Consider the following 43,007-nt stretch of genomic DNA (forward strand, 5'->3'; position numbering starts at 1 on the left):
GGTATGCGGGGCGCCGGGTGCCTGGCGGCGGCTGGGGGTGCGGGGTGGGCGGTGCCGGGTGCCTGGCGGCAGCTCGGGGGGGGCGGTGCCGGGGTGGGCTCGTTCCCGTCCCCATGCGGCACGTGGGGGCTCAGGGGCGGGCATCTCCAGCCTCGCCGGCGATTGAGGCGCGGGGTCCGGGGCGGGGCCCCGGGTTAGTGAGGCTCGCCGCCCGGGCGGGGTCAGTAGGACTTGGGGAGGCCCAGGGTCTGGTGGGAGACGAAGTTGAGGATCATCTCCCGGCTGACGGGGGCGATCCGGGCCACGCGGGAGGCGGTGATGAGCGAGGCGAGGCCGTACTCGCGGGTGAGGCCGTTGCCGCCGAGGGTGTGGACGGACTGGTCCACGGCCCGGACGCAGGCTTCGGCGGCCGCGTACTTGGCCATGTTCGCGGCCTCGCCCGCGCCCATGTCGTCTCCGGCGTCGTACAGCGCGGCGGCCTTCTGCATCATCAGCCGGGCCAGTTCCAGTTCGATGTGGGACGCCGCGAGGGGGTGGGCGACGGCCTGGTGGGCGCCGATCGGCTCCTTCCAGACCTGGCGGGTCTTCGCGTAGTCGACGGCCTTGGCGAGGGCGTAGCGGCCCATGCCGATCGCGAACGCGGCGGTCATGACGCGCTCGGGATTGAGGCCGGCGAAGAGCTGGAGGAGACCGGCGTCCTCGTCGCCGACAAGGGCGTCGGCGGGCAGACGGACGTCGTCCAGGGTGAGTTCCCACTGCTTCTCGGCGGCTTGGAGCTCCATCTCGATGAGGGAGCGGGAGAAGCCGGGGGTGTCCCGGGGGACGATGAACAGGCAGGGCTTGAGGCGGCCGCTGCGCGCGTCCTCGGTACGGCCGACGATGAGGGTGGCGTCGGCGATGTCCACGCCAGAGATGAAGACCTTGCGGCCGGTGAGGACCCACGTGTCGCCGTCGCGGCGGGCCGTGGTGGTGATGCGGTGGGAGTTGGAGCCGGCGTCCGGTTCGGTGATGCCGAAGGCCATGGTGCGGGTGCCGTCGGCGAGGCCGGGGAGCCAGGCGCGCTTCTGGGCCTCCGTGCCGAACCGGGAGATGACCGTGCCGCAGATGGCGGGCGAGACCACCATCATCAGGAGCGGACAGCCGGCGGCGCCGAGTTCCTCCAGGACGATGGAGAGTTCGGCGATGCCGCCGCCTCCGCCGCCGTACTCCTCGGGGAGGTTGACCCCGAGGTAGCCGAGTTTGGCGGCGTCCGCCCACAGCTCGTCCGGGTGGCCGCCCTCGCGGGCGACGCGGGCGAGGTATTCGCGGCCGTACTTGCGGCCGAGGGCGGCGACCGCGGTGCGCAGGTCCCGGTGTTCCTGGGTCTCTATGACGGAGCTCATGCTTGCGGTTCCTCCTGGACTACGGCGAGCAGGGCGCCGAACTCGACCTGTTGGCCGGTGGCGGCGTGGAGCGCGGTGAGCGTGCCGGAGGCGGGCGCGAGGATGCGGTGTTCCATCTTCATCGCCTCCAGCCAGAGCAGGGGCTGCCCGGCGGTGACGGGGCTGCCGGGGGCCAGGCCCTCGGCGACGCGGACGACGGTGCCGGGCATGGGGGCGAGCAGGGAGCCCGGTTCGGTGCGGTCCTGGGGGTCCGCGAACCGGGGGACGGGGGTGAGGGTGTGGGAGCCGAGGGCGGAGTCGACGTGGACCTCGGACGTGTTCGAATTCTGTTTCACGTGGAACAGGCGTCGGATCCCCTCGACTTCGAGGGTGACGAGGTCCCGCTCGGCGGCCAGGACCCGGACGCCGGGGTGGTTCACCGGCTGGTACTGGACCTCGTGCTCGGTGCCGGACGCGGTGTAGCGGCGGGTCTGGGGCTGGGAGCGGACGTTGCGCCAGCCGCCGAGGCGGCGGGCGAGCGGGGCGTCCGGGGCCGGTGCGGCCTCCGCGAGGGCCGCGGCCAGGGCGGCCAGGGAGACGTCCGGGGCCTCCTCGGTGAGGGCGGAGAGGTGGCGCTCGTAGAAGCCGGTGTCGAGCTGCCCCGCGGTGAACTCCGGGTGGCGCAGGGAGCGTACGAGGAGCTCGCGGTTGGTGGTCAGCCCGTGGATCCGGGCGGCGGCGAGCGCGTGGGCGAGGGTGCGGACTGCCTCGGCACGGGTGGGGGCGTGGGCGACGACCTTGGCGAGCATCGGGTCGTAGTGGACGGAGACGGTGTCGCCGTCGGTGAAGCCGGTGTCCACGCGGACGGCTCCGGGGACGGCGAGGGTGTGCAGGACGCCGGTCTGCGGCCGCCAGTCCCGGGCCGGGTCCTCGGCGTACAGGCGGGCCTCGACCGCGTGGCCGTCGGGCTCGGGCGGGGTCAGGGGCAGGGCGGCGCCTTCGGCGATCCGCAGCTGGAGGGCGACGAGGTCGAGGCCGAACACGGCCTCGGTGACGGGGTGCTCGACCTGGAGGCGGGTGTTCATCTCCAGGAAGTACGGCCGCCCGTCGGCGGTGACGAGGAACTCGACGGTTCCCGCGCCCTCGTAGGAGACGGCCCGGGCGGCGGCGACGGCCGCCTCGTGGAGGGTGGCGCGCAGCGGCTCGGGCAGGCCGGGCGCGGGCGCCTCCTCGATGACCTTCTGGTGGCGGCGCTGGAGGGAGCAGTCGCGGGTGCCGAGCGCCCAGACGGTGCCGTGCGCGTCGGCGAGGACCTGCACCTCGACGTGGCGGCCCCGCTCGACGTACGGCTCGGCGAAGACCTCCGCGTCGCCGAAGGCGGAGGCGGCTTCGGCGCGGGCGCCCGCGAGGGATTCCGGCAGCTCCTCCAAGGCGCGGACCACGCGCATGCCGCGGCCTCCGCCGCCGGCCGCGGCCTTGAGCAGGAGGGGCAGGTCCGCTGGGGTGGCGGCGTCCGGGTCGACGGGGTCCAGGAGCGGGACTCCGGCGGCGCGCATCAGCTCCTTGGCCCGGGTCTTGGAGGCCATCGCCTCGATGGCGGCGGGGGGCGGCCCGACCCAGGTCAGTCCGGCGGCCCGCACCTCGCGGGCGAAGCCGGCGTTCTCGGAGAGGAAGCCGTAGCCGGGGTGGACGGCGTCCGCCCCGGCGGCCAGGGCCGCCTTGATGACGAGGTCGCCGCGCAGGTAGGTGTCCGCGGGGGCCGCGCCGGGCAGGCGGACGGCCGCGTCGGCCTCGCGGACGTGCAGGGCGTCTTCGTCGGGGTCGGAGTGGACGGCGACGGTGGCGAGGCCGAGAGCGCGCGCGGTGCGGAAGACGCGTACGGCGATCTCGCCCCGGTTGGCGACGAGGAGGGAGGTGAGGGGCTTGCGGGGGTTGAGGGGGTTGAGGGGGTTGAGGGGTGTGCCGGAGTCGAGGGGCTTGTCGCTCATGGGCTTGTCGGTCATGGGGGCGCTCACATCCGGAAGATGCCGAAGCCGCCGCGGGCGCCCTCGACGGGGGCGTTGTGGACGGCCGACAGGCACAGGCCGAGGATGGTGCGGGTGTCGCGCGGGTCGATGACCCCGTCGTCGTACAGCCGCCCGGACAGGAACATCGGCAGGGACTCCGCCTCGATCTGCGCCTCCACGAAGGCGCGCATCCCGGCGTCGGCCTCCTCGTCGTACGGCTGTCCCTTGGCGGCGGCGGACTGCCGGGACACGATGGACAGCACCCCGGCGAGCTGCTGGGGGCCCATGACAGCGGACTTGGCGCTGGGCCAGGCGAAGAGGAAGCGGGGCTCGTAGGCGCGGCCGCACATGCCGTAGTGGCCGGCGCCGTAGCTCGCGCCGATCAGGACGGAGAGGTGCGGGACGCGGGAGTTGGAGACCGCGTTGATCATCATCGAGCCGTGCTTGACGATGCCGCCCTGCTCGTACTCCTTGCCGACCATGTAGCCGGTGGTGTTGTGGAGGAAGAGGAGGGGGATGTCGCGCTGGTTCGCCAGCTGGATGAACTGGGCCGCCTTCTGGGACTCCGCGCTGAACAGCACGCCCTGGGCATTGGCGAGGATGCCGACCGGATAGCCGTGGAGGGTGGCCCAGCCGGTGACCAGGCTGGTCCCGTAGAGGGGCTTGAACTCGTCGAAGTCCGAGGCGTCGACGATGCGGGCGATGACCTCGCGGGGGTCGAAGGGGGTCTTGAGGTCGGGCGGGACGATGCCGAGGAGTTCTTCGGGGTCGTGGAGCGGATCCTGGGCCGTGGGCGGGTCCGCGTACGGCTTGCGGTGGTTGAGGCGGGCGACGATGCGGCGGGCCTGGCGGATGGCGTCGTGCTCGTCGAGGGCGTAGTGGTCGGCGAGTCCGGAGGTGCGGGCGTGCATGTCGGCTCCGCCGAGGGACTCGTCGTCGCTCTCCTCGCCGGTGGCCATCTTGACCAGCGGCGGACCGCCGAGGAACACCTTCGAGCGGTCCTTGATCATGACGGTGTGGTCGGACATGCCGGGGATGTACGCGCCTCCGGCGGTGGAGTTGCCGAAGACGACGGCGATGGTGGGGATGCCGTCGGCGGAGAGCCGGGTGATGTCGCGGAAGATCGCCCCGCCCGGGATGAAGATCTCCTTCTGGGAGGGCAGATCGGCGCCGCCGGACTCCACGAGACTGATGCAGGGCAGCCGGTTCTGCCGGGCGATCTCGTTGGCCCGCAGGGCCTTCTTCAGGGTCCAGGGGTTGCTGGCGCCGCCGCGGACGGTGGGGTCGTTGGCCGTGACCAGGCACTCGACGCCCTCGACGGTGCCGATGCCGGTGACCATCGAGGCGCCGACCGGGTAGTCGCTGCCCCAGGCTGCCAGCGGGGACAGCTCCAGGAACGGGGTGTCCGGGTCGAGGAGCAGCTCGACGCGCTCGCGGGCCAGGAGCTTGCCGCGGGTCTTGTGACGGGCCGTGTACTTCTCGCCGCCGCCCTGGAGGGCCTTGGCGTGCTCGGCGTCGAGTGCGGCGAGGCGTTCGAGGGCGGCGGTACGGGCCTGGGCGTGCTCGGGGGTGTGCGGGTCGACGGTGGTGCCGAGGCGGGTCATGTTCCGACCTCCGGGTCGGGGGCGGGGCCCTGGGCGGGCGGCGGGGGCGTGGGCGTGGTCCCGGCCGGGGGTGCGGTTCCGGTCGGGGGCTCGGTTCCGGCCGGGGGCTCGGTCCCGGCCGGGGGCTCGGTCCCGGCCGGGGGTGCGGTTCCGCCCGGCGGCTCGGTCCCGCCCGGGAGGTCGGTTCCGGCCGGGGGTTCGGTTCCGGCCGGGGGCTCGGTTCCGGCCGGGAGGCCGGTCGGCGCCGGGGGCTCGGTGGGTGCCGGGAGGAGGTGGGTCGGGATGTCGAGGTGGCGGGCGCGGAGCCATTCGCCGAGGGCTTTGGCCTGCGGGTCGAAGCGGTGGCCGGAGGCCACGCCGTCTCCGAGGATGCCGGTGACGGTGAAGTTCAGGGCGCGCAGGTGCGGCAGTTCGTGCCGGGTGACGGGGAGGTCCCGGGTCTCGGGGAGCAGCGCCCGGAAGGCGTCCACCGTCAGGGTGCCGCGCAGCCAGTCCCAGGCGGGGGCCGACTCGACCCATACGCCGACGTTGGCGTCGCCGCCCTTGTCGCCGCTGCGGGCCCCGGCCAGTGCCCCCAGGGGGGCGCGGGTGGTGGGCCGGCCATGGCCTTGGCCGCCCTGGCCTTGGTCCGGGTCCCGTTGCGGGGGCTGGTGTGGCCCTGCGGGGCTTTCCCCCACCCCGCCCCTTCCCGAAACCGGGGCTCCGCCCCGGACCCCTTCGGGGGCTCCGCCCCCCGGCCCCCGCGCCTCAAACGCCGGCGGGGCTGGAAGTGCGGCGCTCACCGCCGACGCTGGTCTGGGGGTGGCAAGCAGCGCCGGTACGGCCGCCGCTGCGGTGAAGTCCGCCGCCGGGGCTGGAAGTGCGGCCGGGGGCGGTGGAGGGGGGGTGAGCGGTGTTGGTGTGGATGGGGGCGGAGGGGGGATCGGGAGGCGGGTGCCGTTGGGGAGGATCGCGGTGTGGGGGACCGTGTCGGCCGGGACGTGGGCCGAGGTGAAGACCCCGTACGGCTGGGCCGGGCCCGGCGGGGCCGTCACGTGGAAGCCCGGGTAGCTGGCGAGGGCCAGTTCGATCGCCGCCGAGGTCAGGGCGCGGCCGACCCGGTCCGGGGACGGGTCGCGGACCACCAGCCTCAGCAGGGCGCTGGCGGTCTCCTCCGTCGGGGCGTCCTCGTGGTCCGTCCGGGACAGGGTCCACCGCGCCGATGCCACCCCGGCCAGGGATGCGGCGAGCTGGGAGCGGACCAGGGCCGCCTTCTCCCCGATGTCGAGGCCGGTCAGGACGAACACCACCTCGTTGCGCCAGCCGCCGATGCGGGTCACGCCCACCTTGAGGGTGGTGGGCGGCGGCTCGCCGAGGACACCCGAGACGCGGACCCGGTCGGGGCCGTCCCCGGTCAGCCGGACCGTGTCGAGCCGCGCGGTGACGTCGGGGCCCAGGTAGCGGACGCCCTGGGTTTCGTAGAGGAGCTGGGCCGTGACCGTGCCGGTGGTGACGGCGCCGCCCGTGCCCGGGTGCTTGGTGATGACCGAGGAGCCGTCCTCGGCGACCTCCGCCAGCGGGAAGCCGGGGTGGCGGACGTCGTGGCGCGCGAAGAAGGAGTAGTTCCCGCCGGTGGCCTGGGTGCCGCACTCCAGCACGTGGCCCGCGACCACCGCCCCCGCCAGCCGGTCGTACGCGTCCGGCGCCCAGTCGAACCACCAGGCCGCCGAGCCGCTGACCAGGGCCGCGTCCGTGACCCGGCCGGTGACGACCACGTCGGCCCCGGCCCGCAGGCAGGCCGTGATCCCGGCGCCGCCGAGGTAGGCGTTCGCCGTCAGCGCGCCCTCCTGGTACGGCATCAGGTCGTCGCCCTCGACGTGCGCGACCGAGACGGGTACGCCCGCCTTCGCCGCGAGTTCCCGTACGGCGTCGGCCAGCCCGGCCGGGTTGAGGCCGCCCGCGTTCGCGACGATCCGCACCCCCCGCTCCCGCGCGAGCCCGAGGCACTCCTCCAGCTGGCGCAGGAACGTCTTGGCGTAGCCGAGGTCCGGGTTCTTCAGGCGGTCGCGGCCGAGGATCAGCATCGTCAGCTCGGCGAGGTAGTCCCCGGTCAGCACGTCCAGCGGGCCGCCGGTCAGCATCTCGCGCACGGCGCCGGCCCGGTCTCCGTAGAAGCCCGAGGCGTTGCCGATCCGCAGCGGCCGGCGCGTCACCCGGCGGCCCGCGGTGCGCGGCCGGGGCCCGCCGGGCCCGCGAAGGCCTGCGCGATGTCCAGCCAGCGGTCAGCGTCGGGACCGGTGGCCGTCAGGGCCAGGTCGGCGCGGTGGGCGCGCTGGGTGACGAGCAGGCAGAAGTCGAGCGCCGGGCCGGTGATCCGCTGCGGGGCGTCGGCCGGGCCGTACGTCCACAGGCCTTCCGCGCCCGGAGCACCCGGAGCGCCCGCCCCACCCGGGGCACCCCCGGCGCCCGGCGCCGTCAGCTCCACCCGGAACTCCCCGGCGGGCGCGGGCAGTCCGCGTACCGCGTAGGCGTAGTCGCGGGCCCGTACGCCGATCCGGGCCACGTGCCGCAGCCGGCCCGTCGGGGTCCGGCGGACCCCGAGGGCGTCGGCCACGTCCTGGCCGTGTGCCCAGGTCTCCATCAGCCGGGCGCTCGCCATCGAGGCGGCCTTCATCGGCGGCCCGTACCAGGGGAAGCGGGTGTCGGGCGAGGCCGCGGCCAGTGCCGCGCCGAGGGCGGTGCGCCCGGCCCGCCAGCGGGCGAGCAGTTCGGCGGGCGGCAGTCCCGCGCCCTCCTCCGCGCCGTCGTCGACGAAGGAGTCGGGAGCCTTCAGAGCCGCCTCGACCATCCCGGCGAAGCCGTCGGCGTCGGTGAGGGAGAGCAGGGCCGCCCGGTCGGTCCAGTGCAGGTGGGCGATCTGGTGGGCGACGCTCCAGCCGGGCGCGGGGGTGGGACGGGACCAGTCGGCTGTGGGCAACTGGCCTACCAGAGAGTCCAGTTCGCGGCTCTCCTCGGAGAGATCGGTGAAGACGGCGACGGCGGACGGATCGGGCACGGTGCGCTCCCCTCTCGGCGTGAGGGGAAGACTGGCAGCCTCCGTTAAAACAATCAAGCACGCTTGCATGATTTTATGGAGAGGCGGCACGAGGCGGCACGTTCCCAGCCACGGACCCCAACCCGGGGGCCAAGAAGCGGACTTGGCGTGTCGCACGGCGCGTGCAGGTCCCGGGCGGCGGCGTCCGACGGGGACGCGGGGGCAATTCAGGCCGTAAGCGGGAAACTCGCGATACGTCACCGGATGTCCCGTCGATACTGGACGTTCCGCTCCGGGCCCGGGCGAGCACACCACGTTCATGTCACTCGACGAACTCGACGAAACTCGACGAAGAGGATGAACCGACGTGACTCCAGCCGCCTCCTCCCGCCCCGACTCCTCCGCCTCCTCCGACGCTCCCGCCCCGTCCTCCCTCTATCCCGAACTCGACGCGACCGCCCTCGGCGCCTTCGTCACCGCCCTGGAGAGCGGCGACCTCACCGGCCTGGCCCCCGCCCGCGCGGCCGAGATCGCCGAGGCCCGCTCCGTGGCCGTCTTCACCCGCGGCAAGGTGACCGGCGCCGACGGGGACCGGCTCGACGCCGCGCTCTGGCGCCACACCGGGGCCGGACCCCGGCCCGTGATCGTGATGCCGTCGCCCTGGACCGACCTGGGCTGGCTCACGTACGCCGTCCAGGCCACCCTCTTCGCGGCCCGCGGCTACGACGTCCTCGCCTACACCACCCGCGGCTTCGCCGCCTCCGAGGGCCAGGTCGACGTGGCGGGCCCGCTCGACGTCGCCGACGGCAGCCGGGCCCTGGACCACCTCATCGAGCGGGCCTCCGGACCGGTGACGAAGATCGGCTTCCTCGGGGACTCGTACGGCTCCGGCATCAGCCAGCTCGTCGCCGCGCACGACACCCGCGTCGACGCCGTGGTCGCGCTCAGCAGCTGGGGCGACCTCGGGGAGGCGTTCTACGAGAACTCCACCCGGCACGTCGCGGCCGTACGGGCCCTGCTCGGCGCGGCGGCGAAGGCGCGGCTGAGCCCGCAGACGCAGAGCGTCTTCGACAACGTCCTCGGCGACCGCGACATCCTGGGCACCCTCCAATGGGCGGAGATCCGCTCGCCGTTCAGCCACATCAAGGAACTCAACCGCCGCCAGGTGCCCGTCTACTTCGCGCACGCCTGGCACGAGACCCTCTTCCCGGCCAACCAGACGCTGAAGATGTTCAACGAGCTGACCGGCCCCAAGCGCCTCGCCCTCTCCATCGGGGACCACTCCGGCCCCGAGATGACGGGCATGCTCGGCCTGCCCAACCGGATCTGGACGGACGCCCACCGCTGGTTCGACCACCACCTCCGCGGCATCGACAACGGCATCGCCGACGAGGGCCAGGTGCTCAGCGAGGTCATGTGGAACAAGACCCTCGAACCGCGCCCCACCTGGCACTCCCTCACCGAGCGGGTTCACCGGCTGCACCTGGCGGGCGGCGGGGAACTCACCGAGGAGCCGGAGGCCGGCTGGACGGCGGGCGTCCTGTGCGGGGTCGACACCCCGGCCACCGTCGCCGACGCGGTCGTCACCGCCGGGTACGCCGAGATCGCCGGCTGCCCGAAGGTCTACCCGACGGCCGACATCGACCGCACCGTCGCCGCGGTGTGGGCATCGGCCCCGGCCGAGGAGACCACCCGGCTGCGCGGCACGCCGAGGCTGCGCGTCACCTACCGGGCGGCGAATCCGAGTTCCACCTTCGTCGCGTACCTGCTCGACCTGGCGCCCGACGGCACGGCCCACATCGTCACGCACGCCCCGTACACCGACCTGGACTCGGCTCCCGACAGCCTGATCAGCGCGGACATCGACCTCCAGGCGACGGCGTACGACGTCCCGCCCGGGCACCGGCTGATGCTGGTGATCGACGCCCGCGACCCCTTCTACGGGGACGCCAACCTGCCGCGCGCGACGCTGTCCTTCACCTCCCCGGAGACGACGCCGTCGTACGTGGACCTGCCGCTCGGCTGAGTGCCCCCGGCCCTTGAGCCGCTGGGTCCCTGACCCGTCAAGTCCTCGAGCCCCTAGCCCCTAGCCCCGAGCCCGCCCGCCCCGCCGGACCCCCGTGCCGGCGGAGCGGGCGGGCCGCTACGGGGCCCTCTTCGGGCCCCTGTCCGATCCCCTCTCCGGGCCCTCTACGGGCGGCGCGTGAAGTCCATCGTCCAGTTGTCCAGCCAGGTCGCGCCCCCGTCGAGGGAGAAGGCCTGCTCCCAGCGCGGCGCGGCCCCCGAAGTGCCCGAGGTGCCCGACCACACGTACCGCACGCGGACGTCCTTCCCGTCGTGCGTGTCCTCCCCCTCGAAGACCCCGCGGTCGCCGTCGAACCGGCCGACGACGGGCGGGAAGAGGGTACCGGTGCGCCCGCTCGCCCAGTACAGCGACCACTCCTCCCGCTCGCGGTCGAAGAGCCGCAGCGTCAGACCGCCGGCGCCCTTCGTCGGAAAGTCGATCTCGTCGAAGCTCGCGCCGCCGCCGAAGTGCCGGGAGATGCGCGACACCGCCGGGAACTCCTCCCACGGGCTGTCCGCGTCGAGGAAGTCGACGCGCCGGCGGTTGGCGACGTCCCAGCTGCCGACGAGGAAGTCGAAGTCGTCCATGCGGTGTGCTCCCTTGGATCCGTTGCGATACGGGGGAACCGTAGGAGCGCTCCCCTGACATCCTGTGTCAGTGGAGCGCCGATGAAGTCCAGCCGACTGCTGTCGATCCTGCTGCTGCTCCAGACGCGCGGCCGGATGACCGCCGCCGAGCTGGCGCGGGAGCTCGAGGTGTCCGTACGCACCGTCTACCGCGACGCGGAGGCCCTGAGCGCGGCGGGCGTACCGCTGTACGGGGACGCCGGCCACAGCGGCGGCTACCAGCTGCTCGCCGGCTACCGCACCCGGCTGACCGGCCTCCACGCGGGCGAGGCGGAGGCGCTGTTCCTGACCGGGATGCCGGGCCCGGCGGCGCAGCTGGGCCTCGGCCGGGCCCTGTCGGCGGCCCAGCTGAAACTGCGGGCGGCCCTGCCGCCGGAGCTGCGCGCCCAGGCGGACCGGATGCGGCTGCGGTTCCACCTGGACGCGCCCGGGTGGTACGCGGAGCACGAGGAGACCCCGTACCTGGCCCAGGTCGCCGACGCGGTGTGGCGGGGCCGGGTGATCGACGTCCGCTACCGGCGGTGGCGGGCCCCGCAGGAGGTGCAACGGCGGCTGGCCCCGTACGGGCTGGTCCTCAAGGCCGGCCGCTGGTACCTGGTGGCGGCGCCGGCCGGGACGCCGGGCCCGGAGGGGACGCGGGAGCCGGACGGGACGCACGACCCGGAAGGGGCGCGGGAGGCCGAGGGAGCGCGGGAGGCGCGGACGTACCGGGTGGACCAGATCCTGCGGGTCACCGAGACGGCCGGGGAGTCGGAGCTGCCGGAGGGCTTCGACCTGGCCGCGCACTGGCAGCGCGCCCAGGCCGACTTCCACGCGCGGCTCCACCCGGAGGAGGCCGTCGTACGCCTCTCCGCGCGCGGGGCAGCCCGGCTGACGGGGGTCCAGGCCCGGGCGCTGGCGGCCACGGGCGAGCCCGACCCGGAGCTCCCCGGGTGGACGCGCGCGACCCTGCCGATCGAGTCCGAGGCGCGGGCCGAGGGCCAGTTCCTGTCGCTGGGCGCGGACGCGGAGGTCCTCTTCCCGACGGCCCTGCGGGACCGCGTCAGGTCCACGGTGGCGGCGATGGCGGCCCGGTACGCGTAAGGGCGGCGCGCGGGGAGGCAGGCCTGTCGCCGCTGTCAGCAGACCGGTCCCGGCGGCGCCTCGGCCGTGGCCCGCAGGAGGTCCCGTACGAGGTCGAAGTCGACCTTGGCGGGGTTGCGGAAGCGCAGGCAGGCCTTGCCCATGTCGTGGCCGGCCAGCCGGTCCGCGAAGGCGTCGCGGACGTCCGTGCGCAGCAGGTAGAAGGAGATGTACTGCTTCTGGTTCGCCCAGGCGATCTCCCCCTCCTCCGCGCCCGGCCGGACGTACACCGGCATCCCGTACGCGATCTGCTCCTCGAAGCCCGTCAGCTCCGCCGCGCACAGCTCGCGCAGCCGGGTCAGGGCCGCCCGGCGGGCCTCCGGGACCCCGGCGAGGTAGGCGTCGACGCGGGGGTCCTTCACGGGGTCCGCCCCGGGGTCCGCTTGCGGGTCTGGGAGCGGACCGCGCCCATGCTGGCCGCGATCACGAGGGCGATGGCCAGGGCGTCCACGGCGGACAGGGCCTGGTGCAGCACGAGGAAGCCGGCGGTGGCGGCGATGGCCGGTTCCAGGCTCATCAGGATCGCGAAGGTGGAGGCCGGGAGCCGCCGCAGGGCGAGCAGTTCCAGGGTGTACGGCAGGACGGAGGACAGCACGGCCACCCCGATGCCAAGCGCGAGGGTGCTCGGGACCAGCAGCGCGGACCCGGCCTCGAAGACGCCCAGCGGGAGCGACAGCAGCGCGGCCACGGCCATCGCCAGCGCCAGACCGTCGGCCTGCGGGAAGCGGCGGCCGGTGCGCGCGCTGAAGACGATGTACGCCGCCCACATCACGCCCGCCCCGAGCGCGAAGGCGGCGCCCGCCGGGTCGAGGGAACCGAAGCCGGAGCCCCCGCCGCCGTGGCCGGACAGCAGGACCACGCCGCCGAGGGCGAGGCCCGCCCACAGCAGGTTCACCAGGCGCCGGGAGACGATCACCGAGAGGGCGAGCGGGCCGAGGACCTCCAGGGTGACGGCCGGACCGAGCGGGATGCGGTCCACGGCCTGGTAGAAGAGGCCGTTCATGCCGGCCATGGTGACGCCGAAGGCGAGCACCGTGCCCCAGTCGGCGCGGGAGTAGCCGCGCACCCTGGGCCGGCACAGGAGCAGCAGCACGACGGCGGCGGCCGCGAGGCGCAGGGTGACCACGCCCGCCGCACCCGCCCTCGGCATGATCATGACCGCGAGGGCGGCGCCGAACTGCACCGAGACCCCCGCCGCGACCACCAGCGCGACCGGGCCGAACCTGGCCGCCGCGGAGTCCTGAGGGGCTGCGGCGGCGGCCTGCGCGGCTGCGGCGGAGCCCTGCGGGGCTGCGGCGAGGGGGGCGGCTGCTGCGGGGGCCGCGGCGGGGGCGGCCGGTTCGGAGGGGGCGGTCATGTCTCCAGCGTAAGGGTTTCGGTAAGGAGTGTCCCGGCAGGTTTTTCCTTACCGCACGGCGCTGGAGTCCCGCTTCAGAGCGCCTCGTCCAGGAGTTCCGCCAGGTGGCGGGCCCGGACCCCGCCCAGCTGTGCGATCTGGGTGCGGCAGGAGAAGCCGTCCGCCTGGATCAGAGCCGCTTCCGGAGCCCCGCGCAGGGACGGCAGCAGCTGCTCCTCGGCGCAGGCGACCGACACGTCGTGGTGGCCGGGCTCGAAGCCGAAGTTCCCCGCCAGGCCGCAGCAGCCGCCGCTGAGCTCGCCGGTGAGACCGGCCCGCTCGCGCAGCCGGCGGTCGGCGGCGTCGCCGAGCACGGCGTGCTGGTGGCAGTGGGTCTGGCCGGCCACCGGCCGGTCGATCCGGGGCGGCCGCCAGTCCGGGGCGTACTCCTCCAGGGTCTCGGCGAACGTGCGGACCGCCGCGGCGAGGCGGTGCGCGCGGGGGTCGTCGGGGAGGAGGGCGGGGAGGTCGGTGCGCAGGGCCGCGGCGCAGCTGGGTTCCAGGACGAGGACGAGGACGGGGTGGTCGGTGGCGCCGGTCCTGCCGGAGGCGTTGGTTCCGTTGGTGGTGTCGGTTCCGTTCGAGGCGTCGAGGGCGTCCAGGGTGCGGCGCAGGACCGTGCGGGCGCGGTCGAGGCGGCCGGTGGAGACGTACGTCAGGCCGCAGCAGACCGGGCCCCGGGGGACGGTGACCGCGAACCCGGCCGCCTCCAGGACGCGGACGGCCGCGCGGCCGGTCTCGGGGGCGAGGTGCTCCGTGAAGGTGTCGGGCCACAGGGTGACGGGCGTTCCGGGGCCGGTGCCGGTGCCGGTGGCTCGGGTGGCGGGGCCGGTGCCGGTGGCTCGGGTGGCGGGGCCGGTGGCTCGGGTGGCGGGGCCCGTGGCCGGGGTACCGGTGCCCTGCGGGCGGCCTTCGGGCTCCGCCCGGACCCGCGCCTCAAACGCCGGCGAGGCTGGATTCCCGGACCCGGCGCCACCGCTCGAGGCCGGATTCCCGGGCCCGGTGGCCCGCGGGGCGGGCGGGGGCGGCGTCGGGCGGGTTTGCCACCAGTGGGTGAAGGGGGTGCGGGTGAGCGGGGGGAGGGGGCGGGTGCGGGTGAGGCCCGGGAGGGGGAGGCGGCGGGCGGCCGCGTTGACGACGGCCGCGAGCCGCAGCCGGGCGATCAGGCGGAGCCAGACCGGGAGGCCGCCCAGGGTGTAGTGGGCGAGCGGGCGGATCCGGCCCGCCCAGTGCCGGTGCAGGAACTCCGCCTTGTACGCGGCCATGTCCACGCCCACCGGGCAGTCGCTCAGGCACCCCTTGCAGCCGAGGCACAGGTCCAGCGCCCCGGCGACCTCCGCCGAGCGCCAGCCGTCGGTGACGATCTCCCCGGCCAGCATCTCGTGCAGCAGCCGGGCCCGGCCGCGCGTGGAGTGCCGCTCCTCCCCCGTGGCCCGGTACGACGGGCACATGACCGCCGTACCGCCGGTCTCCGTCGAGCGGCACTTCGCGACGCCCACGCACCGGGCGACCTCCGTCGCGAAGGGGGTGTCCGGCAGCACCGCGAAGCGGAGGTTCTCGTCCAGCCGGGCCGGCCGGACCAGCATCCCGGGGTTCATGCCGCCCGCCGGGTCCCACACGTCCTTGTACGCGCCGAAGAGGGCGATGGCGTCCGGCCCGTACATCCTCGGCAGCAGCTCCGCCCGCGCCTGGCCGTCCCCGTGTTCCCCCGACAGCGAGCCGCCGTGGGCGACGACCAGATCGGCCAGCTCCTCGGAGAAGGCCCGGTAGCGGGCCACGCCCTCCCGGGTCACCAGGTCGAAGTCGATCCGTACGTGGACGCAGCCCTCGCCGAAGTGCCCGTACGGGGATCCGCGCAGCCCGTGCGCGGCCAGCAGGGCGCGGAACTCCCGCAGGTACGCGCCCAGCCGGGCCGGCGGCACCGCGCAGTCCTCCCAGCCCGGCCAGGCCATCGCGCCCCCGGGCAGCCGTGTCGCGGTGCCCGCCGCGTCCTCGCGGATCCGCCACAGCGCCCGCTGCCCGGCCGGGTCCGTCACCAGCCGCGCGTCCACGGCGTCGACGCCGCGCAGCAGGGCCCGCGCCGCGCCCTCGTCCGGCAGCTCCGCGAACAGCCAGGCGCCGCCCCGGGGGAGGTCGGCAGCGGCGGCCCCGACGAGGTCGTGCGCCATGCCCTCCAGGGTCAGCGGCCGGTACGGGAGCAGGCCCGCGGCGGCCTCGGCGGCCGCGGTCTCGTCGGCGTACCCGAGTACGGCCAGAACGGGCGCGGCCGGGAGTTCCACCAGGCGCACCACCGCCTCCGTCACCACCCCCAGGGTGCCCTCGCTGCCGCAGAAGGCGCGGGCGAGCCCGGTGCCGCGCTCGGGGAGGAGGGCGTCGAGGCCGCCGTAGCCGGAGATCCGCCGCGAGAAGTCCCCGAAGGGGCCGTACAGCCCGGTGCGGAGCACGGCGAGGTTCCCCGCGACGAGTTCCCGCAGTCCGGCGGGGGCGCCGGCCCAGCCGGTGCCGAGGCGGTGGGAGGCGCCGCCGTACGCCGTCACGGCCAGCTCGGCGACGTTGTCGGCGGTGGTCCCCCAGGCCACGGAGTGGGCCCCGCACGCGTTGTTGCCGATCATGCCGCCGAGGGTGCAGCGGGAGCGGGTGGAGGGGTCCGGCCCGAAGGTCAGTCCGTACGGGCGCACCGCGTCCCGCAGCCGGTCGAGGACCAGGCCGGGCTGGACGACGGCGGTGCGGGCGGCCGGGTCCACCGACACCAGGGAGTTCATGTGGCGGGTCAGGTCGAGCACGACGCCCGTGCCGGTGGCCTGGCCGGCGATGGAGGTGGCGCCGCCGCGCGGGACGACGGGGACCCCGGCGTCGGCGCACACGCGCAGGGCTGCGGCCACGTCGTCGGCGTCGTACGGGGCGACCACGCCGACCGGGACGCGGCGGTAGTTCGAGGCGTCCATGGTCGCCAGGGCCCGCGCGGCGGCGCCGAAGTCCACCTCCCCGCGGAGGTTCGCCCGCAATGTCCGTTCGAGTTCCCCGGGAGACGTCACGGCGCCCAGCCTGCCACCGTTCCGGCGCGTCTCACCGGGTGGACGCGCCTCCGAGGCGTGGACCGGGACCCGATACGCTCCGCTCGTGGCCGAGATCCAGATTCCCGCTGACATCAAGCCCGCCGACGGACGCTTCGGCGCGGGCCCCTCCAAGGTGCGGACCGAGGCGCTGGACGCCCTCGCCGCCACCGGTACCTCCCTGCTCGGAACCTCTCACCGCCAGGCCCCGGTCAAGAACCTGGTCGGCTCGGTGCGTCAGGGGATCCGGGACCTGTTCTCCCTCCCCGAGGGGTACGAGGTGATCCTGGGCAACGGCGGCTCCACCGCCTTCTGGGACATCGCGACCGCCGGGCTGATCGAGCAGAAGTCGCAGCACCTCACCTTCGGTGAGTTCTCCTCGAAGTTCGCCAAGGCCGCGAAGCTCGCGCCGTGGCTCGACGCGCCGTCCGTGATCTCCTCGGAGCCGGGCACCCACCCGGAGCCGGTGGCCGAGGCGGGCGTGGACGTGTACGCGTACACGCACAACGAGACCTCGACGGGTGTCGCGGCGCCGATCAAGCGCGTCGCGGGCGCCGACGCCGGGTCACTCGTTCTGGTGGACGCGACCTCGGGCGCCGGCGGCCTGCCGGTGGACATCACCGAGACCGACGTCTACTACTTCGCCCCGCAGAAGTCCTTCGCCTCGGACGGCGGCCTGTGGCTGGCGGCGTTCTCCCCGGCGGCTCTGGAGCGCGCGGCCCGCGTGCACGCCTCGGGCCGGCACATCCCGGAGTTCTTCTCGCTGCCGACGGCGATCGACAACTCGCTGAAGAACCAGACGTACAACACCCCCGCGCTGTCCACGCTCTTCCTGCTGAACGAGCAGCTGGAGTGGCTCAACGGCCAGGGCGGCCTGGAGTTCGCGACCGGCCGCACCGCGGCCAGCGCGCGCAACCTGTACGGCTGGGCCGAGGCGTCGAAGTACGCGACCCCGTTCGTCGTGGACGCCGACAAGCGGTCCGCCGTCATCGGCACGATCGACTTCTCGGACGACATCGACGCGGCGGCCGTCGCCAAGGCGCTGCGCGCCAACGGCATCGTGGACACCGAGCCGTACCGCAAGCTGGGCCGCAACCAGCTCCGCGTCGCGATGTTCCCGGCGATCGACCCGGCGGACGTGCAGGCGCTGACCGCGTGCGTCGACTACGTAATCGAGAAGCTGTAACCGCAGCCCTTCCCGTACCGCAGCCGTTCTCGTACGGCAGCCGTTCCCGCACCGCGCCCGGAGCCCCCGGCGACGTCACGTCGCCGGGGGCTCCGGCGTTCCCAGCGTCCACCGGCGGCCTCGTCCGCCGGGACTTTCGTCCCAAAAATCGGGGCAAACAGCCCGCAAACGGCACTACCACAGCCACCGCGCGACCTGCGGCTTCATGCCGGGGGACCTTCGGCAGGGGCCTCCCCGCCCCTCCGGCGGGCCGCAACCAAACCGCCCAAGATGTCCCTCATGTCTGGTGTGCCGGGAAAAACCCCGGCCCGTTCAGGAGGAAACCTCATGCGCAAAGCACTCACCCTCTCGGCGATCATCCTCGCCTCGTCGATGGCCCTCGGCGGCGCCACCACCGCGTTCGCGGCCGACGCCCCGGCTCCTGCGGGCAGTTCCAGCCCCACCACCGACGGCCGCACCACCGACGGCACCACCTCCGGCGGCCACGCCCACGCGGCCGCCGCGGGCCTGACGCTGTCGGCCTCCAGTGCCAAGCCGGGCGCCTCCGTCAGCTTCCAGATGGACGTCCCCGACGGCTCCACGCACCTCTCCGTCTCCTCCAAGGCCTTGGCCGACGTGAAGATGACCGAGGGCCGCGGCGGCACCGCCGTGGTAGCCGACGTCAAGGAGGGCGACCACGGCGTCTCCCTGACCGGCACGGGCCCCGACGGCGCCACGCTCCAGGCCACCGCGCGGCTGCACGTCACCGCGGACGCCCCGGCCCCCAAGCCCACCCCGCGGCCCTCCACCCTGAACCTGTCGACCGACTTCGGCCGCCCCGGCGACAAGGTCGTCGTCACCGTCAAGACCGCCGAGAAGAACGCCTTCGTGAAGTCCGACGCCTTCGGCGGCCAGGTCAACCTGAGGAGCGACGGCAAGGGCAGCTTCACCGGAACCGCCACCGTCGCCAAGGACGTCAAGTCCGGCTACTACGGCGTGCACGCCTTCGCGGGCGGCGAGGAGTTCGACGTCGTGAAGTTCTCCACCGAGGCCAAGGCCGGTCCGGCCCCGCACCACGACGTGAAGCCCCTGGACCCGAGCCTGCACAAGACCCCCAAGGGCTCCGTCAACACCGGCCAGGCTCCCGCCGGTCTCCTCCCCGAGACCAGCAATGCCTGAGCCCACCACGCTCCGCCAGGGCGGCCGCACCGGCCGCGCACGCCGTACGGCCGCCCTGGCGGGGGCCTCGGCCCTCGCCGCCGTCCTCGCCACCGGCTGCTCCGCGGGCAGCGCCGGAGCCGCCTACGGCGTCGCGGACAGCCCGGCCGGGGCGAGCTCCGCCGCCCCGCTCCCGGCGTCCGTACCGGACCGCGTCACGATCCCCGGCCTGTCGGTGAACGCCCCGCTCGACACCGTCGGCCTGGACGCCGAAGGCGTCATGCAGGAGCCCGACTTCGCCAAGCCGCAGGACGCCGCCTGGTACAGGGAGGGACCCACCCCCGGGGAAGCGGGCGCGGCCGCCATCGTCGGCCACATGGACACCCCGCAGACCCCCGAGGCCGTCTTCTACAACCTCAGGAAACTGAAGAAGGACCAGAAGATCGAGGTCCACCGCACCGACGGCAGCACCGCCGTGTTCGCCGTGGACGCCGTCGACACCTTCAAGAAGGACGCCTTCCCCACCGACAAGGTTTACGGGGACACCCGCGGCAAGGCCGAACTGCGCCTCATCACCTGCGGCGGAGACCTCACCGCAGACCGCCACTGGGACGCCAACGTGGTGGTGTTCGCGCACCTCACGGGCAAGGGCTGACCCCGTACGCGATACCTTCAGGGCTCGGCATTCCCGAATGCAGTACAGCTTGGAGGCAGCGGCGTGAACGTGCGAGTGACGGCGGCCCGGAACGGCGTGGACCCCTTCGGCACGGCCCGGCTGCGGCGCGGGGTGCTCGACGCCTGGGGCGCGGGCCCCGCCCGCTTCCGGGAGGACGCCAACGCCGAGGAGGACCTGGCGCTCGGCGGCTACCGCGACCGGCTCGTCATCGAGCTCGCGCAGAACGCCGCCGACGCCGCGGCCCGCGCCGGGGTGCCCGGCCGGCTGCGGCTCACCCTGCACGCCGGCGAGGGCGGGTACGCCGTCCTGGCCGTCGCCAACACCGGCGCCCCGCTGGACGCCACCGGCGTGGAGTCGCTGAGCACCCTGCGCGCCTCCGCCAAGCGGGAGTCCACCGGGTCGGGTGACACCGTCGGCCGGTTCGGCGTCGGCTTCGCGGCCGTCCTCGCGGTCTCCGACGAGCCCGCCGTCCTCGGCCGCCACGGCGGGGTCCGCTGGTCGCTGGCCGAGGCCCGCGAGCTGGCCAAGGGGGCCGCCGTCGGCAGCCCCGGCCTCGGCGACGAGCTGCGCCGCCGCGACGGCCACGTCCCGCTGCTGCGCCTGCCGCTGCCCGCCGAGGGCACCGCCCCCGACGGCTACGACACCGTCGTGGTCCTCCCGCTGCGCGACGCGGCCGCCGAGGACCTCGTGGCACGGCTGCTCGCCTCCGTGGACGACGCGCTGCTGCTCACCCTGCCCGGGCTGCGCGAGGTCGTCATCGACACCCCGTCCGACGGCGCCCGCACCCTCTACCGCCGCGACGAGGGCCCGTACACCGTCATCGAGGACTCCGCCGCCGGCACCAGCCGCTGGCGCACCGTCCGCCACGGCGGCCCCCTCGAACGCGCCCTGCTGGCCGACCGCCCGGTGGAGGAGCGGCTGCGGCCCACCTGGGCGGTGTCCTGGTCCGTACCCGTCGACGCCGACGGCGCCCCCGTACGCCCCGCCACCGCCCCCGTCGTGCACGCCCCGACCCCCACCGACGAGCCGCTGGGCATCCCCGCGCTGCTCATCGCGACCCTGCCGCTGGACACCACCCGCCGGCACCCCGCGCCCGGACCGCTGACCGACTTCCTCGTGGAGCGCGCGGCCGACGCGTACGCCGAACTCCTCGGCACCTGGGAGCCGGTGACCACCGCCCTCGTCGACCTCGTCCCCGGCCCGCTCGGCAAGGGCGAGCTCGACGGCGCCCTGCGCGCCGCCGTCCTGCGCCGCCTTCCCCGTACGGCCTTCCTCGCCCCCGCCGTCCCGCCCGGCCCCGACGAGGACCGGGAGGGGCAGGACGACGGGGCCGACGCGCGGGCCGCCCTGCGCCCCTTCGAGGCCGAGGTGGTGGAGGGTGCGGGCGCCGACACCGTACGGGTCCTCGCCGAGGTCCTGCCGACCCTGCTCCCGGCCGGCCTGGAGCGGCGCGCCGAGCTGCGCACCCTGGGCGTGGGCCGGCTCCCGCTGGGCGACGCCATCGAGCGGATCGCCGGGATCGAGCGCACCCCCGACTGGTGGCACCGGCTCTACGACAGCCTCGCCGGGGTGGACCCCGACCGGCTGTCCGGGCTGCCCGTCCCGCTGGCCGACGGCCGCACCGCGATCGGCCCCCGGCACATCCTGCTGCCCGGCGCGGACACCCCCGACAGCCTGGCCCGCCTCGGCCTGAAGGTGGCCCACCCGGACGCCGCGCACCCGCTGCTGGAAAAGCTCGGCGCCCTCCCCGCCACCCCGCGCGCGGTCCTGACGACCCCGCAGGTGCGGGCGGCCGTCGCCGCCTCCCTGGACGCCGGGGACATCTGGGACGAGGACGCCGACACCCTCGACGCGGACGAGCTGGCCGAGGTGGTCCTCGGCCTGGTCCGCGACGCCGGCCTCGCCGCGGGCGACGAGCCCTGGCTCGGCGCGCTCGCCCTGCCCGACGAGGACGGCGAGCCGACCCCCGCGGGCGAACTGCTCCTGCCGGGCTCGCCGCTGGCCTCGGTGATCCGCGAGGACGAGGTCCCGTACGTGGACGCGGACCTCGTGGACCGGTGGGGTGCGGGCCCGCTCACCGCCTGCGGGGTGCTGGCCCACTTCCAGCTGGTGCGCGCCACCGACGTGGTCCTGGACCCCGACGAACTGGAGCCCCGCGACGGCGACTTCGCCGAGCCCGACGACGCCGGCCTGCTGGACGCGGTCGACGTGTGGTGCGAGGACGTACTGGACCAGCTGCCCGACACCCCGGTGCCGCCGGTGGCGACCGAACTGGTCGCCGTGCGCGACCTGGACCTCATCGACGACGACTGCTGGCCGCAGGCCCTCGCGATGCTCGCGCGGCCGCCGCTGCGCGACGCGCTGACCCAGCCCGTACGGATCCTGCTCCCGGACGGCACCACGCAGTCGGTGCGCCCGTACACCGCGTGGTGGCTGCGCGACCACCCGGTGCTCGACGGCCGCCGTCCCGCGGGCCTGCGCTCGGCGGGCGGCGACCCGCTGCTCGCGGGGCTGTACACCCCGGTGGACGCCACCGGCTTCGAGGACGAGCAGGTGCTGCGGGCCCTCGGCGTACGGACGACCGTGCCCGCCCTGCTGGAGGAGCCCGGCGGCGCGGCCGAGCTCCTGGCCCTTCTGGCCGACCCGGACCGCGAGGTCACCGACCGGCAGCTGCACGGCCTGTACGGGGCGCTGGCCGACCTGGACCCCGAGCAGGTCACCCTGCCGGACGAGCTGCGCGCGGTGGTGGACGGCGAGGTCCGGGTGGTAGACGCGGCCGACGCCGTCATCGCCGACGCCCCGGACCTGCTGCCGCTGACGGCGGGCCTGCCGCTGCTGCCGGTCGCCCCGGCCCGCGCGGCGGACCTCGCGGAGCTGCTCCAGGTGCGCCGGCTCTCGGAAACGGTCCCGGCGGAGGTGAGCACGCCCGGCGAGGAGCACGAGGTACCGGAGTCGGTACGGATCCTGCTCGGCCCGGCCACCCCCGCGGGCTACCTGGAGCACGAGGAGCTGATCGCGGGCGGCACCGAGCTGGACTGGCGCCGCACCCCCGACGGCACCGTGCACGCGGCCACGCTGGAGGGCGTGGCGGCGGGCCTGGCCTGGGCGGCGGGCCAGTGGCCCCGCCGCTTCGAGGTGGCGGCCCTCCTGGAGGACGCTTCCCGCACGGCGGAACTGGCCCGCGACCGCTGGTTCGACTGACCCCGCCCCGCCCCCGCCTCGCCCACCGCTCCGGGTCCTCCGGCTAGGCGGGGAACCTGCGGTCGACCCAGCGGAAGGTGAACTCGATCAGGGTCGCCGCGGCGGCCGCGATGGCGACCGCGATCCACGGCATCGTGGCGCCCACCAGCTTGAGCTGGAAGAACTCCTGGAGCCACGGCACTACGAGGACGATCAGGAACGCCAGGCCCATCGCGCCGACCAGGCCGACCCGCCACCACGTGTACGGGCGGGCGATGATCGCCAGGACCCACATCGAGGTCAGGAACAGGGCCAGTGTCGCCGCGCTGGTCTCGGACTTCAGGGCGTCCGGGCCGGTGTAGTAGGAGCGGGCGGCCAGGTACGTCACGAAGGTGGCCGTGCCCGCGATGACGCCGCCCGGGATGGCGTAGCGCATCACCCGTTTCACGAAGTGCGGCCTGGCCCGCTCCTTGTTCGGCGCCAGCGCGAGGAAGAAGGCCGGGATGCCGATCGTGAGGGTGGACAGCAGGGTCAGGTGGCGGGGCAGGAAGGGGTACTCGACCTGCGAACAGACCACGAGGACGGCCAGTAGCACCGAGTAGACCGTCTTCGTGAGGAAGAGGGTCGCGACCCGGGTGATGTTGCCGATGACCCGGCGCCCTTCGGCGACCACCGAGGGGAGGGTGGAGAAGCTGTTGTTCAGCAGCACGATCTGCGCGACCGCGCGGGTGGCCTCCGAGCCCGATCCCATCGAGACGCCGATGTCGGCGTCCTTGAGCGCGAGTACGTCGTTGACGCCGTCGCCCGTCATGGCGACCGTGTGGCCGCGCGACTGGAGGGCGGCGACCATGTCCCGCTTCTGCTGCGGGGTGACGCGGCCGAAGACGGCGTTCTCGTCGAGGGCCTTCGCCATCCCCTCGCGGTCGGTGGGGAGCGTACGGGCGTCGACCGTGTTCTCCGCGCCCGGCAGCCCCAGCTTGCCGGCGACCGCGCCGACCGAGACGGCGTTGTCGCCGGAGATCACCTTCGCCTTGACGCCCTGGTCCTCGAAGTAGCGCAGGGTGTCGGCCGCGTCGGGGCGCAGCCGCTGCTCCAGGACGATCAGGGCGGTGGGCCGCACGCCCGTGGCGACGGCCGCGTCGTCGAGCTCGCGGCCGGAGCGGGCGAGGAGCAGGACCCGCAGGCCCTGCTCGTTGAGCTCGTTGATCTCGTCGAGGGCCGCGTCGCCCTCCGGGAGGAGCACGTCGGGGGCGCCGAGCAGCCAGGTGTTGTTCTCGCCGTCGCCCTCGCTGAAGCTGGCGCCGCTGTACTTGCGGGCGGAGGAGAACGGCAGGGACTCGGTGCAGCGCCACTCGGCGCTGTCCGGGTAGGCGTCGATGATGGCCTGGAGGCTGGCGTTGGGGCGCGGGTCGGACTCGCCGAGGGCGCCGAGGACCTTCTTGACGTACGCCGCGTCCGCGCCGCCGAGCGAGCGGAGCTCGGTGACGTCCATGCCGCCCTCGGTGAGGGTGCCGGTCTTGTCGAGGCAGACCACGTCCACGCGGGCGAGGCCCTCGATGGCGGGCAGCTCCTGGACCAGGCACTGCTTGCGGCCGAGCCGGATGACGCCGATCGCGAAGGCGACGGAGGTCAGGAGCACGAGCCCCTCGGGGATCATCGGGACGATGCCGCCGACGGTCCGGGCGATGGAGTCCTTGAGGTTGTTGTCCTTGACGATCAGCTGGCTGATGATGAGGCCGATCGAGGTCGGGATCATCATCCAGGTGACGTACTTGAGGATGGTGGAGATGCCGGAGCGCAGCTCGGAGTGGACGAGCGTGAAGCGGGAGGCCTCTTCGGCCAACTGGGCGGCGTAGGCCTCGCGGCCGACCTTGGTGGCGGTGAACGCCCCGCCGCCGGCGACGACGAAGGACCCCGACATGACCGGGTCGCCGGGCTTCTTCAGGACCGGGTCGGCCTCACCGGTGAGCAGGGACTCGTCGATCTCCAGGCCGTCGGCCTCGCCGACGGATCCGTCGACGACGACCTTGTCGCCGGGGCCGAGCTCGATCACGTCGCCGAGGACGATCTCGGAGGTGGAGATCTCGGCGGTCCGGCCGTCGCGGCGGACGCCGGGCTTGGTCTCGCCGATGACGGCGAGGCCGTCGAGGGTCTTCTTGGCGCGCAGTTCCTGGATGATGCCGATGCCGGTGTTCGCGATGATCACGAAGCCGAAGAGGCTGTCCTGGATGGGCGCGACGAACAGCATGACCACCCACAGCACGCCGATGATCGCGTTGAAGCGGGTGAAGACGTTGGCGCGGACGATCTCGGTGGTGGAGCGCGAGGAGCGCACGGGGACGTCGTTGACGTCGCCGCTCGCGACCCGTTCGGCGACTTCGGCGGTGCTCAGTCCACCCGGCTTGAATCTGGGGGCGGGCAGCCGCATCGGGTGTACGGGATCCAGCTCGGCCCCTGCGTCGATGGCGGTCCCGGCGGCCGGGCCGCCCGGCTCCGGTCCATCGGATTCGATCCTCGCCCGCTGCGTCATGCTCTCGACGGTAAGGGGCGTTCGAACGCTTCACCCGCCGAGCGGACCGAAGATCCGACTTGGGGATGACCCGAATCGTTCGCTGGTCTCCCCCGGTCTGCCCCGGTCGGCCGTCGGCGGTCAGCCGCCGGTGGTCAGCCCGTCCGGCCCGGGCGCCCGGAGCCGTCCTCCGGCCCGGCAGCCTCGTCCGGCCCGGCCGGCGCGCCGGCCCCGGCGGCCCCCGCCGCCTCGGCCTCGGCTTCGGCTTCGGCCGCCGCCGCCTCCGCGTGGCGCTTCAGGGCCGCCTCGCGGCCGCGGACGTACCAGATGCCGATCAGGCCGAGAACGCCGCCGGCCGCGCAGGTCCACACCCACCACAGCTGGCCGCGGTCGGAGAACCACCCGTAGAAGGGGAGCTGGACGAGGAAGAGGGCGAACCAGATGATCGTGCCGCCGGTGACGGTGGCGACGACCGGACCCTCAAGGGGCTCGGGCGCCTCGTGCCGCGCTGTCCATTTCGCCATGCGGCAAGTCTAGGCCGGGTGGCGCAGGGTCTACGCGCGGAGATAGACGGCCCTTCGTTCATGTGTTCATACTGAAACGGTGTGGGCGTGGCCCATTTTCTTCGTATGAACCACCCAATGAGGACCGCATGAGCACCCCGGCCCCCGCCCCCGCGCCCACCGCCCCGGAGCACCCCTCCGGGGAGACCGGACTCGACCGCTACTTCAAGATCTCCGCGCGCGGTTCGACCGTGGCCCGCGAGGTCCGAGGCGGTCTCGCGACGTTCTTCGCGATGGCGTACATCATCGTGCTGAACCCGATCATCCTGGGCAGCGCGAAGGACATGTACGGCCACCAGCTCGACGGCGGCCAGCTCGTCACCGCCACCGTCCTGACGGCCGCCTTCTCCACCCTCCTCATGGGGGTCATCGGCAACGTCCCGATCGCGCTGGCCGCGGGCCTCGGCGTGAACACCGTGGTCGCCCTCCAGCTCGCACCGCGCATGAGCTGGCCCGACGCCATGGGCATGGTGGTCCTGGCCGGCTTCGTGGTGATGCTGCTCGTCGCCACCGGCTTGCGCGAGCGGGTCATGAACGCCGTCCCGCTGGGCCTGCGCAAGGGCATCGCCATCGGCATCGGCCTGTTCATCATGCTGATCGGCCTGGTCGACTCGGGCTTCGTCTCCCGCATCCCGGACGCCGCGCACACCACGGTCCCGCTCCAGCTCGGCAGCGACGGCCACCTGCACGGCTGGCCCGTGCTGATCTTCGTGATCGGGACGCTGCTGACCCTGGCGCTGATCATCCGCAAGGTCCCTGGCGCGATCCTGATCTCCATCGTGACCATGACCGTCGCCGCGGTGGCCGTCCAGCTGGTCACGAGCCTGCCGGCCGAGGCGTGGGGCCTGACCGTTCCCGAGTGGCCGGGCAACCCGGTGGCCGCGCCCGACTTCGGGCTCGTCGGACAGGTCAGCCTGTTCGGCGGCTTCGGGAAGGTCGGGATGCTCACCGGCGTCCTGTTCGTCTTCACCGTCCTGCTGTCCTGCTTCTTCGACGCCATGGGCACGATCCTCGGCGTCGGCGACGAGGCGAAGCTGATCGACAAGGACGGCAACTTCCCCGGCATCAACCGGGTCCTGCTGATCGACGGCCTGGCCGTCGCCTCGGGCGGCGCGACCTCGTCCTCCGCGACCACCTGCTTCGTGGAGTCCACGGCCGGCGTCGGCGAGGGCGCCCGTACGGGCCTCGCGAACGTCGTGACCGGCGGCCTCTTCGCCGTGGCGCTGTTCCTCACGCCGCTCGCCACCATGGTCCCGTCCCAGGCCGCGACCCCCGCCCTGCTGGCGGTGGGCTTCCTGATCCTGGCGGGCTCGGTCAGGGACATCGACTGGAGCGACTTCACCATCGCCGTCCCGGCCTTCCTGGCCATGGTGATGATGCCCTTCACCTACTCGATCACCAACGGCATCGGCATCGGCTTCGTGAGCTTCTGCGTGCTGCGGCTGGCGGCCGGCCGGGGCCGCGGTGTCCCGGTGGCCATGTACGTCGTGGCCGCGGTGTTCGTCTTCTCCTACGCGATGCCGGCCCTCGGCCTCACGTGACCGGCCCCCGGCCGGCCCGCCCCACCTGATCAGGTGAGCCCGTAGAACTTCTCCGTCTCGTCGACGGCCGCCTTGAAGCGCTCGTCGAAGTCGTCGCGAATGAGCGTCCGGACCACATAGTCCTGGACGCTCATTCCGCGTTTGGCGGCATGAGTCCGGAGCCTGTCGAGGAGCTCCCCGTCTATGCGCATGCTCAGCACATGTGTCCCCATGCCGAAAGAGTCGGGGCACAGGGCGTGGACGCGTGTCACTTTCCGCCGCCCACTCACCCGTACGAGTGACGAAAAACAACTGGTGTTCCTTAGCGAGAGTAATGAGTTACTCTAAGGACATGCATGACCTCTCCCATGGCGACGACGCTGCCGCCGTGAACGATCTCCGCTCCGCCGTCATGCGACTGGGCCGGCGCCTGAAGCACCAGCGCGTCGACGAGTCGCTGAGTCCGACCGAGATGTCGGTACTCGGCACCCTCGCCCGGTGCGGCCAGGCAACCCCTGGCGAGCTGGCGCGGCGGGAACACGTCCAGCCGCCGTCGATGACACGCATCGTCGCGCTCCTGGAGGCGAAGGGACTGGTCACGCTGGAGCCGCACCCCGACGACCGCCGCCAGAAGGTGGTCCGCCAGACCGAGGAAGCCGAGGCGATGCTCGAAGAGAGCCGCCGCAAGCGCAACGCCTTCCTGGCCGGGCTCGCGGCCGAGCTGACCGAGGACGAGTGGGCCAAGCTGCGCGAGGCCGCACCCGTCCTGGAGAAGCTCGCCCACCTGTAGGAACGACGCCAGGAGGCGAACGCTTTTGAGTACGGGAACCGGAGCAGACTCCGCACCCGGCCACATATCCACCCCTACGGCCGCCACCGGTGGCGCCACCGCCGGAGCACCCGCCGCACCCGCCGCACCCGCGGTCAAGAACTCGATGTTCAGCTCGCTGAAGATCCGCAACTACCGGCTCTTCGCGACCGGCCAGGTCGTCTCGAACACGGGCACCTGGATGCAGCGCATCGCCCAGGACTGGCTGGTCCTGTCCCTGACCGGATCGGCCTCCGCGGTCGGCGTGACCATCGCCCTGCAGTTCCTGCCGATGCTGATGTTCGGCCTCTACGGCGGCGTCCTCGCCGACCGGCTGCCGAAGCGCCCGCTGCTGCTCGCCACCCAGAGCGCCATGGGCCTCACCGGTGTCGCGCTCGCCGTCCTCACCCTCGCGGGACAGGTCCAGGTCTGGCACGTCTACCTCGCCGCCTTCCTGCTCGGCCTCGTGACCGTCGTCGACAACCCGGCCCGCCAGACCTTCGTCCCCGAGATGGTCGGCAAGGACCAGGTCGCCAACGCCGTCAGCCTGAACTCGGCCAACTTCCAGTCCGCGCGGCTGGTCGGCCCGGCGATCGCCGGTGTGCTGATCACCGCCGTCGGCTCCGGCTGGGCCTTCCTGCTGAACGGGCTGTCCTTCGCCGCGCCGATCGCCGGACTGCTGCTGATGCGCACCTCCGAGCTGCACCCGGTCGAGCCCCGGCCCCGCGCCAAGGGACAGCTGCGCGAAGGACTGCGGTACGTCGCCGGGCGCCCCGAGCTGGTCTGGCCGATCGTGCTGGTCGGCTTCATCGGCACCTTCGGGTTCAACTTCCCGATCTGGCTGTCGGCGTTCGTCAGCGAGGTCTTCCACGGGGACGCGGGCACGTACGGACTCTTCAACACCCTGATCGCCGCCGGCTCCCTCGCGGGGGCGCTGCTCGCGGCCCGGCGCGGGCACTCCCGGCTCCGGCTCCTGGTGGCCGCCGCCGTGCTGTTCGCCGCGCTGCTGACCGTGACGGCGTTCGCGCCCGGCTTCTGGCTGTTCGCCGCGCTGCTGGTGCCGATCGGCATCTTCGGTCTGACGGTCAACGTCACCGCCAACTCCAGCGTGCAGATGGCCACCGACCCCGAGATGCGGGGGCGGGTCATGGCCCTGTTCATGATGGTCTTCACCGGCGGGACCCCTCTGGGCGCCCCGCTGCTGGGCTGGATCACGGACACGTACGGCGCCCGCATCGGCATGGCGGCGGGCGGTGTGATCTCCCTGGTCGCCTCCGTGACGATCGCCGTGGTGCTGGCCCGGGTCGGCAACCTCCGGCTGCGGGTCGACCGGCACGGCGTGGCCTTCGTTCCGTCGCCGCGCCGCCGCGAACTGGTCACGGCCGCCTGACGGGCGCGGGCGGCGGCGCCGGTAGGGTCGGAGGATGAGACTGTTCGCCGCCGTACTGCCGCCGCCGACGGCCGTCGCCGAGCTCGCGGAGGCCGTACGGCCGCTGCGCGACGACCGGCTGACGTGGACCGCGGAGGCCGGCTGGCACTTCACGCTCGCCTTCATGGGCGAGGTACGGGACGAGGTGCTCCCGGACCTGCACGCCCGGCTGGCGCGCGCCGCCGCCCGCACCGCCCCCTTCGGCCTGCGGCTGCACGGCTCCGGGCACTTCGGCGACCGTGCCCTGTGGGCCGGGGCCGCCGGAGGGCTGGACGGGCTGCGGATGCTCGCCGAACGGGCCGACGCCGCCGCCCGGCGGGCCGGCGTACCGATGGAGCAGCACCACCGCTACACCCCGCACCTCACCCTGGCCCGCAGCCGCCACGCCGCCACGCCCCTGGACCCGTACCTCGAGGCCCTCGCCGGCTTCGAGGGCGCCCCCTGGGCGGCCGACACCCTCAGCCTGGTCCGCAGCAACCTCCCCGTCGGCGGGGTGCCGGGCGAGCAGCCCCGCTACGAGACCGTCGGGGCCTGGCCGCTGACCGGCGGCTGACCCGGCTGGTCCGCGGCCGTTCCGCGGGTGCCCGGGGGCCGTGCGGGGCCCTGCGGCGGGCCGGGTTAGTCTCGACGGGTGGATCCCAAGACCAGAAACCGCGTCATGGCGGGTGTGCTCGTGCTGATGTTCCTCGTCGTGGCCGTGGCGGCGGCCGTCGGCCAGTAGCCCGCCGGCGCCCCCTCCGCGCCCCGCCCGCATACCGGCCGGGCCCCCGTCCGCGTACCGGCCGGGCCCCCGTCCGCCCCTGGCGCCCGTATCCCGGGTTCGCGAGGTGCCCTTGCCTGGAGTGGACTCCAGGCAGTTGGCTTGTGTCCCATGAAGTACACGCAGCTCGGACGCACGGGACTCAAGGTCAGCCGACTCGTTCTCGGCACGATGAACTTCGGTCCCCAGACAGACGAACCCACCAGCCACGGCATCCTCGACGCCGCGCTCGACGCGGGCCTGAACTTCGTGGACACCGCCAACGTCTACGGCTGGGGTGAGAACAAGGGCCGCACCGAGGAGATCATCGGCACCTGGTTCGCCCAGGGCGGCGGCCGCCGGGACAAGACGGTCCTGGCCACGAAGGTGTACGGGAACATGGCCGGCGACGGGGACCCGTGGCCCAACCACGACCGGCTGTCGGCCCTGAACATCCGGCGGGCCGTCGAGGCCAGCCTGAAGCGGCTCCAGACCGACTACATCGACCTCTACCAGTTCCACCACATCGACCGCCGGACCCCCTTCGAGGAGATCTGGCAGGCGGTCGAGGTCCTGATCCAGCAGGGGAAGGTGCTGTACGCGGGGTCCTCGAACTTCCCCGGGTACAAGATCGCCCAGGCGAACGAGACCGCCGCCCGCCGCGGCGGCGTCGGCCTGGTCAGCGAGCAGTGCCTCTACAACCTCGCCGAGCGCCGGGCCGAGATGGAGGTCATCCCCGCCGCCCAGGAGTACGGGCTCGGGGTCATCCCGTGGTCCCCGCTGCACGGCGGCCTGCTCGGCGGTGTGATCAAGAAGGAGGTCGAGGGCGGCCGCCGCGCCTCCGGGCGCTCCGCCGACGCGCTGGCCAACACGTCCGTACGGGCGCAGGTGCAGGCGTACGAGGACCTGCTCGACAAGCACGGCCTGGAGCCCGGCGAGACGGCGCTGGCCTGGCTGCTGACGCGCCCCGGGGTCACCGGCCCGATCGTCGGCCCCCGCACGGCCGAGCAGCTGGAGAGCGCCCTGCGCGCGCTGGAACTGGAGCTCGGCGACGAGCTGCTGACGGCCCTGGACGAGATCTTCCCCGGCCCGGGAGCCTCCCCGGAGGCCTTCGCCTGGTAGGCGCGTCCGTACGGCGCACCGCGGCCGCCGCCCCTCGCCCGGGGCGGCGGCCGCCGCGCAAGTCGGCCCCGGTACGGGCCCGTTACGGCTGCGCGGCCGGCCGGTAGGAGCCGCCGATGCCCCAGGCCTGGTGCAGGACGGCCGCGAACTCGCCGGCGATGCGGTGCTCCCCGGAGGCGTTGGGGTGCGTGCCGTCGTAGGTGTCGTGGTCGATCTCGTACGAGGCCGGGCGCGCGGCCAGCAGGATCGGCGCGGCGTCGGTGGTCAGGTCGGCCACGGCCTTCGCCAGCAGCTCGTTGAAGCGGGCCACTTCGGCGGCGAACGGCGCGTCGTGCCGGGCGCGGACGTTGGGTATGACCGGCAGCAGCACCATCCGCACGGCCGGCCGGGCTTCGCGGGCCGCGGCGACGAACCGGCGGACGTTCTCGGCGGTCTGGTCCGCGCGGGTGTAGAAGCCGAGGTCGATCAGGCCGAGGGAGACGAGCAGCACGTCCGCCCCGGCGGCCCCGGCGGCGGGGCCGATCAGGGGGGCCATGTGCTGCCAGCCCTCGCCCCAGCCGGCCATGTGGCGGCGGGCCTCCCCGGGGAAGTCCGGGCCGGCGTACCCCTGGCAGTCGGGCGGACCAGCGGCGGGCGGACCGGCGGCGGGCGCCCCGGCGGCGCCGTCGTCGTACAGCGCGGTGCGCGGGCCGACGATCTCGAAGGGCCCGCCGAAGGCGGCGCCGAGGTGCTGCCACATCCGGTAGCGCCAGGTGTAGTCGCCGGCGCGTCCGATGGTCATGGAGTCGCCGACGAACATGAAACGCATCCGGTCATCATCGCGGATCACGTGCACGGCGCCCCTGTGATGCCGGACACGGCGTCCGGGCTGGCAGGCTTGGGGCATGCGCATGCTGCCGTCGACCGCCGCCCTCACCGCCGCCCTGGCCGGCTGCCTCGTCCTCCTGCCGGGGGCAGCCGCCGCGGCACAGTCGCCCGGGCCGGCCGGGTTCACCCTCTCCGATCCGCGGATCAAGGAGTCGAGCGGGCTCGCGGCCAGCCGGGCGCACCCGGGCGTGTACTGGACGCACAACGACAGCGACGACGGCCCGTACGTGTACGCCGTGGACTCGGCGACCGGCCGTACGGTGGCCCGGCTGACGCTGACGGGCATCGGCAAGCCGCGCGACGTCGAGGCGATCTCGCTGGGGCCGGACGGCCAGCTGTACGTCGGGGACGTCGGGGACAACCTGGGCGGGTCCTGGGACCACGTGTGGATCTACCGGTTCCCGGAGCCGAGGGAGCTGCGCGACGCCACCGTCAGGGCCGAGCAGTTCACGGTCACTTACGCCGACGGGCCGCGCAACGCAGAGGCCCTGATGGTCCATCCGGTGACGGGCCGGGTGTACATCGCGAGCAAGGACGAGCAGAAGGGCGGCCTGTACGAGGGCCCGGAGCGGCTGGTGCCCGGGGACGGCCGGAACGTGTTCCGGCGGATCGCCGACGCCCCGTGGGTCACGGACGGGGCGTTCTCGCCGGACGGCACCCGGCTGACGCTGCGCGGGTACTTCACGGCCCGGACGTACGGGTGGAAGGACGGCCGTCCGCAGGGCGAGGGCGAACGGGTGGACGCGCCCTGGCAGGGGCAGGCCGAATCGGTGACGTACACGGCGGACGGCCGGACGCTGATGTTCGGCTCCGAGGGCGCGGGCAGCCGGGTGGTGGCCGTACCGGTGGCGGAGGCTCCGCGGCCGGCGCCCGGGAAGACGCCGGCAGGGGCGTCGCAAGGGGCGTCGGCGTCCCCCGAGCCGGGCGCCCCGGCGGCGGGCGGTCAGCCGGCGGCCGGGGAGGGCGACTTCACGAAGGGCGCCCTGGTCCTGGGGGCGGGAACCGTCCTCGTCCTCGCGGCGAAGCGGCTGCTGCGCCGCCGCGCCCCGAAGTAGCCCGGCCCCGGGGGGCGGCCCCCAGGAACCGAGCCGGAGCCGAGCCGGAACCGCGCCGGAGCGGTTACGAGTGGCCGAGGTCCGCGGCCGGGAGGTCCGTGACCGGGACCGAACCCGTGCCGGAGGCCGGCCGCAGCGGGAACTCGTCCGAGGCCACGGAGTCCAGCACGTGCGGCGCGGGCCGCAGCGGCTTCGGCATGACGGCGGCCTCCGAATGGCCCCCGCACCCGTACGACAGGGACACCAGACGGCCGTCCGCCGGACCGAACTCGTTCGCGCAGACGCCGAAGGCCTGCCCGAGGGAGCCGCCGATCGCGACGAGGAACCCGCACGACACGCACGACGCGGGCGCCGCCTGCGCCATCGCGGTCTTCGCGCCGAAGGACTCGTCCCAGCGGTCGGCCGCGCTGTGCAGCCCGTACCGCGAGAGCACCCGGGCACGCCGCATGCCGAGTTCCTCGGCGACGGAGGTGATGGACCCGCGCACCGGGACCACGGCGCGGTCGGTGACGTCCGCGTCCTCCGCCTCGACCAGTTCGGCCATCTCGGTGGAGACCACCGAGTTCGGCGGCGGGGCGTCCTCGCCCGACCAGCCGGGCTCCAGCCGCAGGTCCTCGGCGTCGGTGGGCAGCAGGTCGCCGGGGCCCATGTCGCCGGGGCGCAGCCGCTCGCTCCACGGCACCCATTCGGGGGCGAGCAGCGCGTCGTCCCCGGGAAGCAGCACCGTCTCGTCGAGGGTGATGTTCTTCGCGCGGGAGGCGCGGGTCACGGTGACGGCCCAGCGCCAGCCCCGGTAGCCCGGTTCCTTGCACTCGAAGAAGTGGGTGACGACCCGGTCACCCTCCGCCACCGCGGTCACATGCGCGCCCACCACGCCGGGGAAGGCGGCCTCCTCGGCCGCCGAACGGGCGAGTTCTACCGCCTCGACGCACAGGCGGTCGGGGGTACGCGGGGTACGGCTTCGCGTCGTCGCAGCACTCACTGGTCTCGTTCTCTCCTACGCCGTCTCACGAGTGCGCCGTCCGTACTGTCGTCCACAACGACCCGTCGGTCTCCGTACGTGGCGCGGGCGGAGCGGACCAGAGGGCCGCGTCGACGTCCGCACCCGATCGGCCTCGGGCGCACCTAACTGCGATCCATTCTGCGGGATCGCGAAGAGGCGCGCGGCCAAGAGCAACCGCCGGTGGCGCGCTACGCACGCTACCTCCTCTGACGCCTTGGGCCCACATGCAAGGTCCGATTCGCGGACAAGCCACCGCCCGGCGGCACCCCGCGACGCGCCGGGAGGCATCCGAGGGGGCCAAGTGGGGCAGTATGGGCCGGGTGGCACCCGTACGGTCGTCCGATGACGGCTCGGGACCGGCCAAGAGGGCCGGCCGGGCTCTGGGGCGTGCCCTGCACCTGCCCTTCACTGGTACGGCGCGCGGCATCCGGCGGGCCACCCACGCGCACGGGGCGGGCGAGTCGGGCCTTGGCAAGCTGATCGAACTGCACGCGATCAACGGCGCCGGCGACGTGATGATCACGGTGGCGCTGGCCTCGACGGTGTTCTTCTCCGTGCCCACGGACGAGGCCCGCGGCCGGGTCGCGCTGTACCTGGCGATCACGATGGCCCCCTTCACCCTGCTGGCCCCGGTGATCGGCCCGCTGCTGGACCGGCTGCCGCACGGGCGGCGGGCCGCGATGGCGGCCGCGATGTTCGCCCGGGCCCTGCTGGCCGTGATGATGTCGGGCGCGGTGGCCACGGGCGGGCTGGAGCTGTATCCGGCGGCGCTGGGCGTCCTGGTGGCGTCCAAGGCGTACGGAGTGGTGCGCAGCGCCGTGGTGCCGCGCCTGCTGCCGCCGAACTTCTCCCTCGTCAAGGCGAACTCGCGGGTCACGCTGGCCGGTCTGCTGGCCACTGGCGCCGCCGCGCCGGTCGCGGCGGGGCTGCACTCGATCGGCCCGCCGTGGCCGCTGTACGGGGCCTGCGCCATCTTCATCGGGGGGACCTTCGCCGCGTTCACGCTGCCGCACAAGGTGGACGAGGCGAAGGGCGAGCGCCGGGCCCGGCTGTCCACGCATGAGGCGCACTCCCCCAAGCCGGGGCTGCGCACGGTGGGTCCGTCGGTGCTGTGCGGGCTCCTCGCGAACGCGTCGATGCGCGGGCTGTCCGGGTTCCTGATCTTCTTCCTGGCGTTCCTGCTGCGCGAGCACCCGCTCGCGGGGCAGAGCGCTGCGGTGTCGCTGGGGATCGTGGGCGTGTCGGCGGGCCTGGGCAACGCGTGCGGTACGGCGGTGGGCGCGTGGCTGCGGGCCCGCGCACCCGAGGCGATCATCGCGGCCGTGCTGTGCCTGACGCTCGCGGTGGCGGTGCTCGCGACGGTCTTCTTCAGCGGGCTGTTCGTGGCGGTCCTCGGCGCCACGGCGGGCTTCTGCCAGGCGCTGGCGAAGCTCTCCCTGGACGCGATGATCCAGCGGGACGTGCCCGAGGCCGTCCGCACGTCGGCGTTCGCCCGTTCGGAGACGCTGCTCCAGGTGGCGTGGGTGCTGGGCGGTGCGATCGGCATCGCGCTGCCGCTGAACGGCGCGCTGGGCATGGCCGTCGCGGCGGTGGTGGTGGCGCTGGGCACGGCGATGGCCCTGCGCGGCCTGCGCACTGCGCCCCGGCACCAGCAGCACGGCTCCTCCCGCCCGAGGGTGGCGTGACGGCGTAACGCCGCCCGGCGGGGGCCGCGCCGCGCCGGCGGAGCGGGACCCGCGCCGCGCCGTGGACCACCGTCGGGACCCCGTGCGGCGGCTCGGCCCACCGGCCCGATAGCCTTCGGCTCATGACCGCACCGCTTTTCTCGGGTAGGGCCCGCCGCAGCGTCGCGGCCCTCGGAGCCGTTTCCGCCGGCCTCCTCCTCCTCTCCGCCTGCGACAAGCCGACACCGCTGGCGACCGTGACGGTCGGCACCACCACGGTGTCCGCCGAAGCCGCCTGCCACGACGGCAAGGAGCTCTCCATGGAGAAGGTCCAGGAGTGCCTCACCAACCTGAAGGACGCCAAGGCCGTCTCGTACGCCCGCGGCGACACCCTGCGCCTGGGCGTCGAGCCCGATGTCGTCGAGGACGGCAAGCAGTGGCAGGCGGTCCTGGACGGGCAGCCGATCACCGAGCCCTCCTCGAACACCTACCGCAGCTTCCCGGGCGCCGACGTCTTCGCCACCGGCGGCCAGGGCGAGGCCCCGACGTCGAAGAAGCTGGCCTTCGTCCAGGTCGGCAGGGACGGCAAGCCGCTGTCCGTCTGGTCGTTCAACCTGAAGCTGAAGTAGCCGGGCGGCCACGGTGCGCGCGCTCGTCGTGACCGCGGTGGCGGCGGAGGCCGACTCCGTCGTGGCCGGGCTGACCCCTCATCCGGACGCCCCCGGCCCCGAGCCCCGCACCCTTCCCGGCGGTTACCCCCTCACCCGCCGGGACCTCCCGGGCATCGCCCTCGACGTGCTCGTCGGGGGCGTCGGACCGGGCGCGGCGGCCGCCGCCACCGCCACCGCCCTGACCCTCACCGGCTACGGCCTCGTCATCTCCGCCGGCATCGGCGGCGGGTTCGCGCCCGCCGCCCCGCCCGGCTCCCTCGTGGTCGCGGACGCGATCGTCGCCGCCGACCTGGGGGCCGAGACCCCCGAGGGGTTCGTGGACGTGGCCGCCCTCGGCTTCGGGCGCGCCGTCCACCTGCCGCCCGCCGAGCTCGCCGCCCTGGCCGCCGAGGCCACCGGGGCGCTGCTCGCGCCCGTCCTGACCGTCTCCACCGTCACCGGCAGCGCCGCCCGCGCCGCCGAACTCGCCGTACGGCACCCGCAGGCCGGGGCCGAGGCCATGGAGGGCTTCGGGGTGGCGGAGGCCGCCGCCGCGCACGGGCTGCCCGTCCTGGAGATCCGCGCCGTGTCCAACGCGGTGGGCCCGCGCGACCGCGACGCCTGGCGGATCGGGGAGGCCCTCGCCGCCCTCGCGGACGGCTTCCGCGCGCTGGGACCCGTACTCGTCCATTGGGGAGAACGCCATGAGCACCGGTGACGGCCCGCTGCGGATCGCGTATTCGCCGTGCCCGAACGACACCTTCGTCTTCGACGCGTGGGCGCACGGCCGGGTGCCGGGCGCGCCCGGCCTCGACGTCACCTTCGCCGACATCGACGTCACCAACGGCATGGCCGAGCGCGGCGAGCTGGACGTGCTGAAAGTGTCGTACGCGGTCCTGCCGTGGGTGCTGGAGGAGTACGCGCTGCTGCCCTGCGGCGGGGCGCTGGGGCGCGGCTGCGGCCCGCTGGTCCTCACCCGCGAGCCGGGCACGGACCTGGCCGGCAAGACGGTGGCCGTGCCGAGCGAACGTTCCACCGCCTACCTGCTGTTCCGGCTGTGGGCGGCCGACGTGCTGCCGGACGGGGTCGGCGAGGTGGTGGTGCTGCCGTTCCACGAGATCATGCCGGCGGTGCGCGACGGCCGGGTGGACGCCGGACTGGTCATCCACGAGGCCCGGTTCACCTACCGGGACTACGGGCTGCACCGCCTGGCCGACATGGGCGAGCACTGGGAGTCGACGACCGGCCTGCCGATCCCGCTCGGCGCGATCATCGCCAAGCGGTCGCTGGGCGCGGAGCGGCTGCGCGCACTCGCCGAGTCGGCCCGTACGTCGGTCCGGATGGCCTGGGACGACCCGGAGGCCTCCCGCCCGTACGTCCGCGCGCACGCCCAGGAGCTGGACCCGGCCGTCGCCGACCAGCACATCGGGCTGTACGTCAACGAGTTCACCGCCGACCTCGGCGACGCCGGCTACGCGGCGGTGCGCGGACTGCTGACCCGGGCGGCCGCCGAGGGTCTGGTACCGGCCATCCCGTCCGGCGCGCTGGACTTCCCCTAGCCGTCGCGGCCGTCCGCACCGCCCGGACACGACGGTGCCCCGCCGCTCTCACGAGAGACGGGGCACGGGTCGTGCGGGCGCTCAGACGTCGAGCTGGTCGGCCACCGCGCGCAGCAGTCCGGCGATCTTCGTGCCGTGGACCCTGTCGGGGTAGCGGCCCCGCTCCAGGATCGGAGTGATGTTCTCCAGGAGGGTCGTGAGGTCCTGCACGATGGAGGCCAGCTCGTCGGGCCCCCGCCGCTGGGCCGCCGCGACGGACGGCGCCGGGTCCAGCACCGTCACCGAAAGCGCCTGGTCACCGCGCTGGCCGGCGACGACTCCGAACTCGACGCGCTGGCCGGGCTTGAGCGCGTCGACCCCGGCAGGGAGTACCGACGAGTGGACGAAGACGTCGCCGCCGTCGTCGCGGGAGAGAAAGCCGAAGCCCTTCTCACTGTTGAACCACTTGACCTTGCCGGTAGGCACGTCCGTCCTCTGTCCTTGTGCTCGTCGGGGTCCGGATGCCGCGCGACGGCTCCGGACAACAGCGCGGCGGGCCATGGATGACCCGCCACCTCAAGGCTAATGGCCGGGGTCAGGGTGACAAGTCGATACCCGGACCTTCGGCGTCGGCTGCTTCGGCCAGGGAACTACCCTGGTGAGGTGACTGTTACTCCTCATTCCGACGAAGCGCGGCCCGGCGACGGACTCGTCAAGGCCGGCGGCATCGTGTTCATCGCCGGTGCCGTGGCCACTGTGGCCACGATGGCCCCGCTGTTCCTGGACGTCGACCCGTTCCCCTCGTACGCGTGGGCCGTGTGCATGCTGATGGGCGTCGGCTTCGCGATCTCCGCGGCGGGCGTGCTCCGCTCGGCGGCGGCGCAGCGCCGGGCGGCGCGGGCCTCGCAGGCCTGACCCCCGGGGCGCAGCCGCCGGGCCCGGGGCGAACCGCCGCCCGGCTCAAGCCGGGCGGCCGGCCACGTATGCCGCGAGCCACTGCGGGAGCGCCGTGAGGTCCGGCAGGACCACGTCCGCGCCCGCCTCCCGCAGTTCGGTCTCCGGGCACGGTCCGGTCGGCACCGCCACCGACAGCGCTCCGGCGGTGCGGGCGCCGCGGATGTCGCCGACGTGGTCGCCGACGTACACCTGCGCCCCGTACTCGCGCAGCGCGCCGGCCTTGGCCTCGGCCCAGAGCGAGCCGATGACCGCGTCCGGCGCGATGCCCAGGTGCTCCAGGTGCAGCAGGGCGTTGGGTTCGTGCTTGGCGGTGACGACGATCGCCCGCCCGCCGAGCGCCCGGACGGCGTCGACCGCCTCGCGGGCACCCGGCATCGCCGGGGTCGGCCCGATGGCGTGTGTGGGATACATCTCCCGGTAGCGGTCGGCCACGGCCGGGATCTCGGCCGCCGGGAACCAGTGCGCGAGCTCCTCCTCCAGCGGCGGCCCGAGCCGGGTGACGGCCGCGTCGGCGTCGATGAACGTACCCGTGTCGGCCGACAGGGCCCGGTAGGCCGCCTTGATGCCGGGGCGCGAATCGATCAGGGTCATGTCGAGGTCGAAGCCGACGGTGAGGTTCATACCGGCCATTGTGCCGAGCCCCGCGGACGCCGGACCCCGAGGGGCGTACCCGGGCCGCACCGCCCGGACCCGTCCTGTCGGCGCCGGGCCGCCCGGCCCGGCGTCAGCGCCTGCGCGCCCGCCACACCAGGTACAGCGCGGAGGCCACGCCCGCCGCCCGGAGCAGCCACGGCCCCATCCCGTGCAGGACCTCGCTCAGCTGGTCCTCGGCCAGGGTCTCGCCCCACTTGCCGTTCATCCGGCCCCACAGCCACACCGCCGCGCCCGCCAGCACCGCACCGGGCGGCCCGAAGACGGCCCACTTGTGCTCCCCGGGCCGCAGCGCGCGCGAGGCGTACGGCAGCAGCCAGCCGACGACCAGCAGCAGCCAGTAGCCGCTGACGACCCCGGCGACGAGGACGGCCGCGGCCAGCAGCAGGAAGGCGTTCGGCTTGGGGCGGGCCGGGGCGGCGGCCTCGGCCACCACCGGTGCGGCCTCCTTCGCCGCCCGCTTCGCGCGCCGCCGCTCGCGCAGGAGCCGTACGACGGCCCGGGCGCGCGCCTCCGGCGGGCCGGACGGTTTCCCCGGCCGGTCGGCGGTCCCTGTCCCGGTCCCGGTCCCGGCCTTGTCCCCGTCCCCGTCCTCGTCCTCCGGTCCCTCCTTGAACAGGTCCGGGATCTCGATGCCGCCCGCGAAGCCGTCCACCTGCGGGCCCGCCCCGTAGGCACCGGGCGCGACGCGCCACCAGTCGGGCTCCACCCCGTCGGAGGGCCCGAGTTCGTCGAGCCCGGCCAGGTGCGGCGGCACGTTCTCCGGCTCCGCCTCCGGGCGCGGCGGCGGCACCGCCTTGCGGCGCGGCCTGCCCGGGCCCCGCTGGGTGGGCACCGCCGGGCCGGGGCCGAAGGCGGCCGGGGCGGCGGCCCGGCCGGCGGGCGCGGTGCCGGACAGGGTGCCGAGGGTGTCGAGGACCTCCTCCGGCGTGCCGATCCGCTCCAGGATGCGGCGTACGGCGGCCGGGGTCTCCGGGTCGTACTTGGCGCGCCGACGGTCGATCTCGTCCCGCAGCCCCGCCACGAGCCGCATGCGGTCGCCGGAGTCCAGGTGTCTGCGCTGCGCCAAGTCCCCGACCCGGCTCAGATATTCGTAGACCAGATGGTCGCTTTCGATCCCCATGCCCCGGCTCCTCCCGTACCGCCTGTGCCGAAGGTAGCGCGTGCGCCCGTGGAGCTGTCGCGGGCACAGCGGATACCGTTGGCCGGATGGGGACCGGCCGACTGACCGGCCGACTGACCGGCCGACGCGACCAGGAGGCGACTGTGCCCGAGGCAAGCACCGCAGCGGGAGACGCCGCCGGCAGCTCCGGGAGCGCCAGGGCAGGCGCCCCGCGCTCGCTCGCCGAGGCGCTGCGCTCCCGCGACGACACCGCGCTCGCCGCGCTGCTGCGCGCGCGCCCCGATCTCCTGAGCCCCGTACCGGGCGACGTGACCCAGCTGGCCACCCGCGCCGCCACCCGGGCCTCGGTGGTACGGGCGCTGGAGCGCCTCGACCGGTTCGCGCTGCAGACGGCCGAGGCGCTGGCCGTGGCCCCGGACCCGTGCCCGTACCCGGTGCTGGAGTCGCTGCTCACCGGCGAGACCGGCACCACCGGGGAGGACAACGGGGCCCGCGCCGCGCTCCCCCGGGCCCTGGCCTCCCTGCGCGAACAGGCCCTGGTGTGGGGTGACGAGGAGCGGGTGCGGCTGGTGCGCACCGCCCGCGAGCTGCTGGCCCCCTCGGCGCAGCGGCCCTCCCCGACCGGCCTCGGGCCGACCGTCGCGGAGGCCACGGCCGGGATGTCGCCGACCCGCGTGCAGGAGATCGTGTCCGCGGCCGGGCTGCCCGCCACCCACGACCCGGTGTCCGCGGTGTCCGCCCTGACGGGGCTGTTCACCGACCCGGAGCGGATGTCCGCCCTGCTGGACGAGGCCCCGGCCGAGGCCCACCAGGTGCTGGGGCGGCTCGTGTGGGGCCCGCCGTACGGGGAGGTGACCCCGAACCCGACCGCTCCGGTGCGCTGGCTGCGCGACCGGGGGCTGCTGCTGCCCGCCTCGGCGCGGACCGTCGTGCTGCCGCGCGAGGTGGCGCTGCACCTGCGCGGCGGGCTCGCGCACCGGGACACCGCGCCGGTCGCGCCGCCGGTGCCCGCGCACCGCGAGCACCGTCCACAGCTTGTGGACGCGAACGCCGCCGGGCAGGCGATGGCCGCGCTGTCGACCGTCGAGGAGCTGGTGAAGTCCTGGGAGTACGCCGGTCCAGCGGTGCTGCGGGCCGGCGGGCTGTCCGTACGGGACCTCAAGCGGGCCGCGGCCACCCTGGACGCCACCGAGGCCGCCGCGGCGTTCTGGGCCGAGCTGGCGTACGCGGCCGGGCTGCTGGCCGGCGACGGCGAGGCGGACGAGCGCTACGCCCCCACCCCCGCCTTCGACACCTGGTGCGAACTCCCGCCCGCCGAGCGGTGGTCGGCGCTCGCGGCGGCCTGGCTGCCCGCCACCCGCACCGCCGGGCTGGTCGGCGAACAGGACGCCAAGGGACGCACCCTGTCAGCGCTCGGCCCCGAACTCGACCGCTCCGCCGCCCCCGAGGTGCGCCGCCGCGTCCTCGAACTCCTCGCCGGGCTCCCCGAGGGCGGAGCCGCCGACCCGGACGCGCTGCTGGCCCGGCTCGCGTGGGAGCGCCCCGTACGCGGGACGAGCGACCTGCGGGCCCGCCTCGCGCGCTGGGCGCTGGACGAGGCGGAGACCCTGGGCGTCACCGGCCGGGGCGCGCTGTCCGGGCCCGGCCGCGCCCTGCTGGAACACCGCGACCCGGCGCCGCTGATGGCCCCGCTGCTGCCGGAGCCGGTGGACCACGTCCTGCTCCAGGCCGACCTGACGGCGGTGGCCCCCGGCCCGCTGCGGCGGCCGCTCGGCGACACCCTGGCGGTCCTCGCGGACGTGGAGTCCAAGGGCGGTGCGACGGTGTACCGGTTCACGCCGGGCTCGGTGCGGCGCGCCCTGGACGCCGGGCACACCGCCGTCGACCTGCACGCCTTCCTCAAGGAGCACAGCCGCACCCCCGTCCCGCAGCCGCTGGCGTACCTGATCGACGACGTGGCCCGGCGGCACGGGCACCTGCGGGTCGGGGCGGCCTCCTCGTACGTGCGATGCGACGACGACGCGATGCTGGGCGAGATCCTCGCCGACAAGCGCTCGGCCGGGCTGGGCCTGCGCCGCCTCGCGCCGACCGTGCTGGCCGCGCAGTGCGAACCGGGCGCCCTGCTCGACGGGTTGCGGGCGATGGGGTACGCGCCGGCCGCGGAGTCCCGTACCGGCGACGTCCTGGTGGGCCGGGCCGACGGCCACCGCAGCCCGGGGCGCGCGGCGCCCGTACCGGTGCCGGAGGGGCCGCCGGTGCCGCGGCCCTCGGCTTCGGCGGGCTGTACGCCGCCGGACTGCTCCTGGCCGGCGAGGACGTCGCCCCGGGGACGAAGGTGCGCGGTGTCGACATAGGCGGCATGAGCCGTGCCGAGGCCCGCCAGG

Annotated in this window: 35 protein-coding genes; 18 read left to right on the top strand and 17 right to left on the bottom strand. The window is 74.5% G+C overall.

Features of this window, described 5'->3' with window-relative positions; translation table 11 throughout:
• Positions 1-221: 221 nt before the first annotated feature.
• From OTB16_RS36385 to OTB16_RS36405, 5 genes are read right to left on the bottom strand one after another with little or no spacing between them, the layout of a single operon-like run.
• The gene (locus OTB16_RS36385; protein WP_267726832.1) at positions 222-1,382 is read right to left on the bottom strand and encodes an acyl-CoA dehydrogenase family protein; all 1,161 of its coding nucleotides are present in this window, start codon (positions 1,380-1,382) and stop codon (positions 222-224) included.
• Positions 1,379-3,364, bottom strand: coding sequence for an acetyl/propionyl/methylcrotonyl-CoA carboxylase subunit alpha (locus OTB16_RS36390; RefSeq protein WP_324290931.1), 1,986 nt, complete (start codon positions 3,362-3,364; stop codon positions 1,379-1,381). The genes OTB16_RS36385 and OTB16_RS36390 overlap by 4 nt, the downstream gene beginning before the upstream one ends.
• Positions 3,365-3,372: 8 nt before the next feature.
• Positions 3,373-4,971, bottom strand: coding sequence for an acyl-CoA carboxylase subunit beta (locus tag OTB16_RS36395; protein WP_267726834.1), 1,599 nt, complete (start codon positions 4,969-4,971; stop codon positions 3,373-3,375).
• Positions 4,968-7,163, bottom strand: a complete 2,196-nt coding sequence (locus OTB16_RS36400) for an acyclic terpene utilization AtuA family protein (protein WP_267726835.1) — start codon at positions 7,161-7,163, stop codon at positions 4,968-4,970. The genes OTB16_RS36395 and OTB16_RS36400 overlap by 4 nt, the downstream gene beginning before the upstream one ends.
• Positions 7,160-8,005 (bottom strand): TIGR03084 family metal-binding protein, encoded by an 846-nt coding sequence (locus tag OTB16_RS36405; RefSeq protein WP_267726837.1) that lies wholly within the window; start codon positions 8,003-8,005, stop codon positions 7,160-7,162. Before OTB16_RS36405 ends, OTB16_RS36400 begins: the two co-directional genes overlap by 4 nt.
• Before the next feature lie 346 nt (positions 8,006-8,351).
• On the opposite strand from OTB16_RS36405, the gene OTB16_RS36410 reads away from it, so the two are divergent.
• The gene (locus OTB16_RS36410) at positions 8,352-10,010 is read left to right on the top strand and encodes a CocE/NonD family hydrolase (protein ID WP_267726839.1); all 1,659 of its coding nucleotides are present in this window, start codon (positions 8,352-8,354) and stop codon (positions 10,008-10,010) included.
• A 164-nt stretch (positions 10,011-10,174) separates the two neighbouring features.
• Here the strand turns inward: OTB16_RS36410 and OTB16_RS36415 are convergent, their stop codons facing one another.
• Complete coding sequence (locus OTB16_RS36415; RefSeq protein ID WP_267726841.1) at positions 10,175-10,636, bottom strand: hypothetical protein; 462 nt, start codon at positions 10,634-10,636, stop codon at positions 10,175-10,177.
• 81 nt (positions 10,637-10,717) lie between these two features.
• On the opposite strand from OTB16_RS36415, the gene OTB16_RS36420 reads away from it, so the two are divergent.
• A complete protein-coding gene (locus OTB16_RS36420) occupies positions 10,718-11,758 on the top strand; it encodes a helix-turn-helix transcriptional regulator (RefSeq protein ID WP_267726843.1) in 1,041 nt (346 codons plus the stop codon).
• 35 nt (positions 11,759-11,793) lie between these two features.
• Here OTB16_RS36420 and OTB16_RS36425 read toward each other — a convergent pair whose 3' ends face one another.
• From OTB16_RS36425 to OTB16_RS36435, 3 genes are all read right to left on the bottom strand, one after another.
• Complete coding sequence (locus OTB16_RS36425; RefSeq protein ID WP_267726845.1) at positions 11,794-12,159, bottom strand: DUF1801 domain-containing protein; 366 nt, start codon at positions 12,157-12,159, stop codon at positions 11,794-11,796.
• Positions 12,156-13,154, bottom strand: coding sequence for an EamA family transporter (locus tag OTB16_RS36430; protein WP_267726847.1), 999 nt, complete (start codon positions 13,152-13,154; stop codon positions 12,156-12,158). Before OTB16_RS36430 ends, OTB16_RS36425 begins: the two co-directional genes overlap by 4 nt.
• Before the next feature lie 74 nt (positions 13,155-13,228).
• Entirely contained in the window at positions 13,229-16,138 is a 2,910-nt protein-coding gene (locus OTB16_RS36435) for an FAD-binding and (Fe-S)-binding domain-containing protein (RefSeq protein ID WP_267726887.1), read from the bottom strand.
• A gap of 175 nt (positions 16,139-16,313) precedes the next feature.
• Here OTB16_RS36435 and serC point away from each other — a divergent pair, with 175 nt between their 5' ends.
• The 4 genes from serC to OTB16_RS36455 all read left to right on the top strand — a co-directional run bounded on the left by serC (position 16,314) and on the right by OTB16_RS36455 (position 22,446).
• Positions 16,314-17,432, top strand: coding sequence for a phosphoserine transaminase (gene serC / locus OTB16_RS36440; protein WP_267726848.1), 1,119 nt, complete (start codon positions 16,314-16,316; stop codon positions 17,430-17,432).
• A gap of 327 nt (positions 17,433-17,759) precedes the next feature.
• A complete protein-coding gene (locus tag OTB16_RS36445) occupies positions 17,760-18,590 on the top strand; it encodes a hypothetical protein (protein WP_267726850.1) in 831 nt (276 codons plus the stop codon).
• Positions 18,583-19,224, top strand: a complete 642-nt coding sequence (locus tag OTB16_RS36450) for a class F sortase (RefSeq protein ID WP_267726851.1) — start codon at positions 18,583-18,585, stop codon at positions 19,222-19,224. Before OTB16_RS36445 ends, OTB16_RS36450 begins: the two co-directional genes overlap by 8 nt.
• A gap of 69 nt (positions 19,225-19,293) precedes the next feature.
• Complete coding sequence (locus OTB16_RS36455; RefSeq protein ID WP_420717873.1) at positions 19,294-22,446, top strand: sacsin N-terminal ATP-binding-like domain-containing protein; 3,153 nt, start codon at positions 19,294-19,296, stop codon at positions 22,444-22,446.
• A 43-nt stretch (positions 22,447-22,489) separates the two neighbouring features.
• Here the strand turns inward: OTB16_RS36455 and OTB16_RS36460 are convergent, their stop codons facing one another.
• Together OTB16_RS36460 and OTB16_RS36465 are read right to left on the bottom strand one after the other, a co-directional pair.
• Positions 22,490-24,955 carry a cation-translocating P-type ATPase gene (locus OTB16_RS36460; RefSeq protein WP_267726853.1) on the bottom strand — a complete coding sequence of 822 codons (2,466 nt, stop codon included), beginning with the start codon at positions 24,953-24,955 and terminating at the stop codon, positions 22,490-22,492.
• 134 nt (positions 24,956-25,089) lie between these two features.
• On the bottom strand, positions 25,090-25,458 hold the full coding sequence (locus OTB16_RS36465; protein WP_267726855.1) for a DUF2530 domain-containing protein: 369 nt from the start codon (positions 25,456-25,458) through the stop codon (positions 25,090-25,092).
• Between the two features lie 128 nt (positions 25,459-25,586).
• Between OTB16_RS36465 and OTB16_RS36470 the strand changes: the two genes are divergently transcribed.
• Positions 25,587-27,038: an NCS2 family permease gene (locus OTB16_RS36470; protein WP_267726856.1), complete on the top strand. Its 1,452-nt coding sequence runs from the start codon at positions 25,587-25,589 to the stop codon at positions 27,036-27,038.
• Between the two features lie 29 nt (positions 27,039-27,067).
• Here OTB16_RS36470 and OTB16_RS36475 read toward each other — a convergent pair whose 3' ends face one another.
• Positions 27,068-27,250 carry a hypothetical protein gene (locus tag OTB16_RS36475; protein WP_030156886.1) on the bottom strand — a complete coding sequence of 61 codons (183 nt, stop codon included), beginning with the start codon at positions 27,248-27,250 and terminating at the stop codon, positions 27,068-27,070.
• Between the two features lie 119 nt (positions 27,251-27,369).
• Between OTB16_RS36475 and OTB16_RS36480 the strand changes: the two genes are divergently transcribed.
• From OTB16_RS36480 to OTB16_RS36495, 4 genes are all read left to right on the top strand, one after another.
• A complete protein-coding gene (locus OTB16_RS36480; protein ID WP_267726860.1) occupies positions 27,370-27,807 on the top strand; it encodes a MarR family winged helix-turn-helix transcriptional regulator in 438 nt (145 codons plus the stop codon).
• A 25-nt stretch (positions 27,808-27,832) separates the two neighbouring features.
• Complete coding sequence (locus OTB16_RS36485; RefSeq protein WP_267726861.1) at positions 27,833-29,215, top strand: MFS transporter; 1,383 nt, start codon at positions 27,833-27,835, stop codon at positions 29,213-29,215.
• A gap of 34 nt (positions 29,216-29,249) precedes the next feature.
• On the top strand, positions 29,250-29,807 hold the full coding sequence (gene thpR, locus OTB16_RS36490) for an RNA 2',3'-cyclic phosphodiesterase (RefSeq protein WP_267726863.1): 558 nt from the start codon (positions 29,250-29,252) through the stop codon (positions 29,805-29,807).
• A gap of 318 nt (positions 29,808-30,125) precedes the next feature.
• A complete protein-coding gene (locus OTB16_RS36495) occupies positions 30,126-31,115 on the top strand; it encodes an aldo/keto reductase (RefSeq protein WP_267726864.1) in 990 nt (329 codons plus the stop codon).
• An 82-nt stretch (positions 31,116-31,197) separates the two neighbouring features.
• Here OTB16_RS36495 and OTB16_RS36500 read toward each other — a convergent pair whose 3' ends face one another.
• Positions 31,198-31,923, bottom strand: a complete 726-nt coding sequence (locus tag OTB16_RS36500; protein ID WP_267726865.1) for a GDSL-type esterase/lipase family protein — start codon at positions 31,921-31,923, stop codon at positions 31,198-31,200.
• A gap of 76 nt (positions 31,924-31,999) precedes the next feature.
• Between OTB16_RS36500 and OTB16_RS36505 the strand changes: the two genes are divergently transcribed.
• The gene (locus tag OTB16_RS36505; protein ID WP_267726867.1) at positions 32,000-33,037 is read left to right on the top strand and encodes a WD40 repeat domain-containing protein; all 1,038 of its coding nucleotides are present in this window, start codon (positions 32,000-32,002) and stop codon (positions 33,035-33,037) included.
• 64 nt (positions 33,038-33,101) lie between these two features.
• Here the strand turns inward: OTB16_RS36505 and OTB16_RS36510 are convergent, their stop codons facing one another.
• Positions 33,102-34,019, bottom strand: a complete 918-nt coding sequence (locus OTB16_RS36510; protein ID WP_267726869.1) for a DUF3027 domain-containing protein — start codon at positions 34,017-34,019, stop codon at positions 33,102-33,104.
• A 332-nt stretch (positions 34,020-34,351) separates the two neighbouring features.
• Here OTB16_RS36510 and OTB16_RS36515 point away from each other — a divergent pair, with 332 nt between their 5' ends.
• The 4 genes from OTB16_RS36515 to OTB16_RS36530 all read left to right on the top strand — a co-directional run bounded on the left by OTB16_RS36515 (position 34,352) and on the right by OTB16_RS36530 (position 37,913).
• Complete coding sequence (locus tag OTB16_RS36515; protein ID WP_267726871.1) at positions 34,352-35,725, top strand: MFS transporter; 1,374 nt, start codon at positions 34,352-34,354, stop codon at positions 35,723-35,725.
• 122 nt (positions 35,726-35,847) lie between these two features.
• Positions 35,848-36,333 carry a DUF2771 domain-containing protein gene (locus OTB16_RS36520; protein ID WP_267726872.1) on the top strand — a complete coding sequence of 162 codons (486 nt, stop codon included), beginning with the start codon at positions 35,848-35,850 and terminating at the stop codon, positions 36,331-36,333.
• Positions 36,334-36,346: 13 nt separating this feature from the next.
• Positions 36,347-37,072 (top strand): futalosine hydrolase, encoded by a 726-nt coding sequence (locus OTB16_RS36525; protein WP_267726874.1) that lies wholly within the window; start codon positions 36,347-36,349, stop codon positions 37,070-37,072.
• On the top strand, positions 37,059-37,913 hold the full coding sequence (locus tag OTB16_RS36530; RefSeq protein WP_267726876.1) for a 1,4-dihydroxy-6-naphtoate synthase: 855 nt from the start codon (positions 37,059-37,061) through the stop codon (positions 37,911-37,913). The genes OTB16_RS36525 and OTB16_RS36530 overlap by 14 nt, the downstream gene beginning before the upstream one ends.
• A gap of 81 nt (positions 37,914-37,994) precedes the next feature.
• Here OTB16_RS36530 and OTB16_RS39400 read toward each other — a convergent pair whose 3' ends face one another.
• Positions 37,995-38,378: a cold-shock protein gene (locus OTB16_RS39400; protein WP_269288191.1), complete on the bottom strand. Its 384-nt coding sequence runs from the start codon at positions 38,376-38,378 to the stop codon at positions 37,995-37,997.
• Between the two features lie 177 nt (positions 38,379-38,555).
• Between OTB16_RS39400 and OTB16_RS36540 the strand changes: the two genes are divergently transcribed.
• Positions 38,556-38,807 (top strand): hypothetical protein, encoded by a 252-nt coding sequence (locus OTB16_RS36540; protein ID WP_267726878.1) that lies wholly within the window; start codon positions 38,556-38,558, stop codon positions 38,805-38,807.
• Positions 38,808-38,852: 45 nt separating this feature from the next.
• Here the strand turns inward: OTB16_RS36540 and OTB16_RS36545 are convergent, their stop codons facing one another.
• A complete protein-coding gene (locus tag OTB16_RS36545; protein ID WP_267726880.1) occupies positions 38,853-39,479 on the bottom strand; it encodes an HAD family hydrolase in 627 nt (208 codons plus the stop codon).
• A 94-nt stretch (positions 39,480-39,573) separates the two neighbouring features.
• Positions 39,574-40,623 (bottom strand): hypothetical protein, encoded by a 1,050-nt coding sequence (locus OTB16_RS36550; RefSeq protein ID WP_267726882.1) that lies wholly within the window; start codon positions 40,621-40,623, stop codon positions 39,574-39,576.
• Between the two features lie 86 nt (positions 40,624-40,709).
• Here OTB16_RS36550 and OTB16_RS36555 point away from each other — a divergent pair, with 86 nt between their 5' ends.
• Positions 40,710-42,977 (top strand): helicase-associated domain-containing protein, encoded by a 2,268-nt coding sequence (locus tag OTB16_RS36555; RefSeq protein ID WP_267726884.1) that lies wholly within the window; start codon positions 40,710-40,712, stop codon positions 42,975-42,977.
• Positions 42,978-43,007 lie beyond the last annotated feature (30 nt).

The sequence above is a fragment of the Streptomyces antarcticus genome (assembly GCF_026627255.1).
Lineage (GTDB): Bacteria > Actinomycetota > Actinomycetes > Streptomycetales > Streptomycetaceae > Streptomyces > Streptomyces antarcticus.

Bases quoted from the DNA above. Each gene is read 5' to 3' on its own strand.
- OTB16_RS36495 (WP_267726864.1), top strand. From the start codon at position 30,126: ATGAAGTACACGCAGCTCGGACGCACGGGACTCAAGGTCAGCCGACTC.
- OTB16_RS36445 (WP_267726850.1), top strand. From the start codon at position 17,760: ATGCGCAAAGCACTCACCCTCTCGGCGATCATCCTCGCCTCGTCGATG.
- OTB16_RS36420 (WP_267726843.1), top strand. From the start codon at position 10,718: ATGAAGTCCAGCCGACTGCTGTCGATCCTGCTGCTGCTCCAGACGCGC.
- OTB16_RS36465 (WP_267726855.1), bottom strand. From the start codon at position 25,458: ATGGCGAAATGGACAGCGCGGCACGAGGCGCCCGAGCCCCTTGAGGGT.
- OTB16_RS36470 (WP_267726856.1), top strand. From the start codon at position 25,587: ATGAGCACCCCGGCCCCCGCCCCCGCGCCCACCGCCCCGGAGCACCCC.
- OTB16_RS36430 (WP_267726847.1), bottom strand. From the start codon at position 13,154: ATGACCGCCCCCTCCGAACCGGCCGCCCCCGCCGCGGCCCCCGCAGCA.
- thpR (WP_267726863.1), top strand. From the start codon at position 29,250: ATGAGACTGTTCGCCGCCGTACTGCCGCCGCCGACGGCCGTCGCCGAG.
- OTB16_RS36550 (WP_267726882.1), bottom strand. From the start codon at position 40,623: ATGGGGATCGAAAGCGACCATCTGGTCTACGAATATCTGAGCCGGGTC.
- OTB16_RS36530 (WP_267726876.1), top strand. From the start codon at position 37,059: ATGAGCACCGGTGACGGCCCGCTGCGGATCGCGTATTCGCCGTGCCCG.
- OTB16_RS36460 (WP_267726853.1), bottom strand. From the start codon at position 24,955: ATGACGCAGCGGGCGAGGATCGAATCCGATGGACCGGAGCCGGGCGGC.
- OTB16_RS36475 (WP_030156886.1), bottom strand. From the start codon at position 27,250: ATGGGGACACATGTGCTGAGCATGCGCATAGACGGGGAGCTCCTCGAC.
- OTB16_RS36515 (WP_267726871.1), top strand. From the start codon at position 34,352: ATGGGCCGGGTGGCACCCGTACGGTCGTCCGATGACGGCTCGGGACCG.
- OTB16_RS36435 (WP_267726887.1), bottom strand. From the start codon at position 16,138: ATGGACGCCTCGAACTACCGCCGCGTCCCGGTCGGCGTGGTCGCCCCG.
- OTB16_RS36555 (WP_267726884.1), top strand. From the start codon at position 40,710: ATGGGGACCGGCCGACTGACCGGCCGACTGACCGGCCGACGCGACCAG.
- OTB16_RS36545 (WP_267726880.1), bottom strand. From the start codon at position 39,479: ATGGCCGGTATGAACCTCACCGTCGGCTTCGACCTCGACATGACCCTG.
- OTB16_RS36390 (WP_324290931.1), bottom strand. From the start codon at position 3,364: ATGACCGACAAGCCCATGAGCGACAAGCCCCTCGACTCCGGCACACCC.
- OTB16_RS36480 (WP_267726860.1), top strand. From the start codon at position 27,370: ATGCATGACCTCTCCCATGGCGACGACGCTGCCGCCGTGAACGATCTC.
- OTB16_RS36500 (WP_267726865.1), bottom strand. From the start codon at position 31,923: ATGCGTTTCATGTTCGTCGGCGACTCCATGACCATCGGACGCGCCGGC.
- OTB16_RS36450 (WP_267726851.1), top strand. From the start codon at position 18,583: ATGCCTGAGCCCACCACGCTCCGCCAGGGCGGCCGCACCGGCCGCGCA.
- OTB16_RS36520 (WP_267726872.1), top strand. From the start codon at position 35,848: ATGACCGCACCGCTTTTCTCGGGTAGGGCCCGCCGCAGCGTCGCGGCC.
- OTB16_RS36395 (WP_267726834.1), bottom strand. From the start codon at position 4,971: ATGACCCGCCTCGGCACCACCGTCGACCCGCACACCCCCGAGCACGCC.
- OTB16_RS36505 (WP_267726867.1), top strand. From the start codon at position 32,000: ATGCGCATGCTGCCGTCGACCGCCGCCCTCACCGCCGCCCTGGCCGGC.
- OTB16_RS36385 (WP_267726832.1), bottom strand. From the start codon at position 1,382: ATGAGCTCCGTCATAGAGACCCAGGAACACCGGGACCTGCGCACCGCG.
- OTB16_RS36415 (WP_267726841.1), bottom strand. From the start codon at position 10,636: ATGGACGACTTCGACTTCCTCGTCGGCAGCTGGGACGTCGCCAACCGC.